The organism is Streptococcus ilei (genome assembly GCF_000479335.1).
In the GTDB taxonomy this organism is placed as follows: domain Bacteria; phylum Bacillota; class Bacilli; order Lactobacillales; family Streptococcaceae; genus Streptococcus; species Streptococcus ilei.
Genome location: NC_022584.1, coordinates 171,848 through 229,518, shown reverse-complemented (window position 1 = coordinate 229,518; position 57,671 = coordinate 171,848). Strand labels below are relative to the sequence as shown.

Genomic DNA, 57,671 nt, shown 5'->3' with positions numbered 1-57,671 from the left:
AGCCCTCGATCGTAAAGGTATTGCCGAGCATCCTCTCCCATCTTTGTCGTCATCAGGATCGCATGATAGAATTTGGCAGCCTCTTGATGAATCTCATAAAAGGGTTGTTTCCCATCTGTTTGTTGTCCCCTGGACTGAGAGGGAGCAAGAGCTTGCACCTGAATGCCTACCTGATCTCCAACAATTTGAACAGCTTCCATGAAGGAGACGCCACGATAGTCTTCGATAAACTTAAAAACATCGCCTGATTTGCCACAACCAAAACAATGATAGAACTGTTTATCCTCGACGACATTAAAAGAAGGCGTCTTTTCACCATGAAAAGGGCAGAGACCTAAAAAGTTTCGTCCTGCCTTTGTCAATTGAACAACTTCTCCGATTACATCTACAATATTCACACTGTTTTTAATTTCTGAAATCAGTTGTTTGTCAACCATAAACAGTGCCTCCATTTTACCATAGAATATCATTAACTATTTTAAACTAATTTTTGTCAATTGTAAATCATTCAGATTGATTTTCACCCTATTTTTCCACATCTTTCCATAGTTTCTAAAATCAACAGTTTGCTTAAATCAACTTTTTCTAAAAATTTGAGCATAAATATTGAATTCAACAAACTTTTTGGTTATACTATGGTCTGTAAAAAATTTATTATGAAAGGACATATTTAGGATATGTTAAAAGAATTGAAAGCTTTTCTCCTTCGTGGGAACGTTGTTGACCTTGCTGTTGCAGTTATCATCGGGGCTGCATTTGGAGCTATCGTAACATCATTTGTGAACGATATCATCACTCCACTTATTTTGAACCCAGCTTTGGAAGCTGCTCATGTTAAAAATATTGCTGAATTGACATGGAACGGTGTTGCATACGGTAGCTTCTTGAGCGCTGTTATCAACTTCCTTGTTATCGGTACTGTTCTTTTCTTCGTAGTGAAAGCCGCTGAAAAAGCTCAAAACCTTGGTAAAAAGGAAGAAGCTGCTGAAGAAGAAGTTGCTGGTCCTACTCAAGAAGAGTTGCTTGCTGAGATCCGCGACTTGCTTGCAAACAAATAATCAGATAAAAAGACCCGATCTTCTAATTTGAAGGTCGGTTTTTTTGTCTTCGATTTTTCTAGAGAAACAAAAAACAGACCGAGGTCTGTTCTTGTCTTCAATTAGAATTTTTTACGTTTACGAGCTGCTTCTGATTTACGTTTACGTTTTACAGAAGGTTTTTCATAGAATTCACGTTTGCGTGTTTCTTGAAGAGTACCAGCTTTAGTAACCGCGCGTTTGAAACGACGAAGAGCATCGTCAAGAGATTCATTCTTACGTACTACTGTTTTTGACATGTTTTTCACTCCCTTCAAGTTCAAGATCTATTCTATTCTACACGGAATTCTAAAGATTGTCAAGAAAAAGTTAAAGGAATTCATCTCTGGCAACTCTCTAAACCTTTATCCAATCTGTTTGAGGATTCATTCTTTTTGAATTCCTTTCATTCATAACGATCATAAAGGTTTGATATTACTTGTTCGAATGCTTCTAATTCCTCCCAATAATTCATTGGGAGATTGCTAATTTTACTTAGATCATTCTCATCAAAATGATAGACCAGATGGCGCAAGATTTGATTTTCAATCCAACGCAAGTCTCTTAGTTGCTCGATGCTGACTGATTCCAAAGCTACTAGATACTGACAAAGAGCAGCAAGTGACTCCGAATGAAACACTTTCTTCTCATGCAAATAATATAGAAAACTAAAATGATCAGCTCTTCTATTATCTTCTATTAAATTCTTTTCTTTCATCCTACTCCTTTTATAAAAACCGTTTACTCAACAAAAGATAAAAACACTTTCCGTAATATCTACGAAAAGTGTTCTGGTCTTACAAATAAAGGAAGCTAAAGAGGGCAATGGCAACGATTGCAGCCAAGATTGGTGCTACAACTGGTACCCAAGCGTACCACCATTTTGAATCTCCCTTGTGTTCACCTAAAACAGATTTTGGAAGGAAGGCGTGAACCAAACGAGGACCAAGGTCACGTGCAGGGTTCAAACCAGGTCCTGTAGGACCACCAAGTGATGTCACCAAAGCCATAACGAGGAATCCAAGTGCCAAGTGAGCAACTCCTAGACCAGGAGCATGTGCTTGTGACAAAGCCAATTTTGCAGCTGTTGAAGAAGCATCAAAAATACCTCCCTGCTCAGTCGCAGCTCTTTGAGCTAGAGAAGCAACCTCTGCACCGAAGAAGTGTTTTGTCAAGGCAAGTGCACCGAAGAAAAGGACGAATGATCCAGCAAATTCATTGACGAAACCATTGATGGTTGCTGCTTTACGTGATTCTGGAGTTCCTTTATCCAAGCTAGAAATCGTTGAGAATGTTCCCAAGATATTGTTTGGATTTTCAGTTTGGAGGTAATATGGACGGTGAGTCGCAACGACAACCAATTGTCCAAACATAGCTCCGAGAATTTGAGCAACGATGTAGTATAAAACATTTTCCCAAGGGAAGAGTCCGCTAACTGCAAGACCAATCGTAAAGGCAGGGTTGATATGGTTACCAGAAACGTTACCAAACATCAAGGCTGGCATCATAACACCAATTCCGTACCCGATTGCAATCACGAGCCATCCACTTTGATGCCCTTTGGTACCCTTCAATTCAACGTTTGCAACGGCACCATTTCCTAAAATAATCAATAAAGCTGTTGCAATAAATTCGGTCGCAACTTTAACCCAAAAATCAAATTGCATTTTTGAATAATCTCCTTATAAAAAAATAATAATAATTTATTCTATCAGAATATCGAACACTTGTAAATAAACCGAACATTATTTTTAAAAAATATATCTTAATCCCTTGATTCATCCTTTTTAATTCTTGTATTATCCTCCACTTTCTATTTAACTCCGAATTATGATACAATAGGATTAGTTACACATCACAAAGGAGATATCATGTCTGAAATCTATGACATTACCATTATCGGCGGTGGCCCTGTAGGGCTCTTTGCTGCCTTCTATGGCCATCTGCGTCAAGTAAAAGTAAAATTGATTGATTCCCTCCCTCAACTAGGTGGTCAACCTGCTATTCTCTATCCTGAAAAGACAATTTTGGATGTCCCTGGTTTTACCAACCTAACAGGGGAAGAATTGTCCAAACGGTTGATCAATCAATTAAACACATTCGAGACTGAAATTTGTTTGAATGAAACTGTTTTGGATATTCATAAAAACGAGGATCACTTCCTAATTGAAACCAATAAAGACCAACATTTCAGTCGTGCTGTCATTATTGCTATGGGCGGTGGTGCCTTCAAACCACGTCCATTAGAAGTGGATGGAGCTGAAGAATTTGAGAACGTCCACTACCATGTTTCAAATATCCAACAATATACTGGCAAACAAGTTGCTATTCTAGGTGGAGGAGATTCAGCAGTCGATTGGGCCCTGGCCTTTGAAAAAATCGCACCGACAACTCTGGTCCATCGTCGTGATAATTTCCGAGCTCTCGAACATAGCGTTGAGGAATTAAAGGCTTCTTCTGTCTCTATTCAAACTCCTTATGTTCCTAGTCGCTTAATCGGAGAAAATGGCCGTGCCAGCCACCTGGAAATCACCAAGGTCAAATCAGATGAAACCCAATTAGTCCCTATCGATGAACTCTTTGTCAACTACGGCTTCAAATCGTCAGTCGGCAAATTAAAAGAATGGGGCTTGGATCTCCAACGTCATAAAATCCTCGTGAATCGCAAACAGGAGACCAGTCGTGAAGGAATCTATGCTTGTGGCGATTGTTGCTTCTATGATGGGAAAATTGATTTAATTGCAACCGGCTTAGGCGAAGCTCCTACAGCAGTGAATAACGCCATTAATTACATTTATCCAGATAAGAAAGTTCAACCAGTCCACTCGACTAGCTTATAAGAAAAATCCTTGTAATCATGTTCCTAGTCGCTTAATCGGAGAAAATGGCCGTGCCAGCCACCTGGAAATCACCAAGGTCAAATCAGATGAAACCCAATTAGTCCCTATCGATGAACTCTTTGTCAACTACGGCTTCAAATCGTCAGTCGGCAAATTAAAAGAATGGGGCTTGGATCTCCAACGTCATAAAATCCTCGTGAATCGCAAACAGGAGACCAGTCGTGAAGGAATCTATGCTTGTGGCGATTGTTGCTTCTATGATGGGAAAATTGATTTAATTGCAACCGGCTTAGGCGAAGCTCCTACAGCAGTGAATAACGCCATTAATTACATTTATCCAGATAAGAAAGTTCAACCAGTCCACTCGACTAGCTTATAAGAAAAATCCTTTGAATCATGATTCAAAGATTTTTTCTTACAAATTATCCAATTCTTCTGCAATCTTATTGATTTTCCGCAAGCGATGATTGACGCCACTTTTGGTCAAGGGCGTTTTCAAGGCATCTGCAATTTGCTGAATGGAATAATCGGGATTCTGAATTCGAACATAAGCAACTTCCTGAAGCTCGACAGGAAGGCCACCTAATCCAATAGTATCCATGATTTTGACGATATTGTTGATGGTCTTCATACTAGCTGTAACCGTCCGCGCGATATTGGCCATTTCAGCATTGTTAGCTCGATTAAGATCATTGCGCGCCTCTCGCATGACCTTGACAGACTCAAATTCTTCCAAGGCCTGCTTCGCTTCTACCAAGATGAGGAAATCAATAATATCCTCCGCCCGCTGCAAATAGGTGACAACTCCTTTTTTGCGTTCGATGGTCTTGGCATCTAACAAAAAGTGTTGCATCAGGTTGGCCAAATCCTGGGCATGGTCAGAATAAACCGAACTAATCTCTAATTGATAGCGTCCTGATTCCGGATCCTTGATGGTCCCACTTGCTAAGAAAGCTCCTCTCAGATAAGCGCGACTTGCTTCATCTTCTTCCAAGATTCTCGGGTCAATCCCAGTCTCAATACCAAAGAAAGAATCAGCCAAATGCAGGTCTGCAAGAATGTCTTCGACTTTTTCATCAATAGAAACAGTATAGACGCGATTCTTTTTCAAATTGGTTTTTTGGTGGTGACGAATATCGGATTTAACCTGATAAAACTCTACAATTAATTCATAGATATGGCGGGCAATCTTAGCATTCTCCGTTGTCAGAGACAAACTTAAGCCCCCCATACTCAAGCCCAAACTACCTGACATCTTAATCAGAGCAGATAACTCACTTTTCTCAAAGCGGTGAAGGGTCAAGAGCTCTTCTTTTACTTTAATGGTAAAACTCATTTAATCACCTGTACCATTTGCATCAGTTCATCCACAACAGCTTCTCCATCATGGAAGGCTCCGCCATTTTCCAAGCGTAGGAAATTGGTTGAAATAACTCGGGGCACTTGAGATTTTAAACCTGCAAAATCGTGTTCTACTTGAACCAGATATTCATCAAATCGATTCGTGTCCATATATTCTTGAGGTACTTTTTCAATATTGACCAAAACAGTATCAATAAAAGGCTTCTTCAAGTGTTTATGAAGGACGGATACATGGTCACTGTCAGTAAAGTGTTCTGTCTCCCCACGTTGGGTCATGATGTTGCAGACATAAGCGACCTCTGCTTTTGTATCAAGCAAGGCTTGTCCAATTTCCTCAATCATTAGATTAGGAAGGATCGATGTAAAGAGAGAACCAGGTCCTAAAATAACCATATCACTTTCTAAAATCGCATCTACTACTTTTCGACTCGCTTTCGGCGTCTCATCATTATAGGTATTGGTGACATAGACATAATCAATCATGCCCTCATGATGGGCGATTTCACTCTCACCAGCGACTTCTGACCCATCCATAAATACGGCATGAAGGGTCAACGGTGTATCGCTGGAAGGATAGATTTTTCCTGTCGTATGGAAAAATTTCGTAAGCAATTGCATGGCATTATAGGTCGAACCCTGCATTTCAGAAATCCCAGCAATAATCAAATTCCCTAGAGGATGACCAGCTAGTGGCCCATCGTCTTCCGCAAAACGATATTGAAAGACTTTTTCATAAAAACGAGGCATGTCAGACATGGCTACTAGAACATTTCGCAAGTCGCCTGGTGGGGTCAATTGATGAATATTTTTTCGAAGTTCTCCAGAGCTACCACCATCATCCGCCACTGTCACAATGGCCGTAATTTCAACATCCTTTTTCCGTAGGCTATTCAAGATGACGGAAATCCCTGTACCGCCTCCGATGACGGTCATTTTTGGTTTTCTCATGAACGATTCACCGTTTCTTTCCGTCGGTCTTTGTCGCGATGACTCATATTAACCGTCCAATCTTTAGCTAAATCACGTCCGAGCCGTGCCGCAAAGGCAACTGAACGGTGTTGACCGCCTGTACATCCCATAGCAATAGTCAAGACAGACTTCCCTTCTCGTTTGTATGCTGGCAAGATGGGAGCAATCAACTCGTAAAGATGACGATAAAACTCTTCTGATTCTTTGTGATCCATGACATAGTTATAGACATCATCATCTAGCCCTGTTTGATTCCGTAGCTCTGGTTGGTAGTAAGGATTAGGTAGGAAACGAACATCAAAGACCAAGTCCGCATCTAAAGGCAAACCATACTTAAAACCAAAGGACATGACTTCAATTCGAAATTCGGGCTGACTATCTTGTCTGGAGAATTGTTCAGCAATCACTTTACGAAGATTACGGGGAGTTAATTCCGTCGTATCAATGACATTTTGACTCATGTTTTTAAGCGGAGCCAAAAGTTCACGTTCTAGAGTAATCCCATCCAAGACGCGCCCATCAGCAGCCAGTGGATGACTACGACGGGTTTCTTTGTAGCGAGCAACCAATTCACTGTCGGTCGCATCCAAAAATAGAATTTTAAAATCAATTCCTTCGTGATTCTCTAATTCGTCCAAAATGGAGCGAATTTCTGCAAAGAAAGACCGACTACGCATATCCACGACGAGAGCCAACTTGTTATTGTCCATCGAGAGTTGAATCAGCTCTATAAATTTTGGCAAGAGAGCTGGAGGCATATTATCAATGGTGAAATAGCCCATATCTTCAAAGGACTGAATGGCTACGGTCTTCCCTGCTCCACTCATTCCTGTTACAATGACCAGTTGAATTGTTTTTTCTGTATCTGTCATCCTAATCACCTTTTCCTTACAAAAAAGGAGGAGGGCATCATCTTTCCAGTTGGTCAGTCGATGGCTCTCACTCCAACATTCCTTTTACCCGAATGCATTCCTTCTATTGAGACTATACTTCTGCAATCACTTCGATTTCGATTTTGACATCGCGTGGCAAGCGAGCCACTTCTACTGCAGAACGTGCTGGAAATTCACTTGAAAATGCTGTCTTATAAACCTCATTAAAAGGTACAAAATCATTCATATCACTTAAGAAACAGGTTGTTTTCACCACGTGATCAAAGTCCGTTCCAGCTTCTTCAAGGATAGCAGAAATATTCTTCAAGACTTGTTGGGTTTGTTCTTGAATGGTTTCACCAACAATTTCACCTGTTTCTGGTGAAAGGGGAACTTGCCCACTTGCAAATAAGAGATTGCCCACTATTTTTCCTTGAACATAAGGACCAATTGCTGCTGGTGCTTTATCTGTGTGAATTGTTTTTGCCATTTTCTTCTCCTCATTCCTAATTTTCACTGGAGGCTGCTAGCTTTTCCCGTTCTAAGCGTAACTTACGATTGGGATTCAACTTATTAAAGAGTTCTTCCAATTTTTCTGCATTCCAAACGTCTGCAGCAGAGACAAAATTTCCGTCTTTATCACGAAAGGATATAGGTTTATCTCCCATCTTCTTCTCCTCTTTATCTCTAACTAGTCAACAAATTCAAATTCGAATTTACCGATTCGAACGATATCGCCGTCTTTAGCACCACGTGCTCGAAGAGCTTCATCGACACCCATTCCACGCAATTGACGCGCAAATTTCATGACAGACTCATCCCGATCAAAATTGGTCATATTGAAGAGTTTTTCTAACTTATCACCAGACAAGATCCAAGAAGCATCATCATCTCGATTGATTTCGAAGGCTGGTTGATCCTCATCAAAGCCATAGTAGACTTCTTCTTGCGCCATATCTTCTTCTGAATACAAGAGGAATTCTGGTGTTTTATCTAACAAGTCTGCTGTTGCTTCCAACAAATTGTCCAAGCCTTGATGGGCCAAACTAGAGATTGGGAAGATCTGTGGCAATTCATCAAATTCGTCGTAATTGGCAGCCAATTTTTTCTTGAACTCTTTCAAGTTTTCTTGGCTCTCTGGCATATCCATTTTATTAGCGACAATAATCTGTGGTCGCTCCATCAAGCGAAGATTATAGGTTTCAAGCTCCTTGTTGATTTGAACGTAATCTTCAAAAGGATCGCGTCCTTCACTCGCTGACATATCGATGACATGCAAGATAACACGGGTACGCTCGATGTGGCGAAGGAATTGGGTACCCAGACCGACACCTTGGCTAGCCCCTTCGATCAATCCAGGAAGGTCTGCAACTGCAAAGGACTCACCTGATGGTGTCCGAACCATGCCCAAATTCGGAACAATGGTTGTAAAATGATAAGCTCCAATTTTTGGCTTAGCAGAAGTAATCACACTGAGAAGAGTTGATTTCCCTACTGATGGGAAGCCAACCAAACCAACGTCTGCTAAGACCTTGAGTTCTAATTCGAGTTCGCGTTCCTGACCTGGTTCCCCATTTTCTGAAATCTCAGGCGCTGGATTTTTAGGAGTTGCAAAACGGATATTTCCGCGTCCTCCACGTCCGCCATGGGCTACAATATATTCTTGCCCATTTTCAACCAAGTCGGTAATGACCTTACCAGTCTCCGCATCTCGGACAGTTGTCCCTTGCGGTACTCGCACATAGAGGTCTTCTGCTCCCCGTCCGTGCATCCCTTTGGTCATCCCCTTCTCACCATTTTGAGCTTTAAAATGCCGGTTATAGCGGAAGTCCATCAGCGTGCGCAAGCCTTCGTCTACAACGAAGATGACATTGCCTCCGCGTCCTCCATCACCTCCCCAAGGTCCGCCATTGGGAACATACTTTTCACGACGGAAGGCGACCATGCCATCTCCACCATTCCCAGCCTTGACCTTGATTTTGGCTGTATCTAAAAACATACTCATAATTTAACGTTTTCCTTTTATTACCAAGTGCTGCTTGGAATCCTCTTAGTAGGATAGTGCACCAAATGCTGCAGCAAAAATTGCTCCAACCGTTACAATTAACATAATCACAATGACTAGCATAGTCAATTTTTCAAAAAATGTTTTTTTGCGTTTTCCGTTATCTCCAAAAGCCACGTTTTTTACCTCTATTACAATAAATTCATTAGCCCTATTTTACCACGAAAAAGGGCATTTTTCAAACATCCACCTTTTACAAGAAAGATAGCTAATTTATGGCAGGTGTTTTTTACAACCATACTTTTGCATATTTATTTCTAGCATCCAATTAAAAAAGACTGGAGTAATTTCCAGCCTTTTAAAAACGAGGATTATTTTGTTAACTTCTTAGAGCGAAATACTGTAATAGCAACTGCACATCCCAAGATACCGACAAGGAAGATAACAGGCGTCATCTTTTCACCTGTACTTGGAAGAACTTTTTTCTTCCCAGTTTTTGGAGTTTCTTCTTCTTTGACAGAAGTTGATGATGAGTTTGATGAAGTACTAGAACTTAACGAAGATGATGAACTTGACGAAGAGCTAGAACTTGATGAAGACGATGAACTTGACGAAGAGCTAGAACTTGATGAAGACGATGAACTTGACGAAGAGCTAGAACTTGATGAAGACGATGAACTTGACGAAGAGCTAGAACTTGACGAAGAACTTGAACTTGATGAAGAACTTGAACTTGGTGTCGGTGGGGTTTGTTCTTTCTCACCCAATCCTTCGCCAGACCCCGATTCTAATCTTACTTCGCGTGTTAAGCTACGAGGCTCAGGGAAATTGGTTGCTTTCCATGTCAAAGTATTATGAACTAGATCGCCTACTTTTGTACCCGGAGCCACTCTAGTAGAGTATTCAATATACATTGGCCAATTGTAGTTATCTCCAAATTCAATAGTAAATCCTGTGATCTGACCAGCTGCATTCTTGTCGAAGACAGCTTTTTTACTGAAATTATCTAAAACTGGCAGACTTAAAATATGGGCTTCGTTTCTAATTCCACCATCTACTGGACTAAAGCGAACCGCACGGAAACTACCTTCTACCAGTGTCAAGCCATCTCCAAATTGATCTTTAATGACCATGCCACGAAGAATATCTTGACGAGCATTTAAGATAATCCGCCATTTTACAATCGTTGGATCCTTTTGGTCTTGGTAGCCATATTTCATTTCATAGTCACCAGCTTGACCATCTGTTTTTTCGTAGTTTAATGAAAAATCTGTATTGCCAATTTTAAAAGTCAATGGGGATGTTTTTGTAACAACCTCTGTATCCACCTTCACATCAAAACGCAAAGCTACGCGTTTATTGAGTGGGTGGGAAGCAAAGTAATCGTTAAAAGTAACGGTTACGGTCTTGTTTGCTGTATTGACAACAGCTTTCCCAACTGTCTGACCATTTGTTTGACCTTCTTCCACCACATCAAATTCTAGAGCTGTATAGAAGGTTAATTCTTTCGGCAAAGACAAGGTCAGGGTATCTCCTGCTTGAATGGATTGTGTATCTGGAAAGGCTACATTGATGGTAGCAGACAATTTTTCGTTTGATAAGACTGTAGTTCCACTAGTTACTACTTGATTATCCTTGGTTAGGCTTGCTGTTTGCGTATAAGACAGGACTTCTGACGCTTGAATCGTTTGAACAAAAGCATTCGAAAAGAGGACAGTAGCAACAAGGGCTAGAGACCACATCATTCGACGTAAATATTTCATATTGACCTCCTCAACTCTCGCTTGGAGAGTTTACTTCTTTATTTAATCTTCAAGACCAATTTCATCTTTGACCACAGCGGCAATTGTATCCACATAGTAATCCACTTCGTCATCAGTCGGAGCTTCTGCCATAACACGAAGCAGTGGCTCGGTACCACTTGGACGCACTAAGATGCGGCCATTCCCTGCCATTTCAGCTTCCATTTTTTCAATAATTGCGCGAATAGCCGGAACTTCCATCGCCTTATCTTTCATGCTATTTTCAACACGGATATTGACCAATTTTTGAGGATAGATGGTCACTTCTGATGCAAGGTCTGATAAGGTTCGACCAGTTTCTTGCATAATCTTAGTCAATTGAACGGCACTCATCTGGCCATCTCCAGTGGTATTGTAGTCCATGACAATCACGTGACCAGATTGCTCTCCACCAAGATTGTATCCGGACTTCCGCATCTCTTCAACTACATAGCGGTCTCCTACCGCAGTTACAACCTTATTAATACCTTTAGCATCCAAGGCTTTATGGAATCCTAGATTGGACATGACCGTCGTTACGATGGTGTTATCTTTTAAGAGGCCTTTATCAGAAAGGTAGGTCCCAATGATGTACATGATTTTATCACCATCGACTAGGTCCCCATTTTCGTCAACCGCAATCAAACGGTCACTATCACCATCAAAAGCTAAACCAATGGCTGCACCAGACTCTCGAACAGCCTCCTGCAAAGCCTCAGGATGGGTAGAGCCTACTTGATCATTGATATTAAGACCATTTGGGCTTTCTCCAATAACTGTTAATCGTGCTCCTAAGTCAGCAAAGACTTGGCGGGCACTTGTAGATGCTGAACCATTCGCAGCATCCAGAGCCACGTGCATCCCTTCCAGCTGGGTTCCAGTTGAAACCAAGTATTCTTGATACTTTCGAAGTCCTTCAGGATAGTCCATTACCGTTCCAAGACCTTCTGCACTAGGACGAGGAAGAGTATCAGACTCTGCATCCAATAAGGCTTCAATCTCTAATTCACGGTCATCGTCTAATTTATAGCCGTCATTCCCAAAGAATTTAATCCCATTGTCTAAGGCTGGATTATGACTGGCTGAAATCATGACCCCAGCACTTGCACCTTCAGAACGAACCAAATAAGCTACACCTGGTGTCGCAATAACACCGAGTTTATAAACTTTAATCCCTACAGATAAGAGACCTGCTACGAGAGCACTTTCTAACATTTCACCAGAAATACGGGTATCTCGTCCTACGAAAACAAGCGGAGTTTCTTTTTCATGTTGGCTGAGAACGTAACCTCCGTATCGACCGAGCTTAAAGGCCAACTCTGGTGTCAATTCGACGTTTGCTTCTCCACGGACTCCGTCCGTTCCAAAATATTTACCCATTATGATAATCCTTTCGATGATTCTTTATTAATTGCTATTATTTGATGAGGAACTGGATGAAGAAGAGCTAGAACTTGTCTGTTTCAACTCAACCTTCATGTATAGTTCTGACGGAGAGATAATGACTGGCAAATCATTTCCCTCACTATCTACCGCCTTCATTGATACGGTTGCCGTGTAGGTATTGCTTAAAAGATCTCCTTCAGGAAAGATGGCTTCCACATGATCAATTTTATCTAAAGTATCTTGGTCGCTTGTTACAGATACTTCGTCTTCAGAGAATGTAACATGCGAGAGGTTCCACCCTGGGGCAATTTGTTTGTCCGGTACCGTGACGGAAACATCAAACTTTTTCGTTTTTTTCTTACCAATTTTTGCAGTAACTTTCTGAGGTTCGATGGTTGCAGTCAATCCTGAAGGCAGGTTTTCGACCTTTAAGGTGATTTCATGCTGGCCCTCTTTCAGATTGCTAAGATCAGCTACCACTTTAAATTTACGAGTACTAGCCTGCATTTCTGATGCTAAGGCGACACGGTTAGATCCCTTCAGAAAAACTGTTACTTCTGAACTAATCCCGCTAACAAAATATTTACTATCGTTATATTTTACATCAATCGGAATATTGGTTAAGGTGTTCGTGTAAGTTTCAGAGCTCACTTGACGCGCACTACTGTTATTCTGGAAATTAACAGAGGTGGCAATGATGAATAAGAGACTTGAGAAAAAGACTGATGTCACAATATAGACAATTTTTCTTTTTGGAATCATTTGATACGTCCTCCAAAAATTCTTGATTTCAAATCTTTTTTTCCTTGATCTTCTGGAATAATGAAGGAACGCAATTCTTGTTCGAATTCTTCGATACTGAGGTCGTGTCTAAAGCTCCCATTTCTCGCAATGGAGATACCACCCGTTTCTTCCGAAACAACAAAGGTGAAGGCATCACTTACCTCAGACAAGCCGATTGCAGCCCGGTGTCGCGTACCGAACTCTTTTGAAATTCCCGTGCTTTCTGTTAAGGGGAGATAAGCACAAGATACAGCAATTTTATCATTGGTGACAATCACTGCCCCATCGTGAAGCGGGGTGTTGGGGATGAAAATATTAATCAGCAGTTCACCCGAAACATCTGCATCGAGGGGAATCCCCGTAGAAATATATTCTTGAAGGGTTCTACTCCCTTGAATCGCAACCAAGGCACCAATCTTCCGAGGACTCATATACTCAACGGCTTTTACATAAGATTGAACCAATTTTTCTTCTGGACTAATCTGGTTGGTTGAGAAAAATTCAGTTGCTCGACCTAATCGTTCTAATCCCGTCCGAATTTCTGGAGAGAAAATCACTACCGCAGCAATGACCCCGTAGGTGATGATTTGGTTAATCAACCAAGAAATGGTCGTCAGACCAATCATATTGGCAACTAACTCAAATAAGAAAAAGGCCAAGACACCACGGACTAAAATCATAATTTTAGTGCCGACAATGGCTTTTATAAAATAATACAATAACCAGGCTACCAGGGCAATGTCAATAAGGTTGATAATCACACTCCAGGGAGTGGGAAATAAACTGGCCCAATACTGGGGATTTGACAATTGTTGGATGTTCACAATCTCATACCTACCACTTCTCTTCTAGGCTTTTCGCGCAGCTAACCATTGTGGATGCTTACTAGCAAAAGTAAGGATTCTAGCAAAGGATAGCGCGTTCAAACTACTCTACATCATTATATCATGTTTCAACAGATTTTTCTGTAACCTTCTATTGGTTTTTGTGATAAAATATGAATTATGAAGATTAAGACTAGTATGGGGCTTATTGCCGGAAAAATGAGTAGTCACCTCTTGCGCATGCTTGGACGTGGCTCTACCCTTCCTGGAAAAATCGCCCTTCAAATTGATAAAGACATTTTACAACACCTGGCCCAGAACTACGAAATTGTGGTTGTCACTGGTACGAATGGGAAAACACTGACAACAGCTCTCACTGTTGGAATTCTTCAGGAGGCTTTCGGACCTATCGTGACCAATCCTAGTGGAGCCAATATGATTTCAGGGATTACGACTACTTTCTTGAACGCAAAGGGTTCTTCTGGTCGTCCAATCGCTGTTCTTGAAATCGATGAAGCCAGCCTGTCTCGAATTTGTGACTACATCACTCCGACCTTGTTTGTAATCACCAATATTTTCCGGGATCAAATGGACCGCTATGGGGAAATTTACACAACTTATCGGATGATTTTGGATGGGATTAAAAAAGCGCCACAGGCGACTGTTCTGATGAATGGGGATAGTCCTCTTTTCCATACCCTTCCCCTACCAAATACCGTTCAATATTTTGGCTTTGATACAGAAAAAACTGCTCCCAAGTTGGCCCATTACAATACGGAAGGAATTGTCTGTCCAGAATGTCATGGCATTTTGACCTACCAGTTGAATACCTATGCGAATCTAGGGGATTACCTCTGTGAAAACTGTGGCTTCCACCGTCCTCCTTTGACAGTCGCTGTCGATGAATTGACCGAGTTAACCAATACTTCTTCTCACTTCAAGATTAACGGCACAAATTACCACATCAATATCGGGGGCCTCTATAATATTTATAATGCCCTTGCTGCAGTTGCTGTTGCCCATTATTTTGAAGTAAGTCCAGACGTCATTAAGCGTGGTTTCGACAAGAGTAAGGCTGTCTTTGGTCGTCAAGAAACTTTTAAGATTGGGGACAAGGAATGTACCTTGGTCCTGATCAAAAATCCAGTCGGTGCGACGCAGGCTATTGAAATGATCAAGCTAGCACCTTATCCATTCAGCTTGTCCGTACTTCTCAATGCCAACTATGCTGACGGGATAGACACCAGCTGGATCTGGGATGCAGACTTTGAACAAATCACTCAAATGGACATTCCAGAGATCAATGCTGGAGGGGTGCGCCACTCTGAAATTGCTCGGCGACTTCGGGTTACAGGCTATCCTGCTGAAAAGATCACAGAAATAGCTGAATTAAAAGAGGTCTTCCAACGCATCCAGCAACAGGAAACCCCTCACGCCTATATTTTAGCCACCTATACGGCCATGCTAGAATTCCGTGAACTTCTAGCTCAAGAACACCTGATTGGAAAGGAGATGAATTAATGACCTACACTTCACTACAATCCCCTGATCAGGAAACCTACCAATACGAATTGAGAATTGCCCATCTTTATGGGAATCTGATGAATACATATGGCGACAATGGAAATATCCTCATGCTCAAGTACGTTGCGGAGAAGCTTGGTGCTCATGTCACTGTGGATATCGTTTCTCTCAAAGACCGCTTTGATCCAGAAGTCTACGATATTGCCTTTTTCGGTGGAGGTCAAGACTACGAACAGACCATTGTATCAGAAGATCTACCAGATAAAAAAGAAGACCTCGAGCGCTTTATTCATGACGATGGTGTAGTCCTTGCTATCTGTGGTGGCTTTCAGCTTCTAGGTCAGTACTACATTGAAGCTTCTGGCAAACGCATTGAAGGTCTTGGTATTATGGGGCATTACACTCTCAACCAAGAAAACAACCGCTATATTGGCGACATCAAGATCCATAACGAAGAGTTCAATGAAACCTACTATGGTTTTGAAAACCACCAGGGTCGGACCTTCTTGGCAGAGGATGAAAAACCGCTGGGCAAGGTCGTCTATGGAAATGGGAACATCAAGGAAGATGGGTGCGAAGGCGTTCATTACAAAAACGTCTTTGGGAGCTACTTCCACGGCCCTATCCTCTCTCGTAACGCCAATTTAGCCTATCGCTTGGTGACAACTGCTCTAAAGAAAAAATATGGACAAGACATCGACCTAGCGACTTACAATGATATCTTAAGCCTTGAAAAAGCAGAAGAATACGCTGATGTGAAAAGCAAGGCTGAATTAGAAGAATAAGGAGACAAAATGAATAAACGAAAACTACAATATGTTACACTACTGATTTCTGTACTGCTCATTGCAATTATTTCCTTGGCCAATATGCAAACGGTGACTGTGAACTTTTTGCTGGTCCAATTTAAACTCCCTCTCATCATTTTGATTCTGATCTGTGTCCTTCTCGGTTCGCTAGTGACTTTCTTAGTCAGCCTTCCAAAAAATTTCTCATTAAAACATGAATTAAAATCTGCGAAAAAACAACTAGGACAAAAGATGTCGAGCGAAAAAGAAGAAAAAATCGAACAAATCGAAAACAAAAGCACCGATTGATTTTTTAGCATCGCTTCGGTTGTTTTCTGTAAAATAGTTTGTCTAGATCAAAAAAAGCACCAGTCGGTGCTTTTTTTCATGCTGATCTAATGACTTTTTGATGGTAGCTGCTTGGCTACTAGTTGGGCTAGGAAGGAAAAGAGAATGACGCCAGCGCCAATCAGGAGAAAGGATTCTACTCGGACGCTTGGCAACCAAGTCATCAAGCCTTTGGCAATGGGCATAAAGAGAATGGCCAGGGTAAAAATGGTGCTTAAGACCCTGCCTAGATAGTCTCCTTCCACCTTGGTTTGCACTTGGGTAAAAAAGTGGATATTAAAAATCGTCATAAAGAGTTCACAGACTAAATTTCCAGAAAAGGAAAGGAGAGGAGGAAGAGGTAAGCCCATCATGAATACTCCTACTCCTGTTAAAATCAATAAGAAGAGAAGCATCTCCATGCTTGATTTAAATTTATTGGCGATCAAGGCTCCGATAATGGACCCGATAGCTCCCAAGGTTAAGATGGTCGCATAAGCCCCCTTGACTCCGTAAAGTCGATTGGAAAAGGGAAGTAAAAACTCAAAAGCTGCAAAAAAGAAATTGACACTGGAAGCAACCAACAAGAGAAAGAAAATGTCTTTCTGCTGCCAGATGTAGTGCAATCCATCCTTTATATCAGAAAAAATATCCTTTGCCGTAAACCCTTTCTTTTCTTGAACCTTTTCTTCTTTCGGCAGTAAAGCAACCAGTACAAAAGCAATGAAAAAGGTCAGTGCATCCAGTAAGAGGGTCGCATGGAGACTGGCAAATTGTAAAATAAGAAAAGAGAACACGGGAGAAGTGACACCAATAACCTGTAAGACCAACTCCAAGTGGGCATTATAAGTCACAATCTCGTCTTTCTCTACAAGTTCTGTAATAATGGCTTTATTGGCAGTTCTAGAAAAAGCGAAGGCAATGGCTTGGACAATATTGGCAACAATCAGGGCTGCAATCATCCAACGATCGTTCCTGATAAAAGAAATGCCCAAACAAAGAAGCCCACAAACCATGTCGGTCGTCATCAAAATCTTGCGACGGGAAAAACGATCTGAGATCACGCCTCCAAATGGATTAACTAGAATGGAGGTCACAAGTTCAGAAATCTGATAAATCCCCAATACTGTCTTTCCTACCGTCCCCATCGAGGCCAGCCAGACACTATTCCCATAATCATAGAGCATATTTCCCATTCTATTGATCGCACCACGAGCAATTAATTGGACTGCATGTCGCTTCATAAAAAAACCTCCTTCATTTTCTGAAACTATTGTATCAGTTCATGAAAGAGGTTTTCATTTTGTCCCTTATTTGGGAAAAATAATAGATTGCAATTTTATAAAAGGATACCTACTGTTCTTTTGATTGAAACTGCTTAGCTACTAGCTGAGCAAAGAGTGAAAAGAGAATAACTCCAGCTCCAATCAGGAGAAAGGATTCTACTTGGACACTTGGTAACCAAGTCATCAAACCTTTGGCGATGGGCATAAAAAGAACAGCCAAAGTATAAATCGTGCTCAAGACTCTCCCCAGATAATCATCTTCCACCTTTGTTTGCACTTGAGTAAAAACGTGGATGTCGAAAATGGTCACAAAAAATTCACAGACCAGATTTCCCGAAAAGGAAAAATAAGGCGGAAGAGGCAAGCCCATCATGAACACTCCGCCCCCTGCCATAATCAGTAAAAACAGGAGAGTTTTCATACTTGATGCAATTTTATTGGCAACAAGTGCTCCTAGAATAGACCCAATTGCACCGAGTGTTAAAATAGTCGCATAAGCCCCATTGACTCCGTAAAGTCGATTCGAAAAGGGAAGTAAAAACTCAAAAGCTGCAAAAAAGAAATTAACGCCGGAAGCCACCAAGAGGAGAAAGAAGATGTCTTTCTGATGCCAGATATAGTCTAACCCCTCCTTGATATCAGAAAAAATATCTTTCACCGTAAACTGTTTCTTTTCTTGAACCTTAGCTTCTTCTTTCGGAAGAAATGCCACTAGGACAAAGGCAATGACCTGAACAATATTGGCAAAAATCAGTGCCGCAATCATCCAACAATCATTTCTGATAAAAGAAATCGCCAAACAAAGGAGTCCACAAACCAAGTCGGTCGTCATCAAAATCTTGCGACGAGAAAAACGGTCTGAAATCACTCCTCCAAAAGGATTCACGAGAATCCCTGTCACTAACTCAGAAATCTGATAGATTCCTAATACCGTCTTTCCTATAGTCCCCATTGAAGCCAGCCAGACACTATTCCCATAATCATAGAGCATATTTCCAATTTTGGTAATCGCTCCACGACTAATTAATTGGACCGCATGTCGGTTCATAAAATCTCCTTTATCTCTTGCTTATTTAGGAACATTCATCTATTACAAATTTATCAAAGTGTTCTTGATAGTAAGCTACCTGCTCTGGTAGTCCCAACACATCAAAAATATTCATGGCTTCCTGCATTTGCTGACAGCCTTCTTTCTTTTGCCCCTTCTGATAGAGGGCAAATCCCTTGAGGTAATGAAAGACATTGCGCTCGTAGAGTTTAATTCCCTTGCCGATAATCTTTTCCACATAGGCTTCAAAATAACTAGCATTTTCAAAAGAACGGTGTTCTAAACAATGCTGGTAACAATTCAGAGCTAGAATCAAGACCAGTTTTCGATGGCGACCAATTTCCTTGTAGAAATCTTCACGCTCCATCACTTCTCTACCAAACCGAGTGACATAATCCACATCATAAAAGCTATAGAGATTGCCAAAAAGGATCAACTCATACATGGTCCATTCTTCCGTTTGAAAGAGATAATCTGCCACCTTGTCCAGATCACTTTGCTTCATCGTGTAGCTGGCATCTCTCTGGCAAATCAAGCCTTGTAACAAAATCCAGTTCAATTCAAAATAAAGGGGATTGGTCGAACTTGTAGCCTTTTCCAGTTGTTCTCTTTGAAGCCTTTGAAAACCAGCAATATCATTTGCATAGTAAAGCGGAATAATCTGAGCCATCAAGTCCACATGCTCATGGTGTTGAAAATTTCTGGCCTTATCCATAAAATTCTCAATCGTCACATGGATATTATCTAATATCTCAAAGAAACGCGAGACAGCTAAATCCGACTCGCCCAATTCAAAGCGGGATAACTGAGACGTCGAGCAGGCTTCTCCTGCAGCTTCTTTCAATGAATAATTTTTACTCATTCGAAATTCACGAAAAACTTTTCCTAAATCTTCCATTTGATTACCACTTAAATTCCTTTAAGTACCTTTCTAACTCTTGCAAGTATCCTTCGTAGAATCCCTGATTTTCTTTAACGGAAAAATCTAATTGTCTTAAGTAAGAAATCAGCCAATCAACCAATAGATCATACTGATGAAGAGGTAGGCGTTTCATCTGCTCTTCAACAAAAGAAATGGCCTCTGCAAAGCGCTGCTCTTCTAAAACTTGCTGAAGATAGTGATTCCCGTTGATGAGTCTTCCTTCCTCATCCTCATACTGCCCCAAATCTAAATTCTGAATCTGTAGGCGCAAAGTTGTACCAATTATATCGGCCACACCTTTAATCTGATTCATAAACCAATCATTTTCAGTCATCACAATGTTCTCCTTAGGCAAATTAGAAAACTACACTCTCTCCGCCAGTTCTGCCCACTCTTCCATGACCGCTTCCTGTTGGATGGTCAATTGGTCCAGATTGCTTTGCAATTGAACTAAATCTTCCGCATCATTGGTGCTATGCATGCTTTCGGTAATGGCTTGAATTTTTTGATCCAGCTCTTCCATCTCCGCTTCCAATTGCTCAATGCGACGAGTGATTTTACGGAGTTCCTTTTGGTTTTGCTTTTGCAAGTGATAATCATTGCTGGTGACTTCTTCCATTGAAGCAGCTGGCACCGCTTCTGCTTGCGCTGCAGCAAGGGCTTCTAACTCTGCTTTTTTCTCCAGATAATAATCATAGTCTCCTAGGTAAAGCGTTGAACCCTCTTCTGAGAGTTCTAAGACTTGGGTGGCTACCCGATTGATAAAGTAACGGTCGTGGCTGACAAAGAGAAGAGTCCCGTCAAAATCAATCAAGGCATTTTCCAGCACTTCCTTGCTATCGATGTCCAAGTGGTTGGTCGGCTCATCGAGAATCAAAAAGTTGTTATTCTCCATGGATAGTTTAGCCAAGAGCAGGCGCGCCCGCTCTCCACCTGACAGCATGCCGACGGTTTTCTTGACATCGTCCCCTGAGAAAAGGAAGGCTCCTAGGCGATTGCGAATTTCTACTTCTGGTGTCAGTTTAAAGTCATTCCAGAGCTCATCCAAGACACTGTTATGAGGGGTTAGCTTACTTTGGGTCTGGTCATAGTAGCCTACCTCGACATTGGCCCCAAAACGGGCTTCTCCTTTGATAAAAGGAATCTGTCCAACGATGGACTTGATAAGAGTCGATTTCCCGATCCCATTTGGTCCTACAATAGCGACCGCATTCATCTTGCGGATATCCAGATTGATGGGCTCTGATAGGACTTGATCGTCATAGCCGACAGCTGCCTCTTCTACTGTCAAAACGACATTGCCAGAGGTCTTATCAGAATGGAAGGTCATATGGGCAGACTTGGTCCCAGCTTCAGGCTTGTCTAGGCGCTCCATTTTTTCCAACTGCTTGCGACGAGACTGGGCCCGCTTGGTGGTCGATGCCCGCACTAAATTGCGATTAACAAAGTCTTCGAGAGCAGCTATTTCTTTTTGTTGCTTCTCGTAGTTCTTGTCTTCGGTCAGGAGTTTTTGCTCTTTTTGCTCGACAAAGCTGGAGTAATTGCCGACATAGCGGTCCAAAGAATGCTTGGTCAAGTCCAGAGTAATGGTTGCTACCTTATCTAGAAAATACCGGTCGTGACTGACAATGAGAAGGGCCCCACTATAATTGACCAAGTAATTTTCCAACCAGGCGATGGTCTCAATATCCAAGTGGTTGGTCGGCTCATCCAGTACCAAGAGATTTGGCTTTTCCAAGAGCATCTTGGCCAGAGCTAAACGGGTATTTTGCCCTCCAGACAACTCTTCAATCTTCATCTGCCACATAGACTCATCGAACTTGAAGCCGTTTAAAATGGCACGGATATCTGCCTCATAGGTAAAGCCACCAGCCTGACGGAATTCTTCCGAGAGCCGGTCATAATCCTGCATGAGTTTCTCCAAATCGGCTCCAGTTTTTTCCCCCATATCGAGCTCCATCTGCCGTAAGGTTCTTTCCGTCTTACGAAGATCGTCAAAGACATGGAGCATCTCATCGTAGATGGTATTAGACGACTCAAAGCGGCTATCCTGGGCCAGATAAGAGAGAGAAAGGTCGCGTTTTTTATTGATTTCTCCTGAGGTCGGCTCTTCTTCTCCCACCAAGATTTTCAAGAGCGTAGACTTGCCTGCGCCGTTCTTTCCGACCAGAGCAATTCGGTCCCGTTCATCCACTTGCAGGCTGATATTATCAAAAAGAACCTCCCCTGCAAAAGAGCGTTCAATTTTGTTGGCTTGTAAAATAATCATAGTTTCATTGTACCTTACTTTTGACAAATTGACAATTGAAGAAAAGGCCAAACGCTAGACGCGCTTGACCTTTCTTCACTTTTTAAATCGCTGAGACATTAGAAGCCATTTGACTGTACTGATAGGCTAGGAAAAGCCCGATGCCAATCACTAGCAAAAACAAGCCCCATTTGATGACGCCCTTCACAAAGCGAATCACAAGCAGGATAATCATGGAGCCAATCAGCCAAGTAATGGCCGAATGGGAGAGGAAAGCTTGAACAGCTTCCCTATTGTTCCCGAAAAATTGACGGACTCCCTCAGGAGCATAATTTTCCCAAGCCTGTTGAATGCCTAATTCATGGGAAATTACTTGCCCTTTTTGGGATATCCAAAGAAAGATTCCAGAGTTAAACACAAAGAGTGCCACTTGTTCTGGAAAGGTTCGAATAAGATACAGTATCCGTTTGATCATTCTGACTCCTTATATAGTTGACGAACAGCTTCAATATCCCTCGCTTGGATGCTATAAAAGGAACCAGCCGACTGCATGACGGACTCTTCCTCATTATGGTCCAAACCAATGGCATGGCCTAGTTCATGCTCAGCTGTATTCACAATCCGTTGATGGGAATAGTTGTACTGCTTATTTAATAGGTAATAGCGATTCAAACGAACAATCACACGTTTGAATCGATGGGTTAAAACATTGGTCTGGGATTCTGCTTCACCTGCTGCAGAAACCGTGCTATCATCCATCTCTGTTAGGAGGATATCCGCCTCTTCTTCACTGGTGACAAGTTGGAAAGTGAAGGCCCCTGTCTGATTCCAAGACTCAAGCGCTTCCTCATAAGCAAGGGTAAAGGTCTCATCCATCGCAGGATCTAGATAAACTTTTGCAGTTGCCTGATCCCACCTTGCTCCTGTAGAGGTATGGCCATCAGTTGCTAGGCCTTCTTGAGCAGATGGGCTCCCTTGACTTAGCATAGGACCAGTTCGATGAAAGTAAGCATCCACCTGCGTGACAACCGTTTGGGCCGCACGACTGATGCCGTCTATCCCGCTACCGGTTTTGCCACTAAAGAACAGAACACCAACTACTAGGGCAAAACTGAGAGCTAGGGTCCAGAACAAGCCCCAAACAAGGCTCCAAATGGCCCGTATTAGAAAACGAATCATGGCTTTAATAGTTCTCACAAGCTCCTCCTTTCCTTGGGAAGACCTCTGTTTAGGTCTAGAAGAGCATAGTATACCTTAGTTTTCTTAAAATAAACTAAAGATTGCAGTCATGAAAAGAAAAAGATCCAGTCGACTACAAAGCCAACCGAATCCTTCTCATCTTGCTTCTTCTTTTCCGTTTAGCTTAACGATGCACTGTTACTTTTCCCGTACGATAATCCAAACTAATCCCACTCTGAACATTTGGAACAAAGACGTTAAACTCTAGACTACCATCACTAGATTTTGCTTCAATTTGACTGCCGACTGGTACCAAATCATCATCCGATGCATAGTGGAGAGTCACTCGATAACGAACCCGCTTATTATTGTCTAAGGCCTTCCGAACAATGGTCTCATAATAATTTTGTCCTGTCGAAAAACTATCACGAGCTTGATTCGCCCAAGCTGTTTGAACCGCTATATTTTTTGGATTGCTCGTTGAGGCATCAAAACCATCAAGCTTACCTATCAAGGCATAGCCGAGAAGGTGTCCCCGATCAACCGCATGGTCGTATTCCCCAGCTAAATTGGTTACTTGGTGCCAGCCAGCTGGCGTCCAATCTACATCTGTCTGCTCTCTCTTTTGGTATTGACGAGTCGCCTTGGTCATCAAAGCGTTGGCAACTGTGGGAATTTCTCGTCCTTTTACAGTCTTTGTCTTCGTATCTGCATAAGGGAGACTAGCAACATCTGCATCCAGATTGGTTTTGTTCTGGTTAATAATGAAAGCGCCCGCTTCGTTCCATTGAACGTTCTTTCCTAGTTTTGTACGAACACCATCCGTCAGAACACTCTCAGCTAGTTCCTTACTCGGTGTTGCTTGTTGACTCGAAGTGACAACCGTTTGAACTTGAGAGTGACTAGCGATTGGCTGGGGTTGACTAAAATAATACCCGCCGATCGAGAGAGCTGCAGCCACCACCAAGCCTAGTAAGGTTTGTCCCGATTTTTTCATTTTAAGTGGTTTCTTTTGATTGTTTGCCACAATGGTTTCCTCTATTTCTACTGAATTGGAAAGAGCCTGGGATCACGATCTCAAGCTCCTCTTTTGATAAATAGTTACTTACCTGTAAATTTCTGAAGGATTTCCTTCCATGTATCTGGCGAGAGAATAGACCAAGGATCCTTCCCATTACCAATGATACCATATCCAATGACCAAGCCAAGAGCGAAGACAATCGCTAAAATAGTAAGAACCAATAGGACGATTCCCAATTGTTTTCCAATTGCTTTTAATTTAGTTTTCATCATCATCTTCCTTCACACGACGTACATCTGCTCCAAGAGCCACCAATTTCTCATGGAATTTAAAATATCCACGGTCAAGGTGTGTTAACTTGCTAACTTTGGTTTCTCCCTCAGCTACAAGCCCCATTAAAATCAAGGTCGCACTAGCACGCAAGTCTGTCGACATCACTTCAGCCCCTTGTAAGCTAGCTCCACCTTGGATGCGGGCTGTATCTCTCATAATGTCTGAGTGTAAGCCCATCCGACGCATCTCTTCCAAGTGTTGGAAACGATTTTCAAATACTGTTTCAATCATAGTCGATTCACCAGAGGCCATGGCCATCAAAGCAGTAAATTGAGCTTGCATATCTGTAGGAAAACCTGGATAAGGCAAGGTTTTTACCGTCACTGGTTTCAATTTAGAGACATCTGAGCGAATGCGAATACCATTTTCTTCTTCCGTTACTTCAACACCCATTTCTTGCATCTTAGAAAGAAGAGGACGGTTGTGTTCCCAGATAGCATCCTCGATTAAAACGTCTCCACCTGTCATGGCTGCACCAACCATGAAAGTACCTGCCTCAATTCGGTCTTGAACGACATTATGAACTGCTCCATGTAGGCGATCCACCCCAACAATCGTCAAGGTTTCTGTTCCAGCTCCACGCACCTTAGCACCCATCTTATTCAAAAGAGAGGCCAAATCCACAATCTCAGGTTCGCGGGCTGCATTTTCGATAACCGTAGTTCCATCTGCCAAAGTTGCTGCCATCATGATATTTTGAGTGGCACCTACAGATGGGAAATCCATATAGATATGCGCTCCATGAAGACGATCTGCTTTTGCTTCAATATAGCCCGCAGTTTGAGTGATCTTCGCCCCCATAGCTTCCAATCCCTTCAAGTGCAAATCGATTGGACGACTACCAATAGTACATCCACCCGGCATGGAAACTTTGGCATGACCATTCCGAGCCAAGACAGGACCTAATACGACGATCGAAGCCCGCATCTTGCTGACATATTTGTAAGGCGCTTCTTCTGTTAATGGTTGAGTTGCATCAACGACTACTGTATTGGTCTCTTCATCAAACGTCACTTGAGTGTTCAAGCCACGAACGACATTATTCATGGTAAAGACATCAGATAAAACAGGAACATTGGTCAAAGTCGTTGTTCCTTCACTGGCCAAAACAGTTGCTGCTAAAAGGGGAAGGACGGCATTCTTTGCTCCTTCAATCTTCACAGTTCCAACTAGGCGATTTTGACCACCGTTTACAATAATTTTATCCATACTCGTTATTACTCCATTTCATTCAGTCACGACTACTATCATACCATAAATTCATCAAAAAAGAAGCTAAAAGTTCCCGTTAAACAACTGCCGACTGAATTCATAGATACTGATAAAGAAGCTACTCGTCAAATACCCTAAACTAATGCTGATCAATAGAATAAGAAGACGAATTTTCAAGGCTGTATCAGCACTTACCTTTAAAAAACGCTCCCACTGAACCACCGTTGAAAGAAGGTGGTAGGCAAAAGAAATAAATAATAGGTGACTGCAAAAAGTAAAAATCATTTGAATCATACCTCTATTATACCACAAGAAAAAGTTTCCCTTTATATTCTTTAGATTCAAAAAAAGAGAGTGGGACAGAAATCGGTTATTCGTTAGAATTCGATTTCGTCATCCCACCTCCGCACAGTTGAGTAGGGCTGTAAAAGCTGATGAAATCAGCGTAGTAGAAGCCACTCAACCACTGTGTATTGCGCGACAGTCCAAAGACAATTGAGAGGCTAGGACTTTTGTCCCAGCCTCTTTAACTTTTTATAATCGATTTCCGACATTAATCCGGTTAATAGCTCGTTGAAGGGCAATTTTTGCACGACGCTCCATATCAACAGAATGTTGATCTTTGGCCTCTTCAAGGGCTTTTTCAGCACGCATTTTTGCACGCTCAGCCCGGCTAACATCAATGTCTCGAGCGCGTTCCGCCGAATCCGCTACGATGGTAATGACATTATCTGCCACTTCAATAATCCCACCATTGACTGCAATCCAATCAATATGTTTGTCATCGTCGACACGACGAACCTTGACTTGGTCTACAGCCAAAACCGCAATGGTATTGATATGATGAGGTAAAATCCCTAATTCACCATCAATTGTCTTGACAGATACAAATGCGGCATGATGATCATAAACCAGTCCATCCGGTGTAACGATTTGGACGTTCATTTGACTCATCTTTCACCTCTTCTTAGAATCCCATTTTCTCAGCTTTCGCAATCACATCTTCGATCGAACCGACACCACGGAAGGCATCCTCAGGCAAGTGATCATGCTTCCCATCCAAAATTTCCTTAAAGCCACGAACAGTTTCTGCAACTGGTACATAAGAACCTGGTTGACCAGTAAATTGTTCCGCCACGTTAAAGTTTTGAGACAAGAAGAATTGAATACGACGGGCACGAGCCACCAAGGTCTTTTCATCATCAGACAATTCATCCATCCCCAAGATGGCAATGATATCTTGCAGTTCATGGTAGCGTTGAAGGACGCGTTTGACCTCAGAAGCCACTGCATAGTGCTCTTCTCCGACGATGTCTGGAGAAAGGGCACGAGAGCTAGATGCCAATGGGTCAACGGCAGGGTAAATCCCTAATTGTACCAATTTACGCTCCAAGTTGGTCGTTGAGTCCAAATGGGCGAAGGCTGTTGCTGGGGCAGGGTCTGTATAGTCATCGGCTGGCACATAGATGGCTTGGATCGATGTAACAGAACCTTTATTGGTTGAGGTAATCCGTTCTTGCAATTGTCCCATTTCCGTTGCCAAAGTAGGTTGGTAACCAACGGCTGATGGCATCCGTCCCAAAAGGGCTGATACTTCTGATCCGGCTTGGGTGAAACGGAAGATATTGTCGATAAACAAGAGAACGTCCTGACCTTCCACATCACGGAAGTATTCCGCAATAGTCAAACCAGTCAAAGCTACACGCATCCGTGCTCCTGGTGGTTCGTTCATTTGTCCAAAGACCATGGCTGTTTTTTCGATAACGCCAGATTCCTTCATTTCCCAGTACAGGTCATTCCCTTCACGGGTCCGTTCACCAACCCCGGTAAAGACGGAGATCCCACCGTGCTCTTGGGCAATGTTGTGGATCAATTCTTGAATTAAGACGGTCTTCCCAACTCCGGCACCACCGAAGAGTCCAACCTTCCCACCTTTCAGGTAAGGGGCCAAGAGGTCAATGACCTTGATCCCTGTTTCAAGAATTTCTTCTGAAGTAGAAAGCTCATCAAAGGATGGAGCTTTTTTATGAATGGATTCACGAGGAGCATCTTCTGGAAATGCTTCTTCCAAGTCAATGGTATCTCCCAAGACGTTAAAGACCCGTCCAAGAGTTTCTTTTCCGACAGGTACAGAGATTGGACGACCAGTGTCCAATACTTCCATCCCACGAGTCAAGCCATCTGTTGATTCCATGGCAATGGTGCGAACGACACCATCCCCAAGTTCAAGAGCTACTTCAAGAACGACTTTTGATTTTTGTTGGTCATTTTTATAGACTACAAGCGCATTATTAATCTCAGGGAGTTTATCGCCCGCAGCAAAAGCTACGTCAACGACAGGACCTACAACCTGAGAAATTTTGCCTAAACTCATGTCATTCTCCTATTCTATTAAGTTTCTAAGCTTGGTCATACATATAAGCAAGCTTATTTTTGTATTGTTAAAATGTGCATCGAATCAACTACTCAAGCGCACTCGCTCCTGCAACAACTTCCGTAATTTCTTGCGTAATGGTCGCCTGACGAGCTCGGTTGTATTGAATGGTCAATTCATCAATTACCTTCTTGGCATTGTCTGTTGCTGTTTGCATGGCCATCATACCGGCAGCATTTTCAGCTGTTTTGGCATCAACGATGGCTCCATAAATCATACTTTCAGCAAACTGTGGAAGCAATTGATCCAAAATCGCATCTCGGTCTGATTCCAACTCCAGATTCAAGATATAATCTTCATCTGCTTCGTTGGGGTCCAAGTCAATGATCGGAAGCATTTGCTCAACCCGCAATTGACTGGTCAAACTATTGACGTGGTGGTTATAACAGACATACAATTCATCAAACAATTCATTTTGATACATTTGGACTGTCTTGTTAATGATCTTCCGCACTTCATCAAAGCTTGGTTGATCAGCTAGGCCACGTAGTTCATAAACCGGCTGGATGCCTCTTGCTCTAAAGAAATCTGCCCCAATACTTCCAATACAGATGACTTCAAAATCCTCACCCGTTGGATGGTATTCTTCCTTCAATTCCATGACAGACTTGAGAATAGAGGCGTTGTATCCTCCCACTAGTCCACGGTCAGAAGTGATGACAATATAAGCAGACTTTTTGACAGGCCGACTCTTTAAAAATGGATGGTACTTAGACTTATCATTCTCAGCCTCATGTCCATGTAAGAGGTCGGTCAATAGCTTACGAACCTTAGATGCGTAAATTCGGAAGTCCTTGGCAGCTTGCTCAGACTTCCCAAGTTTGGCAGCAGATACCATCTGCATAGCATTTGTAATTTGACTGGTATTCTTTGTCGATGCAATTTTATTTTTGATATCATTTAAAGAAACTGCCATCTGCCACTCCTATTTCTATTTGAAACTTGATTGGTTGACAAAGTCAGTAATCACTGCATCCATTGTTTCTTCACTTGGAAGATCTTTGGTCGTCCGAATGGTTTCAAAGATTTCTGGATGATGCACTTCTACAAAGGCAAACAGTTCCTCTTCAAAGCGAAGGATATCATCAACTGGTACACTATCCAAGAATCCATGTGTCAATGCATACAAGATCACAACCTGTTTTTCAACAGTTAATGGTTCATGGACCGGTTGTTTCAAGACTTCTACTGTCCGGCGACCACGGTTCAACTTAGCTTGAGTAGCCGCATCCAAGTCACTACCAAACTTGGTGAAGGCTTCCAACTCACGGTAAGAAGCTAGGTCAATACGGAGAGTCCCCGCAACCTTCTTCATAGCCTTGATTTGGGCTGATCCACCAACCCGTGAGACAGATGATCCTGCGTCAATGGCTGGACGAATTCCTGAGTTAAAGAGGCTATCTTGCAAGAAGATTTGGCCATCTGTGATCGAAATTACGTTAGTCGCGATATAAGCAGAAATATCCCCTGCTTGTGTCTCAATGATTGGAAGCGCAGTAATGGAACCACCACCCAATTCATCCGATACTTTCGCAGAACGTTCCAATAAACGGCTGTGAAGGTAGAAGACATCCCCTGGGAAGGCTTCCCGTCCTGGCGGACGACGAAGAAGAAGGGACAATTCACGGTAAGCAACGGCTTGTTTTGACAAATCATCATAGACGATTAAAACGTGTTTGCCATTGTACATGAACTCTTCGGCCATTGCAACCCCTGCATAAGGTGCCAAATAAAGCAATGGAGACGGTTGAGAAGCCGAAGCAGTTACCACAATCGTATAATCCATGGCTCCATACTTACGAAGTGTTTCTACTTGTGTCCGAACCGTTGATTCTTTTTGTCCAATTGCTACATAGATACAGATCATATCTTGATCCTTTTGGTTCAAGATAGTATCGATGGCAATCGATGTTTTCCCTGTTTGACGGTCTCCGATGATCAATTCCCGTTGGCCTCGTCCAATCGGAACGAGGGCATCAATGGCTTTCAAGCCCGTTTGAAGAGGCTCTGATACAGATTTCCGTTGCATAACACCAGGAGCTGGTGTTTCAACTGGACGGAAGGTATCTGTTACGATTTCTCCCAAGCCATCCACTGGCTGACCAAGAGGATTGACAACCCGACCAATCAAGGCGTCCCCAGCAGGGACTTCCATGATTTTACCAGTCCGACGAATCGAGTCTCCTTCACGAATGTCTGTGAAGTCTCCAAGGATGATAATCCCGACATCTGTCGTTTCCAAGTTTTGCGCCATTCCGTATGAGCCGTTTTCAAAGATCAACAACTCACCACTCATTGCATTTTCAAGGCCATGAGCACGCGCAATCCCGTCACCAATATAGGTAACGACTCCGGTCTCTGTGACGTCAAAATTTGGCTGGAAATTTTCAATTTGTTGCTTAATTAAAGCGCTGATTTCTTGTGCGTTAATCGCCAAAATTCACACCACTTTCTATTTCAATTTAGATTTTATAACTTGCAATTGGTGTTTGAGACTGGTATCCAACGTTTTATGATTGGCTGTCACGACAAAGCCACCAATTAAATCTGGATCGATCTTTTGTTGGATCGAGCGAACTTGAACCCCAAATTTTCTTTCGATAATGGGTACTAGCTTTTGCTCTTGAATGGGATCCAAACCTGCAACTGTCGTAACTGTGACGACAAAAGCGTTGCTCAGTAATTGAATCTGCTCCAAACAAACCGTTACAATGTCATAAAATAAGGCTTCACGATGATTGAGAATCACCACTTCAATCAAATGGTCGAGTAATTGTGAATCAGAGGGTTGAAAAAGCCGTAGACTTTTTGCTTTCTCTTCATCCTCTACACCGATATGAGCTAAGAAGTTCGCAAGTCCAGTCTCCTCAAGAATGCCCTTGATTTGGGTCAATTTTTCAAAGACAAGATCTTGTTCTCCTTTTTCAAAGACCAATTGAACAAAAGGCTGGGTATATTTCTCAATCACCATCAGTTGCTTTTTGTCCATTAGGCATCTCCTAATTCATTTAGGTAGCGATCGATCAGTTGGCGATGGCCTTCAGAGTCCAACTGTTGGCTTAGCAATTTACCTGCCAAGTTGACGGTTAGGTCTGCGACATCTCCCTTGATACTGTTCATCGCTTCTTCTTTATTTTGCGAAATTTCTAATTGCGCTTTTTCTTTCAAGCGAAGGGCTTCTTGGTTAGCTTCACTGAGAATATGAGCCTTATTTTTTTCGGCTGTTTCCTTAGCTGTTTCAAGAATTGTCGTTGCTTCTTGACGACTACCTGCCAACTCCGCTTCGCGTTTTGCAGCTAGTTCCTCAGCCTTTTTACGGGCTGCCTCTGCTTCGTCAATATCGTTGGTAATTTTTTCAGCACGCGCATCCAAAATACTAGTAATATTACCCCAAGCATATTTCTTTACTAAAAAGATTAATAAGAGGAAGGAACCAGCGATCAGTATAAAGTCACCAATAATGGTACCAATTGTTAAATCCATCTTCTACTCCTCTACTTACTCTTCCTCACCGTTTATTTTTTTACCTATGTACATGGATGACAACATGGTAAATACATAGGCTTGGATACATGAAATGAAAATTGAAAAGGCTGTCCATAACATGTTTGCGATAAAGGCAAAAGGATACCAATACAAAGCATTTTGTGACAAGGTCAATAGCAATCCAGCTAAGACCTCACCGGCAAAAATATTTCCGTAGATCCGAATCGCCAAGGAAGCAAAATTGGTGAACTCTTCTAAAATGTTCATCGGAGTCATAAAGCCAGGTGTAACAAATGCTCTCAAATATTCTTTAACGCCTCTACGACGAACTCCTTCTACATGGGCGATCAAAGTGATCAATAATGAGAGGGATAAATCGTATCCAAGGTTAGCTGTTGGGGAAGTCCACAAGTTATAACCGTTTGTTGTTTGTACTTTTGCCATTAAGCCAATATTATTGGCAACCAAGATAAACAGAAATAGAGAAAACAGAAACAAGGAATAATCCTTAATGTATGATTCTCCAATGTTTGGTTTGGTAAAACCAATCACAAAGTCATAAATCATCTCAAGAGCATTTTGTTTGCCCTTTGGACGGATGGTCATTTCACGACTTGCCCAATAGACAAAGGCAAAAACCATCAAAACAGTTACAAGAGACATGGCAAGCAGGGTCAAATCAAAGGATATTGGTCCAATATTAACGGTTGGATTCAAACTTTCTTCCATGGTTTGACACCTCCATTTCTAAATAGAGTTGTCTATTTAATGACAAATGCCATCGCTAGGGTTACAAAGAAGGTACCTTCTACAAAGGCAACACCAAGAATCAAGAGACTACGCAATTGACCAATAATTTCTGGTTGACGTGATGCAGATTTGAACAGATTGCTCATCATCAAACCTTCCGCAAGTGACACACCAAAACAGGCTAAACAAAGACCTAAAAATGTTAAATTCATGATGAATTCTCCTTAAATAAATTTTACTCCCTTAGTTTACTCCAAAAAGATATAAAAGTCAAATGTTTGCATAGAAAGAAAACGTTTTACGGCAATTCTGTTACTACTTTCAAAATTCCTCTTGCCACTAGTTTTCAAAAGATTCCAATCGTTTTTAGACGCTTTGTCTATTTTTGTATTCCACACAAATTTATATTATTTTTATCAGGGTGAGACCTATCTCTACCAAACATCAAAAACTCACCTGCGGAGCAGATGAGTTTTTCGATTAGTTGAAAATAGAGGTTTTGAAACTGTCCGTTTGTTGCAGCAATTTCTTAAAGATTTTTTCTTTCAGTGAAACAGTATTGACAAATTTGACAGCGCCGTTACTTAAGGTAGCTTGATCTTTATCTACTGCTTCAGCAAATGCACGTTTCAAGTCTTCATAGCTAGTGTAGGTTTTACCATCGATGTCAATAGCCTGCATTCCATTTTTGGCACTGGTTACCACTTCATTGAAGTAAGCTTTCTTCCAATCTTCAAGGGTACTGAATCTTCCATCAGAAATCTTTTGAATGATGTAATCATCCCCTAAAGTCGTATGGCCTGCTTGTTTGGATTCTTGTTTATACTTGTTCGAAGCATAACCTAGGAAGCCTTTTTCATAACCATAGTAACCCCAGAGTCTGAAGGTATTGTGTTTGAAGGACATCGCTCCAGGAGCCCCTTCACTGGTGTTCCCACCATAGATCCCTGTCATCATCGGCACAGTCACATAGGCTGAACCAAAGTCAGATGGATTATAGACGCCATTTCCAGGACCACGGTTGGTCATGAAATTATTGGTGATGAGGTCATCTACTGTGTGTAAAGCAATCGCTTTTTCCTCATCACTCAACGGCCGAACCTTATCGAATTGATTCTTGGTGTTCGCTCCTCGGTATTGTTTATCAACCTTCTTGAACCAAGCATTGTTTAAGTCCTTACTATGTTTGTCCAATACAGCTTCCCCTTCTAGGTAATCCAGAAGCATGAGCGTATCGTTATAACCTTTCATGTAACGATCAATTTCATCGCGTGAGGTGAGGTCGTTTGGATTGGTATTGTACCATTGATTGCCATCGTTAGGACGTTCATAGGCCATGTTGAGACCTAAAGCTTTGTATTCCCCATTTGGATTCGATACAGATGGTGTTTGGAGCATTCCTTGGGCAAAGGCTTCAATATCAGTCCCTTCACGGTGTCTCCACCCACCTAAGTAAACCATACGGTCATTTACGTGAGTCGTTTCGTGAGTAAAGGCAGATACCCCAAAATCACTAATCATATCGGTCACCATGAAGAAGACAGAGTCGTCTTTATATGGATTTCCGTAAATTCGAGCTACAGCCCCCATGCGCCAATCTGTCGCATGGTAACGATCGGTAGGCCCGTACAATTCACGAATTGGAGCCACATCTTTGCCACTGTTGGTGTGGCCATAACGGTCTGTACTAATGCCCTTGTAGTTTTGGTTATCAAGGACAGGGGTCGGCACCATATTATTGCTCTTCAAGAGTTGATTGCGTACCTTATCCGTTGCTAGACGTGACCAGAAATCTAGGTAATTCTGTTGTCCTTTAGCCACCTTATCAATTTCGGCTTTGAAGGCAGTTCGTTCTGCTTCCGTGTTCTTGCCATATTTCTCGAAGGAACTATAGGCCATGGTATTGTAGGTTGAAATCAAGAACATATGAGCATCTTTTAAGTTCAAGAGTGGCAAGATCATTTTACCGTGAACATCATTGTTTAAGCCCTCATAAGCTCTGTGTTTAGCAGACGCGAATGCTGGATTGGTCGTCTCAGGTTCCACAATATAGACATTGTCTTTGGTTGCTTTGATGAACCAATCATTCAAGTCTGTATCACTTGTAAAGAGCTCCATATTGTATTTCAGGAAGTCATTTAAGTTACCAGAAAGAGTCGATTTAGCCACAACTTCACGGAAGGCATCGTGGGTACGAGTCCCTTTGATGTAGTCTTCTTTTGAACCAATTTCAATCAAACGGTCTAAGACATCAACATTCTTCCCATAAAAGTCTGGCTTGAACAACATGAGCTGCTTAAGATTGACATCATCAAACTTCACTCCGTAATAGCGGTTGAGGTAAGAAAGACCCAAAAGAACTGCCGCTTTATTGTCCTCAATCTTCTTGATGAGCGCACGTTGGGCAGCCTCATCCGTGTTCAATTGATGGTCTTGGTTTTCAACCAGTTGTTTGACAAAGTGAGTCAGATTGTCCTTGACTTCTTGGAAACTCTCCTCGAGGTAAAGGTTCTTAATGGCATTGACCTTGTTTGGACCAGTTCTACCAAGATGTGTGTAAATTGGATCCGATTGCAATTCGACAGGACTTAATTTCCCTACGATGGCACTAATGAGATCACTACGATCTTTGTCCACCATATTCGGCGTGTAGACTACTTCACCGAGCTCCGCTACACTGTACTCTTTGACTTGTTTGACTTTAGACTCTTTCGGTGAAATGCTGAAGACATCTTTGGTCTTATCTGCGTAGTGGATCAGGATGTGGTCGACATCAGCTAGTTCAGTGACAAAATCATTGCCCTTCATAGCGGTCACAGACAAGACTTCCTTGGTCAAGAGAGGACTAGTTGCAGCAAGTTTATTACCTTGGTCGACAATCCATTCTTTATTATAGAAAGGTTGCAATTTAGCGATATTGCGGTAAGCTAGCTCGCGAGCGGCATCGTAGCCCGTGATTGTTTTGTATTGATCGTCTTTGCTAACAAGGTGATTGAGCGTATCTTCAATCGGTTTGCTGCTGGTGAATTTATCAGCAGTGATTCCCATTGCTTCGATTTTCTGCTCAGCTTCTGCCAGCGAGATGCTTGGGATTTTACGGGAGTTGTTAAAGGTTTTCTTCCCTTCACTCACGCCTTCCACACTGTAATTGCGCTTAGTTCTTGAATAGGTGAAGTAATCATCTGCATCGATATCTGAATGACCAAATACCATCTCACCTGTTTTGACTTTCATCATAGTGATGTTGTCTTCAATAGCACCCAAGGCCCAGTTGGTACCCAGCAATCCACCAGACTGAACAGCTTCTTTTAGTTCGATAGAACCTTTAGCAACGGAGTTTTTGAGGACCCCTTCTTTACCTACTGTATGGTTATTGCCACCATTTTGGGAGGAGTAGACGAGACCTGCCGCTTTGGCTTTGTTCCCAGTAATTTCAGCGTCAACGTAGGCTTTTTCAACAACACCCTTCCAGTTTTCACCAACAACACCCGCTAAATAGCCTCCTCTATTACCTGCAGCGTGCAGTTTCCCGATAAAGGCAACATTGCTAACCTTCCCACTACCATCAATTTTATTGACGATCCCTGCTACGTCATTGTTCCCAACAACACTTCCTGTTACTTTAATATTTTCAACAGTTGCATTGTTTTTGATGACACCTGCGATTGGGGCTACTCGATCAGTCCCAGGTAGGTCAATCGCAACATTTTCAAGCAAGAGATTCTTAACCGAGCCACCTTCGATATTCCCAAACAGTGGTCGCGTGATATTATGGATGGCAAATGTATTTCCATCCGTACTTTCCAAAATTCCCTTGAAGGCATTGGTTACATAAGATTTTCCTGCTGGTTGGACATTGGCTGCATTCATATTGCTACCAATCTTAAAGGTTCCAGTCGGATTGGCTTGCATGGCTTTTACAAGTTCGTTGAAATTGTAGTAGACATCACCTTCATGAGCTTTTGGTTTCGCAATATAGTGGACATAGTCCTCATTGAACTGGTTGTCTGCAGTCCGTTGGACCAAATCTGGAGCTTTGGCTGTTACTTTGTAGAGGGTCGCGCCATCAACCGTCACTTCTTCGATTTTATCAACGGCTAGTTTCGTGACCTTATTATCATGGGTGGTAACCTTTAAGTAATAAGGTTTCACATCTGAAGGTGTTTCTGACAAGAGGCTACGATCGGTCTCAAGGCCTTGGTCATCCACGCTAATCAGACTGGTTTCCTTGATGTTTTTGACTTCGACTTTTTTAAGGTCAAGTCTTAGTGGTTCTTCCTTGAGAACCTCTTCTTCATCCCCATTTCCACGATCATAGACCATGGTCGTAGCAAGCGTATAATCCTTGTAGTAGTCTAAATCCAGTAAGGCAGCTGCTAAATCAGTCTCTGAAAGGGCAAAAGTTTTCACAACTTGATCACCCTTCTTCAATACAGCCTGGATAGACTTGATGGTCACCCCCTCTGGCTTGTCTAACTGATAGGTAGCTTTGGCACTACGCTCCAATTCTTCCTTATCGACCTGGGTCAAGGTTAAGGTAGGCTTTTCAAGTTCTTTGCTCCCTTTTTGAATAATCTGATCTTGGGCTTGTTCAACTACTTCTTCCGAAACCGTTGGAGCATCCGTAGTTTTGACACCTTTAATGGTCTTATAGAGCTTGGTGATTTTCTTCTTCCCATTTTTTCCTGCTTGAGAAACCCTTTCGCTTCCTTTTAGCAGGGTGGCATCTTGTTCGGTTACCGTCTTAAATGGAATTTCCTCAAAAGCGACTTCCTCTGCTTGCCCTTCAATCTCCTTGGTCCCACGACTAATTTTTTCTGTCACAGGTGCTTTTACCGTTTCAGTTGTTGTGCTGAGAGGCTCACCAATCTTCTCGCCATTGACCGTTTTATAGACACGGCGAACTTCCTGACTACCTGCCTCTCCTTTTTGAAGGATACTTTCTTCATCAGTATAGCGATTTGCATCTGATACATATTCGGTTTCATACGGAAGGACCTCTGTTTCTGTTTCTGTAACCGTTCCTTCCATTATTTGGTAAGCTGGATTCTCAGGCTGAATCGGAGCTTCGCCCACATGACCTTCTTCCTGTGTTCCCTTGGCTTCAACGACACCGGTATAAGCTGGGTTCTCTGGTTGTACAGAAGCTTCACCAACATGGCCTTCTTCTTGGTTCCCTTTGGCTTCCACCACTCCTGTATAGGCGGGATTCTCTGGCTGTACAGGAGCTTCGCCCACATGACCTTCTTCTTGCGTCCCCTTGGCTTCAACAACACCGGTATAAGCTGGGTTCTCTGGCTGTACAGGAGCTTCCCCTGCATGACCTTCTTCCTGTGTTCCTTTAGCAGTTACAACTGGAACAGGTTGAGGACTTGGTTGAATCTCCTCCTTTGTTCCAATAGCAATTATTTGTGGAACTGCTTCTTTTGTTACAGTTCTTTCAAGTACTTTGCGAACTTCCTGACCATTTACCGTACTCACTTCTGTTAAAACAGTTTGTTCCCCATTTTGCCCAGCTCTTAGAACTGTCGTTTGACCTTTGGCCAAAGTAGGATCTATTTGTTCTACAGTTTCAAATGGAATAATTTCTGTTGATACTTCAACTCTTGGCTTCTCCACTAGAGGGAAAGTAGGGCCTTCATTTGGTGTAACCTGAGTTAGAGTCTCCTCTTTCGTTGCGGGTTGATAGAGACCGGAGATGGCCGGCTTTTCTTTACCTTTCACGACAGGTGCTTGCCCATCCAATTTAGGAGTAGCTGAATATCGAAGATAGCCGACATAGTCATAACCTTCAATCGGAATAACACCATTGGCTAATTCTTTACTGCTTGCAATGGAAAGAGTGTGATTGTAGCTTCGTAATTCAATATTTTGCAAGGCCGCAGCATCGATAGACAAGAGCAGACTTTGCCCCATGGAACCAATTAATAAAAGTCCCATTACTTTTTTACGATGTTTCTTGGAAAGCAAAAGAACTGCAAAGGAGGCAGTCGCCAGACTAAGACCTGCAATTGCTAATTCGGTCGTGCCTGTTTGTGGCAGCAGCCCTTGGCTAGCTGTTTTCTTCCTATACACCAGATAAAAGGTATCTTCATTTTGATACTCTTCAGGAATAGCATGAATCACCTGGGCTTGTTCTTCGGGTGTTAACTCATTTTCCGTAACATAGCCTAAATGAACTGTTGCTTCTCGAGTCAGTTGATCTGCTTGTACGGATGGTGCACCTAACAAGCTGGTTGCAAAGAAAAAGGCTCCAATAGCAACCGGTCCTACTCCGACGGATAATTTTCGAATCGAATACTTGGTAATCTTTTCAACAGCTTTTCTTGTTTGTTTCATCCTATAACTTCCTACATAGTAATATTAGTACGTCATAAGAAGCTATATTTATTTTTGGAGTAGATACTCCCTTTCTCTAACCTAGCTTCCTGTGATTTTTTACCTTTACCTATCTTATCTTTTTTCAGTGATTTTAGCAACATATCTTACTCAGATTTCTTCCTTTTTTTGATTACCTATATTTTAGTAGTAAATTTTTTCTTACTCAAGCAAAAAACGCCTAAATAGGCGTTTTTTATTGATCTTATAATGATTGATAGAGATCAGCATAATGTTGACTAGCTGTATCCCATGAGAAGTCACGGCTCATGGCTTGTCTTTGGAGACCAAGCCAAGCCTCCTTATCGTGAGTATAGACCGTCAATGCTTGATCTACAGCCCAGTTTAGCCAGTAACCAGAAAGGTTGTTAAAGCTAAAGCCAGTACCACTACCATCAAGCACATTATAGGCTTGTACTGTATCTCGAAGTCCTCCTACCTCGTGAACCAATGGTAGCGTGCCATAGCGCATGGCCATCATTTGAGATAGTCCACATGGTTCAAAACGACTTGGCATCAAGAAGACATCAGAAGCAGCATAAATTTCCTGCGCTAACTGGACATCAAACATAATATTGGCAGAGAGTTTATCTGGATAAGCTTGACCAAACCAAGAAAAGGCATGTTCAAAGCCAGGATCTCCTGTTCCCAAAAGAACGATTTGGATATCCTTTTGTAAGAGGTTATGTAATTCTTCAACTACCACATCAAACCCTTTTTGGTGAGTCAAACGAGAAACGATTCCAAACAAGGGAACATCATCACGAACCGGAAGTCCGACACGTTCCTGAAGAGCTCGCTTACTTGCTGCTTTTCCTGATAAATCATCTTTACTGAAATGATAGGTCAAGAGCGGGTCTGTCTCAGGATTGTATAGGTCTGTATCGATTCCATTCACAATCCCCGTCAATTTACCAGATTCCATGCGCAAGATTTGATCAAGGCCACAACCATATTCAGCCGTTCTGATTTCATAACTATAACTTGGTGAAACCGTCGTCACACGATCAGCATAGAGGATCCCGGCCTTCATCCAGTTCAAGCAATCCTTCCACCGAAGGGTACCATCTTCGTAGCGCTCAAATCCAACTCCAAACAGATCCCACAACATTCCTGGATCAAACTGACCTTGGAACTCCAGATTATGGATGGTCAAGACAGACTTAATTCCATTGTAAGCTTGAATCCAACGGTATTTCTCTTTTAGTAGGAAAGGAATCATGGCTGTATGGTAGTCATGAGCGTGGACGATATCTGGAATAAAGTCTACACGTTCCATCATCTCAAGCGCTGCCAATTGGAAGTAGGCAAAGCGCTCCCCATCATCAAAATCTCCGTAGACATGTCCTCTAAAGAAATATTTTTGGTTATCAATAAAATAGAAGGTAACACCATCACGATAGATGCGTTTCACACCAACATATTCACTTCTCCATCCCACTCTGGTCTCGAAGTGCAAAACATCTTCAACTTGGTCGCCAAATTTCGCCTCTACCATGTCGTAGTAGGGGAGGACGACACGAACATCATGTCCTTTTTTAGCCAAGGATTTAGGAAGTGCTCCAATCACATCTCCTAGCCCCCCTGTTTTTGAAAAGGGAGCTCCTTCTGCGGCAACAAACAATAATTTCATTATCCAATATCCTCTGTAATCACAGCACCTTTTTTAATCACAAGAGGTGCCTCTTGGGTTCCACGAATGGTTACACCAGCCTCAACCACAACTCCCTTGTCAAGAATCGCATGCTCGACGACTGCTCCCTCATGGACAACAACGCCTGGGAACAAGAGACTGCTACGAATTTCAGCCCCCTTATGTAGATGAACACAACGAGACACAATCGAATCATGCACCAAAGCTTCTACAATACTTCCTGAGGCAAATTGCGAATTCTTAATTTGCGAACCAGGAGCATAGTAAGTAGCCTCTTCATTTTTCACCTTGGTATAAACTTTTTGGTTTGGTGAGAAGAGGGACATGAATTTATTGGTTTCCAACATATCCAAGTTAGCACGATAGTAAGATTCAACTGAATGAATATTGGCAATATAGCCAGTGTATTCAAAAGCGAAGGCCCCATGTTCTACTGCTAAATCACGAAGGATATAACGCAATTTTTCTGGATGTTCTTTATGGATTTCTGATTCTAATCTTTCAATCAACCATGGTGTATCCACAATAAAGATATCCGTTGACATATTATAGAGAGCATCTGCATCTGTTCCATCAAACAATTTTTGACGCGTAACATGGTCAGTCTCATCAATATCCAAGATAGCATTTACGTCAGAGATGTCACGTTGATGCATCTTTTTGTAGACGACAGTAATAGGTGCATCAACGGTATTATGCAAATGGAAAACCTGGTTTAAATCAATATTTACCAATACGTCACAGTTAAGAGCGACTGTTTGATTAGATCCTGAGCGTTTTAAATAAGTTAATAACTGTTCATAGTACTCTTTCCCAACATTAGAGCTTTCAACTGGTGTGTTATAAATTCCAAGGTAGTAGTGGCTCAAAAGAGTTGACAAGCCCCACTCACGACCAGAGCGGATATGGTCAAAGACAGAACTGATATTTTCTTGTTGGAAAATACCAAATACACTACGGATTCCTGCGTTAGCAAGGCTAGAAAGCGGGAAGTCAATCAAACGATATTTCCCATCAAATGGCAGACTGGCAACAGGACGATGATCTGTCAATGACGACATATCATGGAAGCCCACTGTGTTTCCTAAAATAGCTGAATACTTATCAATCTTCATCTGTTGCTACCCCCACTTTTTCGTTATATCCAACGACTTGTACTTCTTCCGTTCCATCGATGACAACACCTTCTGAAACAACTGCTCCTTCACCGATAATCGCACGTTTAATCACAGCACCTTGTCCGATAATGGCACCACTCATGATAACAGAATCTTCAACGACTGCACCTTTACGAACTTGTGCTTCCGTAGACAAGATAGAACGTTTTACGGTTCCGTCTACCAAGCACCCATCCACTACCAAGGAATCTTCAATATTAGCATGTTCGCCAAAGAAGTTTGGTGGTGAAATCAAGTTACGAGAATAGATCTTCCAGTGACGGTCGCGGCTATCCAAGGCATTGTTTGGATCAATGTATTCCATATTCGCTTCCCAGAGAGATTCAATAGTCCCCACGTCTTTCCAATAGCCCTTGAATTCATAAGCATAGACGCTTTCTCCAGATTCAAGGTAAGTTGGAATAACGTTTTTACCAAAGTCAGACATATCGATGTCACTCTTCTCTGCAGCCACTAGCATATTGCGAAGGCGAGCCCAGTCAAAAATATAGATTCCCATGGAAGCTTTTGTCGATTTTGGCTCTGCAGGTTTTTCTTCAAACTCTACAATACGATTGTTGGCATCCGTATTCATAATTCCAAAACGGCTAGCTTCTTTTAAAGGTACATCCAATACAGCTACGGTAAGGCTGGCATTATTGTCTTTGTGAGACTGAAGCATTTCGTCATAGTCCATCTTGTAGATATGGTCTCCAGAAAGGATCAACACATACTCTGGATTGATGCTATCGATGTAGTCGATGTTTTGGAAAATCGCATGACTTGTTCCTTCAAACCAACGATTTCCTTCACTTGCAGAATAAGGTTGAAGGATAGAAACCCCAGTATTAATACCATCAAGACCCCAACTTGAACCATTTCCGATATGATTGTTTAAGGCAAGCGGTTGATACTGAGTAATCACGCCAACATTGTGGATACCTGAGTTGGCACAGTTGGATAAGGCAAAGTCAATAATACGATAACGTCCCCCAAATTGCACTGCAGGTTTGGCAATGCTTTGAGTGAGTTTTCCAAGGCGAGTTCCTTGCCCACCAGCAAGGATCAGAGCTAGCATTTCATTCTTCATTGATTACTCCTTTTTGGATTGACGAGACCTTCTTCCCAGTTCTGAGGAGAGGCACTGTGGCCTCTTCTACAGAGTTAGGAATGGGATCATAGACCGCGATCAGTAGATCACCAACAACTATTCTTTTGTTTTAGACACATTGGAACGAAGTTTTCGTTTCACTTTCCATACACTAGCTCCAAGAGCCGGTAAAGTAAAGGTTAAGGTTTGTGGATAATCTTTCCATAATCCCTCTTGAGTCTTCACTTCTTGGTTGTGCTCTTTCCAGACACCTCCCCATTTCTCTAATTCTGTATTCCAAATTTCTTCATAGACCCCAGCTACAGGGACGCCGACTGTAAAGTCCTTGCGCTCTACTGGTGCCATATTAAAGATACAAAGCAAATGATTTCCTTTTTTATCCTTACGAGTAAAGGTCAAAACGCTTTGATCTCGGTTATCTGCATCAATAATCTCAATACCATCATAGCTATCATCAATTTCCCACAACATCTTGTTGTCTTTGTAGAATTGATTGAGCTGGGAAGTAAATTCTTGCATCTTGCGGTTCATGTCATCTTCCAGATTAGACCATTCTAACTGTTCTTCAGACCTCCACTCTAAGAATTGGCCAAACTCTGAACCCATGAAGAGCAATTTCTTCCCTGGGTGACAAATCTGATAGGTCAAGAGATTTCTCAAGCCGGCGAACTGATTGTAGCGATCTCCCCACATCTTATGCATGAGACTCTTCTTGCCATGCACCACTTCATCGTGAGAAAACGGCAACAAGAAATTCTCAGAGAAAGCATACATAAAGCTAAAGGTCACCAAATTGAAATCAAATTTCCGGTAAATAGGATCTTCCTCGTAGAAGCGAAGGATATCATTCATCCATCCCATATTCCACTTGTAGTCAAAACCTAAGCCACCGTATTCTTCTGGACCAGTAATCTTAGTTCCAGATGAACTTTCTTCAGCAACCATGATCACATCAGGATGCTCAAGTTTAATCACCGCATTCATTCGTTTAAGGAAATGAATCCCCTCATAATTGAGATTTCCACCATCGATATTTGGTGTCCATGGACCACTATCGTAATCTAAGTAGAGCATGTTGCTGACCGCATCGACCCGGATTCCATCCAAATGATAAAACTCAATCCAGAATTTTACACTAGAAATAAGGAAGGATTGGACCTGGTTTTTCCCTAGGTCAAAGTTCATTGCTCCCCAACCATAGTTGTGAGCCCGATGATGGTCCTGATATTCAAAGGTTGGTGTCCCATCATAATAGGCCAAGGCATCATCATTGATCGTAAAGTGTCCGGGCACCCAGTCCACAATCACCCCAATGTTATTCAAGTGACAGGCCTCAACGAAATCCTGAAACTCTTCCGGTGTTCCGTAAGTATGTTCCAAGGCAAAGTAACCCATCAATTGATAGCCCCAACTTAGTCCGAGCGGGTGAGCCATCACCGGCATGAACTCCACATGGGTATAGTTCATTTTCACCAAGTAAGGAATCAAATCTTCCTTCAACTGAGCAAAGGAATAAGGACTTCCATCTTCATTCCGTTTCCAGGATCCAGCATGAACCTCATAGATATTAACTGGTCGAGATCGAAAACCAAGTTTTCTCCGTCTCGCCATCCACAGTCCATCTTTCCATTTCCGCTCTGGAATATCAGTAATAACCGCTCCTGTACCTGGACGTTTTTCCATGCGTACCGCTAAAGGATCCACCTTCATCAAGCGGTGGCCATTTTGTCTTGTAACATGGTACTTATAAATATCTCCCACTTGAGGTGCTGTTGTAAAAACTTCCCAAACACCAGCTTCATTTCTCACCATAGGAATTTCATTTTCTTCCCATTGGGTGAAATCACCTACTAAGTGTACTGCCTGTGCATTTGGAGCCCATACGCGGAAACAATACCCCTCCACACCATCTACTTGCTCTTTATGAGCCCCTAGATAATGTTGAAGATGAAAGTTCTCTCCGGTTCCAAATGTGTACAATGCTTGTTTCGTATCCATTCACTCACCTCTCTCGCCTCTTATGAAAGCGCTTCCTAATAGTATTATTCTACTATAAATAGTTGAAATATTCAAGATTATTTCTTGAATAATGCGATGAAAATATATGAAAATAATTCAAAACTTCCAAGTTTTCCCTGAAATTTCCTAAAATCAATTCACAATTGTTCAGCTTTCAAACTATCTTTCTAACATTATACTATAAAAATCATTGTAATCAAACCTATTTCCGAAAATTTTTAGAAAATTTAGATTTTTTGTTTTGATATAGGGATATCTACTCTATTTTTATTCAGCTACTTCCTTTATAAGACAAATAAAGTAGCAAAATAAAAAAGCTACCACCTCTTCCAAGGTGATAACTTTGTTATCAGATTCTTAAAATCAATTAATCTACGTTCACGTATTCTTTAGAAAGTTCAAGAACTTCTTCCATTGTTGAACATTCAGTAAGAGCACGGTTAGCGTATTCTTGCATCTTAGTTGTATCCAATTTCTTCATCAAGCTACGTGTACGAAGGACTGATGTAGCTGACATTGAGAACTCATCCAAGCCCATTCCGACAAGGAGTGGAACAGCTGTTTGGTCACCGGCCATTTCACCACACATACCAGCCCATTTACCTTCAGCGTGAGCTGCCTTGATAACGTTGTTAATCAAGCGAAGGATTGATGGGTTATATGGTTGGTAAAGGTATGATACTTGTTCGTTCATACGGTCAGCAGCCATTGTGTATTGGATCAAGTCGTTTGTACCAATTGAGAAGAAGTCAACTTCTTTGGCAAATTGGTCAGCCAACATTGCTGCTGCTGGGATTTCAATCATGATACCTACTTCGATGTCGTCAGCAACGGCAACACCTTCAGCAACCAATTTCGCTTTTTCTTCTTCAAGAATACCTTTAGCGGTACGGAACTCCGTCAACAAAGCAACCATTGGGAACATGATCCGCAATTTACCGTGAACAGATGCACGAAGCAAGGCACGTAATTGAGTACGGAACATTTGGTTACCAGTTTCAGAGATGGAGATACGCAAAGCACGGTAACCCAAGAATGGGTTCATTTCTTTAGGAAGATCGAAGTAAGGAAGTTCTTTATCCCCACCGATATCCATTGTACGAACGACAACAGGTTTACCGTTCATACCTTCAAGAACTGCTTTGTATGCTTCGTATTGGTCATCTTCAGTTGGGAAGTCTTGAGAATCCATGTACAAGAATTCAGTACGATAGAGACCAACAGCTTCTGCACCATTTTCGTTCACACCTTCAACGTCTTTAGGTGTACCGATGTTAGCAGCCAACTCGAAGTGTTTGCCATCAGCTGTCACTGTTTTCGCATCTTTTAAAAGAGCCCATTCAGCTTTTTGTTTGGCATAAGCTTCACCAGCTGCTTTAAATTCTGCAATTTGTTCTTCACTTGGGTTGATGACTACTTCACCAGTGATTCCAGATACGGCCAAAATATCACCATCTTTTACAAGATCGGTAATGTTGTTTGTACCAAGAACCGCTGCGATTTCAAGTGTACGCGCCATGATAGCTGAGTGACTTGTACGTCCACCAATGTTTGTAACAAAGGCTTTAACGAACTGTTTGTTCAATTGAGCGGTATCGGATGGAGTCAAGTCATGCGCAACCACGATTGCTTCTTCATTGATGGTTGCAGGGTTTGGCAATTTCTTACCAAGCAAGTTTGCAAGAACACGTTTGGTCACGTCGCGAATATCTGCTGCACGTTCTTGCATGTATGGGTTATCTTCCATTCCTTCAAAGATGGTGATAAACATGTCTGTAACTTCTTTTAAACCAGCCTCAGCATTCACCTTCTTCGTGCGAATTGTTTCCTTGATCTGACCAACCATTTCAGGGTCAGAAAGAACCATCATGTGAGCATCAAATACTTGTGCTGCTTCCTCACCAAGGCTCGCTACTGCATTCTCCCGAATAAGAGAAAGCTCGTTTTGTGAAGCTTCAAGAGCTGCATCCAAACGAGCTTCTTCTGCATTTGTATCTTCAACTGAGATTGTTTCAAATGACAAGTCGGGTTGAACAAGTAGATATGCCTTAGCAACGGCAACACCATCAGATGCTGCAATTCCTTTAAGCATTTCTGTCATGTTTATGCCAATCCTTCTTTTTCCATTGTTTCAGCGATTGCTGCAAGAGCATCATCAGCGTCAGCTCCTTCAGCTGAGATTACAACGTCAGCTCCTTGACCAACACCAAGGCTCATAACACCCATGATTGATTTCAAGTTAACTGATTTACCTTTGTATTCAAGAGTAATATCTGAAGCAAATTTGCTAGCAGTTTGAACCAACAAAGTTGCTGGACGTGCGTGGATACCTGTTTCTGCCACGATGTGGAAATCTTTAGAAGCCATAGTTTGACTCTCCTTTTAAAATTAGTTTTGAGTTATCTGTGATAACCCTTACAATTTGCTATTATATCATCTTCTTCATTATTTTTCAAGATTTTTATCACACACTTACTGAAAATACTTACAGGAAGCACTCAATTTTTCTCTTCTTTTGATCTTCTTTTTTTACTTTCTTCTATTAAATAAATAGAATTGCTTTCACGGACACAGTATATAGAATTTTAGGAAAAAGATAGGAATTCCTTTGACTTAAAAAACCTATATTTTATCACGTTTTCCTCAATTTTCACTAATTCTTACAATACTACATATTGTGGTATCTTCCGGTATAGTTAATTTATGTGCACAATATTTAGTTAAAACTCTTGACAAGGAAAAACCTTTTGTTTATACTAGATACAGATTTATGAATTTAGAGGAGTTAGATCACATTATGGTGACAATTTATTCAAAAAATAATTGCGTTCAATGTAAAATGACCAAACGTTTTTTAGATACCAATCACGTTGAATACCGTGAAATTAATCTAGATGAGCAACCTGAGTTTGTAGACCATGTGAAGAACCTTGGTTTCAATGCTGCGCCAGTTATCCAAACGGCAGATGAAGTCTTCTCTGGCTTCCAACCAGCTAAGCTCAAGAAATTATCTTAACATTATCAAACAGGATTTGATTGGTCTAGGGAATGGATGACTGTAGTCCTTGACTACTGTGTTCCCTGGCCCTTTTACTTGTACAGGGGAGCTTGCCTCCCCTTTGTTTTTGAATTAGAAAAAGGAACATTATGGGATTAAAATCACTTGAAGACGTAACCTACTTCCGTCTTAATAATGAAATCAACCGTCCAGTAAACGGTCAAATCATGCTTCATAAAGACAAAGAAGCCTTGGATGCCTTCTTCAAAGAAAACGTTGCGCCAAATACTATGGCCTTTGATTCAATAACGGATAAAATCAACTACCTTATTGAACACAACTATATCGAAACAGCTTTTATCAAGAAATATCGTCCAGAATTCTTGGAAGAACTTTATCAATTTATCAAAGACCAAAACTTCCAATTCAAGTCCTTCATGGCTGCCTATAAATTCTATAACCAGTATGCGCTTAAAACAAATGATGGAGAATACTATCTCGAAAGCATGGAAGACCGCGTCTTCTTCAATGCTCTCTATTTTGCAGATGGAAATGAAGACATTGCCAAAGACATCGCAAACGAAATCATCCACCAACGCTACCAACCAGCTACTCCTTCTTTCTTAAATGCTGGACGTGCCCGCCGTGGAGAATTGGTTTCCTGTTTCTTGATCCAAGTAACAGATGATATGAATGCGATTGGACGCTCTATCAACTCTGCCCTTCAACTGTCACGTATCGGTGGTGGGGTTGGAATCTCTCTCAGCAACCTTCGTGAAGCTGGAGCACCGATCAAGGGTTATGAAGGAGCTGCTTCTGGGGTCGTTCCTGTTATGAAACTCTTTGAAGATAGCTTCTCTTACTCAAACCAATTGGGTCAACGTCAAGGTGCTGGGGTTGTTTACCTCAACGTCTTCCACCCAGACATTATCGCCTTCCTTTCTACTAAGAAAGAAAATGCCGATGAAAAAGTTCGTGTGAAAACTCTATCACTTGGTGTTGTGGTACCTGATAAATTCTACGAATTGGCACGTAAAAATGAAGAAATGTACCTCTTCAGTCCATATTCTGTAGAGCGTGAATACGGAGTGCCATTCAACTACATCGACATCACTGAAAAATATGATGAGTTGGTCGCTAATCCAAACATCCGTAAGACAAAAATTAAAGCCCGTGATTTGGAAACAGAAATTTCTAAATTGCAACAAGAATCTGGTTACCCATATGTAGTCAATATTGATACTGCTAACCGCGCCAACCCAGTTGATGGCAAAATCATCATGAGTAACTTGTGTTCAGAGATCCTCCAGGTTCAAGAACCAAGCTTGATCAACGATGCTCAAGAGTTCATTAAAATGGGAACCGACGTCTCATGTAATCTTGGTTCAACCAACGTGGTCAACATGATGACTTCACCTGACTTTGGTCGCTCAATCCGAGCTATGGTACGTGCCTTGACCTTCGTTACTGATAGTTCTCACATCGTAGCTGTTCCTACGATCGACCATGGAAATAGCCGAGCGCATACCTTTGGTCTTGGTGCTATGGGACTTCATAGCTATCTTGCCCAACAATTGATCGAGTACGGATCACCTGAGTCTGTTGAGTTCACTAGCATCTACTTCATGCTTATGAACTACTGGACCCTCGTGGAATCAAATAACATCGCGCGTGAACGGGGCGTTACCTTCCACAACTTTGAAAAATCAGACTATGCCAACGGTAGCTACTTTGATAAGTACACGACTGGAGAGTTTGTTCCAAAATCAGAGCGTGTCAAAGAACTCTTTAAAGACATCTTCATTCCTAGTGCAGAAGATTGGGCTGAACTTCGTGATAAAGTGAAAGCAGATGGTCTTTACCACCAAAACCGTTTAGCTGTAGCACCAAATGGTTCTATCAGCTACATCAATGACGTGTCTGCTTCTATCCACCCAATTACACAACGGATTGAAGAACGTCAAGAGAAGAAAATCGGGAAGATCTACTACCCTGCAGCAGGATTATCAACAGATACCATTCCTTACTACACTTCTGCTTACGATATGGATATGCGGAAAGTCATCGATGTCTATGCTGCCGCAACTGAGCACGTAGACCAAGGGCTCTCACTGACTCTCTTTATGCGCAGTGACATTCCAAAAGGTCTTTACGAATGGAAAACTGAAAATAAACAAACCACTCGTGACTTGTCTATCCTTCGTAACTATGCCTTTAATAAGGGAATCAAGTCTATCTACTACGTCCGTACCTTTACAGATGATGGTGGAGAAGTTGGCGCGAACCAATGTGAAAGCTGTGTCATCTAAGACACTCTGATCCATTGCTACCAAAAGTCGGTCCGCCGACTTTTTGTGCAGTATTCTAACAATTGTGTTAGAATAACAATGATTGTATGATCGAATGAATTAGAAAAAGAAAGAGATTTCAAATGGAAACTTACTACAAAGCCATTAACTGGAATGCCATCGAAGATGTCATCGATAAATCTACTTGGGAAAAGCTAACCGAACAATTCTGGTTGGATACACGTATTCCTTTGTCAAACGACTTGGACGACTGGAGAAAGTTATCTCTCAAAGAAAAAGACTTGGTTGGTAAAGTCTTTGGTGGATTGACACTCTTGGATACCATGCAGTCCGAAACTGGTGTGCAAGCTCTTCGTGCAGATATCCGTACTCCCCACGAAGAAGCTGTCTTTAACAACATCCAATTCATGGAATCTGTCCATGCTAAGTCTTACTCTTCAATCTTTTCTACCTTGAATACCAAGTCAGAAATCGAAGAGATTTTCGAATGGACCAATACCAATCCTTTCCTTCAGAAGAAGGCAGAAATCATCAATGAAATCTACCTCAATGGAACTCCCCTTGAAAAGAAAGTAGCCAGCGTCTTTCTTGAAACTTTCCTCTTCTACTCTGGTTTCTTCACACCGCTCTACTATCTTGGAAACAACAAGTTGGCCAACGTAGCTGAGATCATCAAGTTGATCATTCGGGACGAATCTGTTCACGGAACCTACATCGGTTACAAGTTCCAACTTGGATTTAACGAATTACCAGAAGAAGAGCAAGAAAAACTCAAAGAGTGGATGTATGACCTACTCTACACCCTCTATGAAAACGAAGAAGGCTACACAGAGAGTCTCTATGACGGTGTGGGCTGGACAGAGGAAGTCAAGACCTTCCTTCGCTACAATGCTAACAAAGCCCTTATGAACTTGGGACAAGATCCGCTCTTCCCTGACTCAGCAGATGATGTCAACCCAATCGTTATGAACGGGATCTCAACCGGAACATCCAACCACGACTTCTTCTCTCAAGTCGGAAACGGTTACCTTCTCGGTGAAGTAGAAGCTATGCAGGATGACGATTATAACTACGGTTTATAAGTCAAAAACCTTTCCAGATGGAAAGGTTTTTTTATTGCAATCTTTTTCTAATTGGGTACGTTTCTTTTTTTGAAAAAAGAGAGGTTGGGACAAAAGTCCTAGCCTCTCCTATTCATTACAATTTACCTGCTACTGCATCCAACAATTCTTGGATCTTGGCTTGGTTGCTTCCTCCTGCCATGGCCATGTCTGGTTTCCCACCACCACGTCCATCAACGATTGGAGCCAATTCTTTAACCAAGTTACCTGCATGGACCTCTTTTGTCTTGCTGGCTACAAGGACATTCACCTTGTCACCGATGGCTGCGACAAGAACAAGCACATCCGAATAGTCTTTTTGCTTCCAGTTATCTGCAAAGGTACGAAGAGCACCTGCATCTGAAACAGAAACTTGGCTAGCAATGTAACGGTGTCCGTTTGCTTCTTGAACATGTTTGAAGACATCACCTGCCGCCGCTGCTGCTGCTTTTTCCTTCAATTCTGCATTTTCTTTTTGCAATTGACGGAGTTGTTCTTGAAGTCCTTCCACCTTATGAGGTACTTCTTTGAGTTGAGGTGCTTTCAAGGTTGCTGCGACTGCTTTCAGTGCATCTTCTTGTTCACGATAAGCTTCAAAGGCTTCCTTACCAGTCACTGCCAAGATCCGACGAGTTCCTGATCCGATCCCTTCTTCCTTGACAATCTTGAAGAGACCGATTTCAGAAGTATTGCCAACGTGGGTACCACCACACAGTTCCACTGAGTAGTCCCCGATAGTGACAACGCGAACTTCCTTACCGTATTTCTCACCAAAGAGGGCCATAGCTCCCATTTCTTTAGCGGTGTCAATATCTGTCTCAACAGTTTCCACTGCGATGGCTTCCCAAATCTTCTCATTGACTTGTTGCTCAATAGCACGCAACTCTTCTGGAGTCACAGCTTGGAAGTGAGTGAAGTCAAAACGTAGGAATTCCACTTCATTAAGTGATCCTGCTTGAGTGGCATGGTGGCCAAGGATATTGTGAAGAGCTGCATGGAGCAAGTGAGTGGCTGTGTGGTTCTTCATGACACGGTGACGACGATTGCTATCGATAGCCAAGGTGTATTCTTGGTTCAAAGCAAGTGGCGCAAGAACTTCAACAGTATGAAGTGGTTGGCCATTTGGTGCCTTTTGTACATCTGTTACAGTCGCTACGACATTTCCTGCAGCATCCAAAATTTGACCATGGTCCGCAACTTGTCCACCCATTTCAGCATAGAATGGTGTTTCTGCAAAGATCAGTGATGCAGTCCCTTCTGAAACAGCTTCTACTTCTGCATTGTCCGCTACGATAGCCACCAACTTAGAAGGCAGTTGGCTAGCATTGTAGTTAAAGACACTTTCTACAGTGATGTTTTGAAGGGTTTCGTTTTGCATCCCCATAGATCCGCCTTTGACAGCAGATGCACGCGCACGCTCTTGTTGTTCCTTCATGGCTACTTCAAAACCTTCACGGTCTACAGTCATACCAGCTTCTTCAGCGATTTCTTCTGTCAATTCCACTGGGAATCCGTATGTATCATAAAGTTTGAAGACATCTTGACCAGCAATCACAGTTTGGCCTTTTTCTTTCAAGTCTGCTACGATACCTTGGGCAAAGTGTTGACCTGAGTGAAGGGTTCGCGCAAATGACTCTTCTTCGCTCTTGACAATTTTCTCAATAAAGTCACGTTTTTCAAGCACTTCTGGGTAATAGCTTTCCATGATTTTTCCAACAGTTGGAACGAGTTTGTATAGGAAAGGCTCGTTGATGCCCAATTTTTGACCATGCATAGAGGCACGACGCAGAAGACGACGGAGGACATAACCACGACCTTCATTTCCAGGAAGAGCACCATCCCCAATCGCGAATGAAAGCGAACGGATGTGGTCTGCAATAACCTTGAAGCTCATGTTGTCGCCATCTTGGTCGTAAACCTTACCAGATAATTTCTCAACTTCACGGATGATTGGCATGAAGAGGTCAGTTTCAAAGTTTGTCTTAGCCCCTTGAATCACCGCCACCAAACGCTCCAAACCAGCTCCCGTATCAATGTTCTTGTGTGGCAATTCCTTGTACTCGCTACGAGGAACAGCAGGGTCCGCGTTAAATTGTGACAAGACAATGTTCCAGATTTCGATGTAACGGTCGTTTTCGATATCTTCTGCAAGAAGGCGAATACCGATGTTTTCTGGGTCAAATGCTTCTCCACGGTCAAAGAAGATTTCTGTATCTGGTCCAGAAGGTCCAGCACCGATTTCCCAGAAGTTGTCTTCGATTGGGATCAAGTGACTTGGGTCCACGCCCACTTCGATCCAGCGGTTGTATGAATCTGTATCAGCTGGATAGTAGGTCATGTAGAGTTTGTCTTTAGGGAAGTCAAACCACTCCGGACTTGTCAAGAGTTCATAAGCCCAGGTAATGGCTTCGTCACGGAAGTAATCCCCGATGGAGAAGTTCCCCAGCATTTCAAACATAGTATGGTGACGCGCCGTCTTCCCTACGTTTTCGATATCGTTGGTACGGATGGCTTTTTGCGCATTGGTAATCCGTGGGTTTTCAGGGATGATAGTTCCATCAAAGTATTTCTTAAGGGTTGCAACCCCTGAGTTGATCCACAAAAGGGTTGGGTCGTTTACTGGAACCAAGCTAACAGATGGTTCTACTGAGTGACCTTTGGTCGCCCAGAAATCAAGCCACATTTGGCGGACTTGTGCACTAGATAATTGTTTCATGTTTTCTCCTCTATTTATTGTTTTCTATTGATTGGCTTAGGAGCCATTTTCCATCATTTCTACATAGTCAATGGCAAGACACAAGGAAATCACCAGATTGGCATATTCCTCTTCATAGACGGAAACCTGATAAGTCGACGTCAAGGTAAAGACTTGCTTGCTAATCTCTGCAACCAGCTGGTCGCGATCATCCAATAACTTGAAATCCAAATCCCAGATATTGCCTTCGATGCGTAGTCCTAAATTAGAAATTTCGTACTTATCACGGAGTAAGGTCAGTTTTTTACGGATAAAAAAACTGGAGCCATCCGCTAATTCTACAGTGAATTGAGGTAAGAGGCTAAAAGGCTTCTTCGTGATATGGCTGACCTTCTGGCCTTCCACATCAAATACCGTAAAGGTTTTAGGAATTTTCAAAAATGAACCTTCTACCTGGTATTCTACCATTCCCAGATCATTTTTGATATCAAAGCGTTCCCCTCCAAGTCGAAACTTTTGTTTGACCAGATACGTTTTCATCAGTTTCCTCCTGCAAATCCTTATGAAAACCTTTCTCTTATTAGAAAGGATCTCCGGTAGAAATGCTGAAAAAAAGACAAGCTCACTAACGAAGGGCGAAAAACCGCGGTACCACCTTCATTCAATGAACTTGTCATTCTTCATTCGATTATGTAATTGTTCTATTGAGTAGCAAAATCATTCCTCTTCCATGGCTCGCACCCCCGCCACTTCTCTGAATCTGATTCTAAATGATTTATTCTCAACTATCTCATTATACAGATAAATACAATGCTCGTCAACTAATATCCTTATTTAGAAGATGAGCTATCTTCTGTTGTTGCACCAATATTTTGCATGTATTGGTTGAAGGTTGCCTTGAAGGCATCATCTTTGACCTTGATATTGGCATTTGTCATTGCTTTGGCAATGATGCTACGGATAAAGTTGGCATCATTTTTACGTTCTGCCGTCAGAATTTCTTTCAAGCGTTTTTCGTATTTCTTCCAGTCAGATCCTTTTTCTTCCTTCTTAGTTACTTTAACGATATAGTAGGCACCAGCGCTTTTTTGACTAGCAGGATCAATAACGACATCTGAAATACCATTTACATCAAGCTTAGATGCTGCTTCCTTGACACGGGTTGGAACAGTTGTTGTTCCAGAGTCAAATTTGATTTCTCCACCCTTTTCTTTGGTGCTAGCATCTGTAGAATTTTCTTTGGCAATTTGTGCAAAGTCAGCGCCTTCAGCTTTTACACTTGCAAGAACTTCATTCGCTTTTTCTTCTGAATCCAATTTTATCACATTTGCAGTGATTTCTGGTGTATAGCTTTCAAAGGCTTTTTTATAAGCTTCGTCTGTCAACTCTTTTGAAATAGCTTGGTCAACCGCATACTCTAACAAAAGGTTACTACGGATTTGTTGTTTGTTGGTTTCTTCTGTCAACCCTTGTTGAGTGAGGTAGCTATTGAAGGCTTCACCCAATTGTTTTTTCTGCTCATCAACTTTTTTCTCAACATCTTTGTCTGAGACTTTTAAGCCGTATTCTTTTTCAAAGACTTTATTAATGGTCATTTGGAACAGGTATTGTTGTGCACCTTGGTTATGTTTGATTTCATCATAGAAATCACCAACAGTGATCGTGTCACCCTTCATTGTGACGATATCTTTGTCACTGCCACCTTTTGCACAAGCTGCTAGCGCTACAACGGATAAAAGGGTCACCGCTCCAGCTACAAATTTTTTCTTCATGTTTATTTCTCCATTCTAAAATTCACTGCTTCTATTTTACCACAAATTCAAAAGGATAACTTAAATAAGACTAAAAGCTACTCTTCTGTCGGCAAGGAAATCTCTTCCTCGTTTTTACGGATCATGAGAATGCCATCACCGAGCGGAATCAGACTGGCCGTCAAGCCAGGATGGTCCAAAGTGGCGTCAAAAAGACGTTGCAAACCTCGATAGATGGTGCGTTGTCCACGACGGACTTCCATAATATCACGTGCTACATCTCCCCCTTGGAAGATATCGTCTAAAATCACCACTCCCCCAACTTCCAACCGTTTGAGAACTTCTGGAAGAAAGACGATGTACTTGGACTTAGCCGAATCCATAAAAATCAAGTCAAAGCGTTGCTCGATATGCTCCAGCAGATCGACCGCATCCCCTTCTAAGAGGGTGATTTGGTTACGTTGATCAAAACGAGCAAAGTTTTCCTTGGCAAAACCAATCATTTCCTCGTTGCGATCAATGGTTGTAATCCTTGCATCAGGCACTTGCTCTGCCATCAAGAGGGCCGAAAAGCCGATTGCTGTCCCAATTTCTAAGATTGACTTGGGTTGCATGGTCTGCAAAAAGAGACGAAAGAAAGCAACCGTTTCATGAGGGATGATGGGAATATTTTCCCGTCGAGCAAATTCTTCTAGCTCCTTTAAAGCATCCGTTACCGGCGCTTGGCGCTCCCGCATGAAAGAGACAATTTCCTCCTTGACAACTGGGCGGCGCATATTGTGGTTGGCATTTTTACTGTAAGACTCTACCATCTTAGGCCAATCCTAATTTTTCAACCAGGGCCTCAAATTCATTGAGACGACGTTCAAAGACTTCAAAGGCGGCATTGAGGTAGTCTTCTTTTTCCATATCAACACCCGCCTTGCGGATGACGTTGAGTGGGTAATCTGAATTTCCGGCCTTCAAATACTCTAGATATTTGTCCTTATCTTCTTGTGTTCCATGAACGATTTTCTCAGCCAAGGCAGAAGCTGCTGCAAAACCGGTTGAATATTGGAAAACATAGTAGTTATAGTAGAAATGAGGAATACGAGCCCATTCGTATTGGATTTCTGGATTGTCTTCTTTAGAAAGACCATAGTATTTCTCGTTCAAGTCCGCATAGAGCTCATTCAAGAATTCGCTGGTCAAGACTTGTCCTTCTTGATCTGCTTTATGAATGGCATGCTCAAACTCAGCAAACTGGGTTTGACGGAAGACGGTACCACGGAAACCATCCAAGAAGTGGTTGAGAATGGCAAAACGGGTTTCATCATCTTCTACTTCTGCCAACAATTGCTCAGTCAAGATATTTTCATTGGTTGTGGAAGCAATCTCAGCAAGGAAGATAGAATAATCTCCATAGACATAAGGTTGGGTCTCACGTGTATAGCTAGAATGCATACTGTGACCAGTTTCATGCACCAAGGTGAAGAGGTTGTCCAATGTATCTTGCCAGTTTAACAACATAAAGGCATTGGTATCGTATGAACCACCTGAATAGGCCCCTGAGCGTTTCCCTTGGTTGACATGGACGTCGATCCAACGTTCGGTGAAGGCGCGCTTCACGCGGGATAGGTAATCATCACCAAGCACCGCCAAAGCCTGCTCAGATTTAGCAAGGGCTTCTTCGTAGGTGAACTTGTAATCAGTAGAAGACAATGGTGTGTAGACATCATACATCTTCAAATCTTCAATTCCCAAGATTTTTGAGCGAAGTTTCACGTAGCGTTGTAACAAAGGCAAATGCTTGTTAACCGCTTCTACCAAGCTATCATAGACGCTCTCTGGGATAAAGTTAGCAGAAAGAGCTGCTTCACGCGCGCTAGAGAATTTGCGAACCTTAGCATTGTAATTGTGGACCTTGACGTTGGTCTGAAGGGTCTTGGCATAAGTATGTTGGTACTGTTCGTAGACACCATACAAGGCTTGGTAAGCTTCCTTACGGACTTGGCGATCCTTCGACTCTACCAAAGAAATATAGTTTCCATGAGTCAACTGCAC

At 42.1% G+C, this 57,671-nt stretch carries 54 protein-coding genes and 1 pseudogene (2 of these 55 running past the window's edge); 9 read left to right on the top strand and 46 right to left on the bottom strand.

All coding sequences use genetic code 11. The features are described from left to right. Nucleotides 1-437, bottom strand: partial view of a DNA primase gene (gene dnaG / locus N596_RS01230; protein WP_023026649.1) — the 5' portion only. 1,351 nt of this gene lie to the left of the window's left edge; 437 of the gene's 1,788 nt are visible here — the first part of the coding sequence; it begins with the start codon at nt 435-437; the stop codon falls past the left edge of the window. A gap of 240 nt (nt 438-677) precedes the next feature. Here dnaG and mscL point away from each other — a divergent pair, with 240 nt between their 5' ends. Next, nucleotides 678-1,058, top strand: coding sequence for a large conductance mechanosensitive channel protein MscL (gene mscL, locus N596_RS01225; protein ID WP_023022790.1), 381 nt, complete (start codon nt 678-680; stop codon nt 1,056-1,058). 101 nt (nt 1,059-1,159) lie between these two features. On the opposite strand, the gene rpsU is transcribed toward mscL, so the two are convergent. From rpsU to gla, 3 genes are all read right to left on the bottom strand, one after another. Beyond that, nucleotides 1,160-1,336: a 30S ribosomal protein S21 gene (rpsU, locus tag N596_RS01220; protein WP_000048054.1), complete on the bottom strand. Its 177-nt coding sequence runs from the start codon at nt 1,334-1,336 to the stop codon at nt 1,160-1,162. Between the two features lie 146 nt (nt 1,337-1,482). Continuing rightward, a complete protein-coding gene (locus N596_RS01215) occupies nt 1,483-1,794 on the bottom strand; it encodes a hypothetical protein (RefSeq protein WP_023026648.1) in 312 nt (103 codons plus the stop codon). A gap of 79 nt (nt 1,795-1,873) precedes the next feature. After that, nucleotides 1,874-2,743, bottom strand: coding sequence for an aquaglyceroporin Gla (gene gla, locus N596_RS01210; RefSeq protein ID WP_023026647.1), 870 nt, complete (start codon nt 2,741-2,743; stop codon nt 1,874-1,876). A gap of 204 nt (nt 2,744-2,947) precedes the next feature. On the opposite strand from gla, the gene N596_RS01205 reads away from it, so the two are divergent. Further along, a complete protein-coding gene (locus tag N596_RS01205; RefSeq protein WP_023022783.1) occupies nt 2,948-3,916 on the top strand; it encodes an NAD(P)/FAD-dependent oxidoreductase in 969 nt (322 codons plus the stop codon). Between the two features lie 19 nt (nt 3,917-3,935). Then, nucleotides 3,936-4,295: pseudogene (locus tag N596_RS01200) on the top strand (NAD(P)/FAD-dependent oxidoreductase); the annotation flags it as partial. A 36-nt stretch (nt 4,296-4,331) separates the two neighbouring features. On the opposite strand, the gene whiA reads toward N596_RS01200, so the two are convergent. From whiA to cdaA, 11 genes are all read right to left on the bottom strand, one after another. Then, nucleotides 4,332-5,252 carry a DNA-binding protein WhiA gene (gene whiA / locus N596_RS01195; RefSeq protein WP_023026645.1) on the bottom strand — a complete coding sequence of 307 codons (921 nt, stop codon included), beginning with the start codon at nt 5,250-5,252 and terminating at the stop codon, nt 4,332-4,334. Then, nucleotides 5,249-6,226: a YvcK family protein gene (locus tag N596_RS01190; RefSeq protein WP_023026644.1), complete on the bottom strand. Its 978-nt coding sequence runs from the start codon at nt 6,224-6,226 to the stop codon at nt 5,249-5,251. Before N596_RS01190 ends, whiA begins: the two co-directional genes overlap by 4 nt. After that, the gene (rapZ, locus tag N596_RS01185) at nt 6,223-7,119 is read right to left on the bottom strand and encodes an RNase adapter RapZ (RefSeq protein WP_023022776.1); all 897 of its coding nucleotides are present in this window, start codon (nt 7,117-7,119) and stop codon (nt 6,223-6,225) included. The genes N596_RS01190 and rapZ overlap by 4 nt, the downstream gene beginning before the upstream one ends. A gap of 112 nt (nt 7,120-7,231) precedes the next feature. Then, on the bottom strand, nt 7,232-7,609 hold the full coding sequence (locus N596_RS01180) for a RidA family protein (RefSeq protein WP_023022773.1): 378 nt from the start codon (nt 7,607-7,609) through the stop codon (nt 7,232-7,234). A gap of 16 nt (nt 7,610-7,625) precedes the next feature. Further along, complete coding sequence (locus N596_RS09880; RefSeq protein ID WP_023022771.1) at nt 7,626-7,787, bottom strand: hypothetical protein; 162 nt, start codon at nt 7,785-7,787, stop codon at nt 7,626-7,628. A gap of 23 nt (nt 7,788-7,810) precedes the next feature. Then, nucleotides 7,811-9,124, bottom strand: coding sequence for a GTPase ObgE (gene obgE, locus N596_RS01170; RefSeq protein WP_023022769.1), 1,314 nt, complete (start codon nt 9,122-9,124; stop codon nt 7,811-7,813). 45 nt (nt 9,125-9,169) lie between these two features. Continuing rightward, nucleotides 9,170-9,301: a DUF4044 domain-containing protein gene (locus N596_RS09530; RefSeq protein ID WP_023022768.1), complete on the bottom strand. Its 132-nt coding sequence runs from the start codon at nt 9,299-9,301 to the stop codon at nt 9,170-9,172. A gap of 194 nt (nt 9,302-9,495) precedes the next feature. Next, complete coding sequence (locus N596_RS01165) at nt 9,496-10,887, bottom strand: LPXTG cell wall anchor domain-containing protein (protein WP_023026643.1); 1,392 nt, start codon at nt 10,885-10,887, stop codon at nt 9,496-9,498. 42 nt (nt 10,888-10,929) lie between these two features. Beyond that, nucleotides 10,930-12,285, bottom strand: coding sequence for a phosphoglucosamine mutase (gene glmM / locus N596_RS01160; RefSeq protein WP_023022766.1), 1,356 nt, complete (start codon nt 12,283-12,285; stop codon nt 10,930-10,932). Nucleotides 12,286-12,312: 27 nt separating this feature from the next. Then, the gene (locus N596_RS01155) at nt 12,313-13,053 is read right to left on the bottom strand and encodes a CdaR family protein (RefSeq protein WP_023026642.1); all 741 of its coding nucleotides are present in this window, start codon (nt 13,051-13,053) and stop codon (nt 12,313-12,315) included. Beyond that, nucleotides 13,050-13,898, bottom strand: a complete 849-nt coding sequence (gene cdaA, locus N596_RS01150; protein WP_023026641.1) for a diadenylate cyclase CdaA — start codon at nt 13,896-13,898, stop codon at nt 13,050-13,052. Before cdaA ends, N596_RS01155 begins: the two co-directional genes overlap by 4 nt. A 180-nt stretch (nt 13,899-14,078) precedes the next feature. Between cdaA and murT the strand changes: the two genes are divergently transcribed. Genes murT through N596_RS01135 form a run of 3 tightly spaced genes read left to right on the top strand, consistent with a single transcriptional unit; the run spans nt 14,079 to nt 16,519 of the window. Further along, on the top strand, nt 14,079-15,419 hold the full coding sequence (gene murT, locus N596_RS01145) for a lipid II isoglutaminyl synthase subunit MurT (RefSeq protein WP_023026640.1): 1,341 nt from the start codon (nt 14,079-14,081) through the stop codon (nt 15,417-15,419). After that, a complete protein-coding gene (gene gatD / locus N596_RS01140) occupies nt 15,419-16,207 on the top strand; it encodes a lipid II isoglutaminyl synthase subunit GatD (RefSeq protein ID WP_023026639.1) in 789 nt (262 codons plus the stop codon). Before murT ends, gatD begins: the two co-directional genes overlap by 1 nt. Before the next feature lie 9 nt (nt 16,208-16,216). Continuing rightward, complete coding sequence (locus N596_RS01135) at nt 16,217-16,519, top strand: lipopolysaccharide assembly protein LapA domain-containing protein (RefSeq protein ID WP_023026638.1); 303 nt, start codon at nt 16,217-16,219, stop codon at nt 16,517-16,519. An 86-nt stretch (nt 16,520-16,605) separates the two neighbouring features. Here N596_RS01135 and N596_RS01130 read toward each other — a convergent pair whose 3' ends face one another. From N596_RS01130 to N596_RS01005, 26 genes are all read right to left on the bottom strand, one after another. After that, nucleotides 16,606-17,781: an MFS transporter gene (locus N596_RS01130; RefSeq protein WP_023026637.1), complete on the bottom strand. Its 1,176-nt coding sequence runs from the start codon at nt 17,779-17,781 to the stop codon at nt 16,606-16,608. Between the two features lie 109 nt (nt 17,782-17,890). After that, nucleotides 17,891-18,871 (bottom strand): MFS transporter, encoded by a 981-nt coding sequence (locus tag N596_RS01125; RefSeq protein ID WP_023026636.1) that lies wholly within the window; start codon nt 18,869-18,871, stop codon nt 17,891-17,893. Between the two features lie 25 nt (nt 18,872-18,896). Further along, nucleotides 18,897-19,769, bottom strand: a complete 873-nt coding sequence (locus N596_RS01120) for an XRE/MutR family transcriptional regulator (protein ID WP_023026635.1) — start codon at nt 19,767-19,769, stop codon at nt 18,897-18,899. Between the two features lie 4 nt (nt 19,770-19,773). Next, nucleotides 19,774-20,127, bottom strand: a complete 354-nt coding sequence (locus N596_RS01115) for a hypothetical protein (protein WP_023026634.1) — start codon at nt 20,125-20,127, stop codon at nt 19,774-19,776. Between the two features lie 30 nt (nt 20,128-20,157). Continuing rightward, on the bottom strand, nt 20,158-22,062 hold the full coding sequence (locus N596_RS01110; protein WP_023026633.1) for an ABC-F family ATP-binding cassette domain-containing protein: 1,905 nt from the start codon (nt 22,060-22,062) through the stop codon (nt 20,158-20,160). Nucleotides 22,063-22,144: 82 nt separating this feature from the next. Beyond that, complete coding sequence (locus tag N596_RS01105; protein WP_023026632.1) at nt 22,145-22,516, bottom strand: hypothetical protein; 372 nt, start codon at nt 22,514-22,516, stop codon at nt 22,145-22,147. Next, entirely contained in the window at nt 22,513-23,238 is a 726-nt protein-coding gene (locus tag N596_RS01100; protein WP_023022754.1) for a matrixin family metalloprotease, read from the bottom strand. The genes N596_RS01105 and N596_RS01100 overlap by 4 nt, the downstream gene beginning before the upstream one ends. 166 nt (nt 23,239-23,404) lie before the next feature. Further along, nucleotides 23,405-24,217 carry a DNA/RNA non-specific endonuclease gene (locus N596_RS01095; RefSeq protein ID WP_196805875.1) on the bottom strand — a complete coding sequence of 271 codons (813 nt, stop codon included), beginning with the start codon at nt 24,215-24,217 and terminating at the stop codon, nt 23,405-23,407. Between the two features lie 104 nt (nt 24,218-24,321). Next, a complete protein-coding gene (locus N596_RS01090; protein WP_023022752.1) occupies nt 24,322-24,510 on the bottom strand; it encodes a DNA-directed RNA polymerase subunit beta in 189 nt (62 codons plus the stop codon). Continuing rightward, nucleotides 24,500-25,783: a UDP-N-acetylglucosamine 1-carboxyvinyltransferase gene (murA, locus tag N596_RS01085; RefSeq protein ID WP_023026629.1), complete on the bottom strand. Its 1,284-nt coding sequence runs from the start codon at nt 25,781-25,783 to the stop codon at nt 24,500-24,502. The genes N596_RS01090 and murA overlap by 11 nt, the downstream gene beginning before the upstream one ends. Before the next feature lie 66 nt (nt 25,784-25,849). Further along, nucleotides 25,850-26,080 carry a DUF1146 family protein gene (locus tag N596_RS01080; RefSeq protein WP_023022750.1) on the bottom strand — a complete coding sequence of 77 codons (231 nt, stop codon included), beginning with the start codon at nt 26,078-26,080 and terminating at the stop codon, nt 25,850-25,852. 240 nt (nt 26,081-26,320) lie between these two features. Next, nucleotides 26,321-26,740: a F0F1 ATP synthase subunit epsilon gene (locus N596_RS01075; protein WP_023026627.1), complete on the bottom strand. Its 420-nt coding sequence runs from the start codon at nt 26,738-26,740 to the stop codon at nt 26,321-26,323. Nucleotides 26,741-26,753: 13 nt separating this feature from the next. Then, nucleotides 26,754-28,160 carry a F0F1 ATP synthase subunit beta gene (gene atpD / locus N596_RS01070; RefSeq protein ID WP_006596622.1) on the bottom strand — a complete coding sequence of 469 codons (1,407 nt, stop codon included), beginning with the start codon at nt 28,158-28,160 and terminating at the stop codon, nt 26,754-26,756. Between the two features lie 88 nt (nt 28,161-28,248). Further along, nucleotides 28,249-29,136 carry a F0F1 ATP synthase subunit gamma gene (locus tag N596_RS01065; protein WP_023026626.1) on the bottom strand — a complete coding sequence of 296 codons (888 nt, stop codon included), beginning with the start codon at nt 29,134-29,136 and terminating at the stop codon, nt 28,249-28,251. A gap of 15 nt (nt 29,137-29,151) precedes the next feature. Further along, on the bottom strand, nt 29,152-30,657 hold the full coding sequence (gene atpA, locus N596_RS01060; protein ID WP_023026625.1) for a F0F1 ATP synthase subunit alpha: 1,506 nt from the start codon (nt 30,655-30,657) through the stop codon (nt 29,152-29,154). A gap of 15 nt (nt 30,658-30,672) precedes the next feature. After that, nucleotides 30,673-31,209: a F0F1 ATP synthase subunit delta gene (locus N596_RS01055; RefSeq protein ID WP_023022745.1), complete on the bottom strand. Its 537-nt coding sequence runs from the start codon at nt 31,207-31,209 to the stop codon at nt 30,673-30,675. Then, nucleotides 31,209-31,703, bottom strand: coding sequence for a F0F1 ATP synthase subunit B (atpF, locus tag N596_RS01050; protein ID WP_023026624.1), 495 nt, complete (start codon nt 31,701-31,703; stop codon nt 31,209-31,211). The genes N596_RS01055 and atpF overlap by 1 nt, the downstream gene beginning before the upstream one ends. Nucleotides 31,704-31,718: 15 nt before the next feature. Further along, nucleotides 31,719-32,435 carry a F0F1 ATP synthase subunit A gene (gene atpB / locus N596_RS01045; protein WP_023026623.1) on the bottom strand — a complete coding sequence of 239 codons (717 nt, stop codon included), beginning with the start codon at nt 32,433-32,435 and terminating at the stop codon, nt 31,719-31,721. Between the two features lie 32 nt (nt 32,436-32,467). After that, the gene (locus tag N596_RS01040) at nt 32,468-32,668 is read right to left on the bottom strand and encodes a F0F1 ATP synthase subunit C (RefSeq protein WP_023022742.1); all 201 of its coding nucleotides are present in this window, start codon (nt 32,666-32,668) and stop codon (nt 32,468-32,470) included. A gap of 268 nt (nt 32,669-32,936) precedes the next feature. Beyond that, nucleotides 32,937-38,795 (bottom strand): ZmpA/ZmpB/ZmpC family metallo-endopeptidase, encoded by a 5,859-nt coding sequence (locus N596_RS01035; RefSeq protein ID WP_023026622.1) that lies wholly within the window; start codon nt 38,793-38,795, stop codon nt 32,937-32,939. A 244-nt stretch (nt 38,796-39,039) separates the two neighbouring features. Continuing rightward, complete coding sequence (gene glgA, locus N596_RS01030; protein WP_023026620.1) at nt 39,040-40,467, bottom strand: glycogen synthase GlgA; 1,428 nt, start codon at nt 40,465-40,467, stop codon at nt 39,040-39,042. Continuing rightward, the gene (gene glgD, locus N596_RS01025) at nt 40,467-41,603 is read right to left on the bottom strand and encodes a glucose-1-phosphate adenylyltransferase subunit GlgD (RefSeq protein WP_023022738.1); all 1,137 of its coding nucleotides are present in this window, start codon (nt 41,601-41,603) and stop codon (nt 40,467-40,469) included. Before glgD ends, glgA begins: the two co-directional genes overlap by 1 nt. Further along, a complete protein-coding gene (locus tag N596_RS01020; RefSeq protein WP_023026619.1) occupies nt 41,593-42,735 on the bottom strand; it encodes a glucose-1-phosphate adenylyltransferase in 1,143 nt (380 codons plus the stop codon). Before N596_RS01020 ends, glgD begins: the two co-directional genes overlap by 11 nt. A gap of 117 nt (nt 42,736-42,852) precedes the next feature. Continuing rightward, nucleotides 42,853-44,754: a 1,4-alpha-glucan branching protein GlgB gene (gene glgB / locus N596_RS01015; protein WP_023022736.1), complete on the bottom strand. Its 1,902-nt coding sequence runs from the start codon at nt 44,752-44,754 to the stop codon at nt 42,853-42,855. Nucleotides 44,755-45,142: 388 nt separating this feature from the next. Continuing rightward, a complete protein-coding gene (gene ptsP / locus N596_RS01010) occupies nt 45,143-46,876 on the bottom strand; it encodes a phosphoenolpyruvate--protein phosphotransferase (RefSeq protein ID WP_023022734.1) in 1,734 nt (577 codons plus the stop codon). A gap of 2 nt (nt 46,877-46,878) precedes the next feature. Further along, entirely contained in the window at nt 46,879-47,142 is a 264-nt protein-coding gene (locus N596_RS01005) for a phosphocarrier protein HPr (protein ID WP_006596636.1), read from the bottom strand. A gap of 430 nt (nt 47,143-47,572) precedes the next feature. On the opposite strand from N596_RS01005, the gene nrdH reads away from it, so the two are divergent. From nrdH to nrdF, 3 genes are all read left to right on the top strand, one after another. Continuing rightward, nucleotides 47,573-47,791 carry a glutaredoxin-like protein NrdH gene (nrdH, locus tag N596_RS01000; protein WP_006596951.1) on the top strand — a complete coding sequence of 73 codons (219 nt, stop codon included), beginning with the start codon at nt 47,573-47,575 and terminating at the stop codon, nt 47,789-47,791. Nucleotides 47,792-47,922: 131 nt separating this feature from the next. Continuing rightward, nucleotides 47,923-50,082 carry a class 1b ribonucleoside-diphosphate reductase subunit alpha gene (gene nrdE / locus N596_RS00995; RefSeq protein WP_023026618.1) on the top strand — a complete coding sequence of 720 codons (2,160 nt, stop codon included), beginning with the start codon at nt 47,923-47,925 and terminating at the stop codon, nt 50,080-50,082. 122 nt (nt 50,083-50,204) lie between these two features. Beyond that, nucleotides 50,205-51,164 carry a class 1b ribonucleoside-diphosphate reductase subunit beta gene (nrdF, locus tag N596_RS00990; protein ID WP_023026617.1) on the top strand — a complete coding sequence of 320 codons (960 nt, stop codon included), beginning with the start codon at nt 50,205-50,207 and terminating at the stop codon, nt 51,162-51,164. A gap of 115 nt (nt 51,165-51,279) precedes the next feature. On the opposite strand, the gene alaS is transcribed toward nrdF, so the two are convergent. The 5 genes from alaS to pepF form a co-directional block, all read right to left on the bottom strand. Continuing rightward, nucleotides 51,280-53,898, bottom strand: coding sequence for an alanine--tRNA ligase (alaS, locus tag N596_RS00985; protein ID WP_023026615.1), 2,619 nt, complete (start codon nt 53,896-53,898; stop codon nt 51,280-51,282). Between the two features lie 36 nt (nt 53,899-53,934). Next, on the bottom strand, nt 53,935-54,417 hold the full coding sequence (locus tag N596_RS00980) for an LURP-one-related/scramblase family protein (protein ID WP_006596642.1): 483 nt from the start codon (nt 54,415-54,417) through the stop codon (nt 53,935-53,937). A 290-nt stretch (nt 54,418-54,707) separates the two neighbouring features. After that, nucleotides 54,708-55,649 (bottom strand): peptidylprolyl isomerase, encoded by a 942-nt coding sequence (locus tag N596_RS00975; protein ID WP_023026614.1) that lies wholly within the window; start codon nt 55,647-55,649, stop codon nt 54,708-54,710. 77 nt (nt 55,650-55,726) lie between these two features. Beyond that, entirely contained in the window at nt 55,727-56,440 is a 714-nt protein-coding gene (locus N596_RS00970) for an O-methyltransferase (protein WP_023026613.1), read from the bottom strand. Nucleotide 56,441: 1 nt separating this feature from the next. Beyond that, nucleotides 56,442-57,671, bottom strand: the 3' portion of a protein-coding gene (gene pepF, locus N596_RS00965) for an oligoendopeptidase F (protein WP_023026612.1). 573 nt of this gene lie beyond the right edge of the window; only the last 1,230 of its 1,803 coding nucleotides appear in the window; the start codon falls outside the window, past its right edge; its stop codon occupies nt 56,442-56,444.

Bases quoted from the DNA above. Each gene is read 5' to 3' on its own strand.
- mscL (WP_023022790.1), top strand. From the start codon at position 678: ATGTTAAAAGAATTGAAAGCTTTTCTCCTTCGTGGGAACGTTGTTGAC.
- rpsU (WP_000048054.1), bottom strand. From the start codon at position 1,336: ATGTCAAAAACAGTAGTACGTAAGAATGAATCTCTTGACGATGCTCTT.
- N596_RS01215 (WP_023026648.1), bottom strand. From the start codon at position 1,794: ATGAAAGAAAAGAATTTAATAGAAGATAATAGAAGAGCTGATCATTTT.
- gla (WP_023026647.1), bottom strand. From the start codon at position 2,743: ATGCAATTTGATTTTTGGGTTAAAGTTGCGACCGAATTTATTGCAACA.
- N596_RS01205 (WP_023022783.1), top strand. From the start codon at position 2,948: ATGTCTGAAATCTATGACATTACCATTATCGGCGGTGGCCCTGTAGGG.
- whiA (WP_023026645.1), bottom strand. From the start codon at position 5,252: ATGAGTTTTACCATTAAAGTAAAAGAAGAGCTCTTGACCCTTCACCGC.
- N596_RS01190 (WP_023026644.1), bottom strand. From the start codon at position 6,226: ATGAGAAAACCAAAAATGACCGTCATCGGAGGCGGTACAGGGATTTCC.
- rapZ (WP_023022776.1), bottom strand. From the start codon at position 7,119: ATGACAGATACAGAAAAAACAATTCAACTGGTCATTGTAACAGGAATG.
- N596_RS01180 (WP_023022773.1), bottom strand. From the start codon at position 7,609: ATGGCAAAAACAATTCACACAGATAAAGCACCAGCAGCAATTGGTCCT.
- N596_RS09880 (WP_023022771.1), bottom strand. From the start codon at position 7,787: ATGGGAGATAAACCTATATCCTTTCGTGATAAAGACGGAAATTTTGTC.
- obgE (WP_023022769.1), bottom strand. From the start codon at position 9,124: ATGAGTATGTTTTTAGATACAGCCAAAATCAAGGTCAAGGCTGGGAAT.
- N596_RS01165 (WP_023026643.1), bottom strand. From the start codon at position 10,887: ATGAAATATTTACGTCGAATGATGTGGTCTCTAGCCCTTGTTGCTACT.
- glmM (WP_023022766.1), bottom strand. From the start codon at position 12,285: ATGGGTAAATATTTTGGAACGGACGGAGTCCGTGGAGAAGCAAACGTC.
- N596_RS01155 (WP_023026642.1), bottom strand. From the start codon at position 13,053: ATGATTCCAAAAAGAAAAATTGTCTATATTGTGACATCAGTCTTTTTC.
- murT (WP_023026640.1), top strand. From the start codon at position 14,079: ATGAAGATTAAGACTAGTATGGGGCTTATTGCCGGAAAAATGAGTAGT.
- gatD (WP_023026639.1), top strand. From the start codon at position 15,419: ATGACCTACACTTCACTACAATCCCCTGATCAGGAAACCTACCAATAC.
- N596_RS01135 (WP_023026638.1), top strand. From the start codon at position 16,217: ATGAATAAACGAAAACTACAATATGTTACACTACTGATTTCTGTACTG.
- N596_RS01130 (WP_023026637.1), bottom strand. From the start codon at position 17,781: ATGAAGCGACATGCAGTCCAATTAATTGCTCGTGGTGCGATCAATAGA.
- N596_RS01125 (WP_023026636.1), bottom strand. From the start codon at position 18,871: ATGAACCGACATGCGGTCCAATTAATTAGTCGTGGAGCGATTACCAAA.
- N596_RS01120 (WP_023026635.1), bottom strand. From the start codon at position 19,769: ATGGAAGATTTAGGAAAAGTTTTTCGTGAATTTCGAATGAGTAAAAAT.
- N596_RS01115 (WP_023026634.1), bottom strand. From the start codon at position 20,127: ATGACTGAAAATGATTGGTTTATGAATCAGATTAAAGGTGTGGCCGAT.
- N596_RS01110 (WP_023026633.1), bottom strand. From the start codon at position 22,062: ATGATTATTTTACAAGCCAACAAAATTGAACGCTCTTTTGCAGGGGAG.
- N596_RS01105 (WP_023026632.1), bottom strand. From the start codon at position 22,516: ATGATCAAACGGATACTGTATCTTATTCGAACCTTTCCAGAACAAGTG.
- N596_RS01095 (WP_196805875.1), bottom strand. From the start codon at position 24,217: ATGAAAAAATCGGGACAAACCTTACTAGGCTTGGTGGTGGCTGCAGCT.
- N596_RS01090 (WP_023022752.1), bottom strand. From the start codon at position 24,510: ATGAAAACTAAATTAAAAGCAATTGGAAAACAATTGGGAATCGTCCTA.
- murA (WP_023026629.1), bottom strand. From the start codon at position 25,783: ATGGATAAAATTATTGTAAACGGTGGTCAAAATCGCCTAGTTGGAACT.
- N596_RS01080 (WP_023022750.1), bottom strand. From the start codon at position 26,080: ATGATTCAAATGATTTTTACTTTTTGCAGTCACCTATTATTTATTTCT.
- N596_RS01075 (WP_023026627.1), bottom strand. From the start codon at position 26,740: ATGAGTCAAATGAACGTCCAAATCGTTACACCGGATGGACTGGTTTAT.
- atpD (WP_006596622.1), bottom strand. From the start codon at position 28,160: ATGAGTTTAGGCAAAATTTCTCAGGTTGTAGGTCCTGTCGTTGACGTA.
- N596_RS01065 (WP_023026626.1), bottom strand. From the start codon at position 29,136: ATGGCAGTTTCTTTAAATGATATCAAAAATAAAATTGCATCGACAAAG.
- N596_RS01055 (WP_023022745.1), bottom strand. From the start codon at position 31,209: ATGGACAAAAAGCAACTGATGGTGATTGAGAAATATACCCAGCCTTTT.
- atpF (WP_023026624.1), bottom strand. From the start codon at position 31,703: ATGGATTTAACAATTGGTACCATTATTGGTGACTTTATACTGATCGCT.
- atpB (WP_023026623.1), bottom strand. From the start codon at position 32,435: ATGGAAGAAAGTTTGAATCCAACCGTTAATATTGGACCAATATCCTTT.
- N596_RS01040 (WP_023022742.1), bottom strand. From the start codon at position 32,668: ATGAATTTAACATTTTTAGGTCTTTGTTTAGCCTGTTTTGGTGTGTCA.
- N596_RS01035 (WP_023026622.1), bottom strand. From the start codon at position 38,795: ATGAAACAAACAAGAAAAGCTGTTGAAAAGATTACCAAGTATTCGATT.
- glgA (WP_023026620.1), bottom strand. From the start codon at position 40,467: ATGAAATTATTGTTTGTTGCCGCAGAAGGAGCTCCCTTTTCAAAAACA.
- glgD (WP_023022738.1), bottom strand. From the start codon at position 41,603: ATGAAGATTGATAAGTATTCAGCTATTTTAGGAAACACAGTGGGCTTC.
- N596_RS01020 (WP_023026619.1), bottom strand. From the start codon at position 42,735: ATGAAGAATGAAATGCTAGCTCTGATCCTTGCTGGTGGGCAAGGAACT.
- glgB (WP_023022736.1), bottom strand. From the start codon at position 44,754: ATGGATACGAAACAAGCATTGTACACATTTGGAACCGGAGAGAACTTT.
- ptsP (WP_023022734.1), bottom strand. From the start codon at position 46,876: ATGACAGAAATGCTTAAAGGAATTGCAGCATCTGATGGTGTTGCCGTT.
- N596_RS01005 (WP_006596636.1), bottom strand. From the start codon at position 47,142: ATGGCTTCTAAAGATTTCCACATCGTGGCAGAAACAGGTATCCACGCA.
- nrdH (WP_006596951.1), top strand. From the start codon at position 47,573: ATGGTGACAATTTATTCAAAAAATAATTGCGTTCAATGTAAAATGACC.
- nrdE (WP_023026618.1), top strand. From the start codon at position 47,923: ATGGGATTAAAATCACTTGAAGACGTAACCTACTTCCGTCTTAATAAT.
- nrdF (WP_023026617.1), top strand. From the start codon at position 50,205: ATGGAAACTTACTACAAAGCCATTAACTGGAATGCCATCGAAGATGTC.
- alaS (WP_023026615.1), bottom strand. From the start codon at position 53,898: ATGAAACAATTATCTAGTGCACAAGTCCGCCAAATGTGGCTTGATTTC.
- N596_RS00980 (WP_006596642.1), bottom strand. From the start codon at position 54,417: ATGAAAACGTATCTGGTCAAACAAAAGTTTCGACTTGGAGGGGAACGC.
- N596_RS00975 (WP_023026614.1), bottom strand. From the start codon at position 55,649: ATGAAGAAAAAATTTGTAGCTGGAGCGGTGACCCTTTTATCCGTTGTA.
- N596_RS00970 (WP_023026613.1), bottom strand. From the start codon at position 56,440: ATGGTAGAGTCTTACAGTAAAAATGCCAACCACAATATGCGCCGCCCA.